Origin of the sequence: Microcoleus sp. A003_D6 (assembly GCF_036702825.1) — a bacterium.
In the GTDB taxonomy this organism is placed as follows: domain Bacteria; phylum Cyanobacteriota; class Cyanobacteriia; order Cyanobacteriales; family Microcoleaceae; genus Microcoleus.
Genome location: NZ_JAUBWA010000018.1, coordinates 1 through 57,671 on the forward strand (window position 1 = coordinate 1; position 57,671 = coordinate 57,671).

Consider the following 57,671-nt stretch of genomic DNA (forward strand, 5'->3'; position numbering starts at 1 on the left):
ATTTACAAGAATCGATAACTAGAGCTTACCATCAGCTAGGAATCGATCAGGCAGAACAGGGTCTGTTAGATGAGGCTCTGATTTGTTTTAAATTCGCTGAGAGAGGAGTGACTGACCTACCAATCTATGAGCAAATTTGGATAGGGTTAAATGGACTAGCGACCATTGATGAAGCTTGCCCCTCTTATCAAAAAGAAATTCAGCTAGATGCCGCTAAAGCATATTTTCAACAAAGTAGTCAGTATAGACTTATTGATATTACGAGTTTAAACCAACACGATGGTGAGTTCATAGAAAAAGCAGGCTTATCTCTGGAAAATTTAAAGTTAATGTCCTTAGAGAATATAGCCCTAGAAGAACTATATATAAATAGCTTTGGTTATGAACAAAAGGTTGAATTAGATAGGCTCGGAATTTGGGGGAGAACTTATCAAAAAAGCTTAGTAGAAACAGGTTATATTTATTCCCTTTGCCCTTGGACAGGTAAAATCATTAGGTCTAATCAATCTGTGGGTTTTTATCATATGTGTGGCGATCATCCAGTTATTATTTATCGGTTTGTTGGTCAACAAACATTCTATGTTATTTATGGTAGTTGGATAGCAGAGAAAACGATAATTTATTTACCAAGCTTAGAATTAATTATCAAAGTTGCTAATTCTCTATATGGGGAAGTTCTAGCATCATATATAGAAAGAATTAATGTGCTTAAAGCTGAAATGGTTACTTCTTGGAAAAGTGTTAAATCTTATATTAATAGCGACCAACCAAAACAGGTGGCGCTGATGACAGCTTGGAATAAAAATCTAGGACACTATATGTGGAATGAATTAGAGGCTATTCAAAATTTAGAACACCAGGGAATGTTAAAAAAAATAGATAAGTTTTTGGTAGGCCAATATGATTATTTTAATCCTTGTCAACTTTTTGATCTACCTGAAACAAAGGTTATTGACACCAGTGGTTACTCTTATCTAGACTTATTGAATCTAGTTGCAGCCAATAATTATGTAGTAGTGAGCTTAAGATACACACATTTAGTGACAGAGGAATTAGCTCAAAGGATATCTCAGCTTTCTGTCAAGAGATGTTCTCTGGATGTATTGGAAGAAGTGGAGTCAGCTAAAAAACACTTTCCACTCCTCTGCATACAAGTTCGCAGTCATTACCGCGTCTGGTTATCTCAAATAGAAGGAACAGCTAACATTATTAAAGAGCTTTATGCTGATTTTCCCAATTTAGCTGTTGTCTTTGATGGGTGGTCTTTACCAGAAAGACCTGATCAGCGTGCTTTGTCTGGAATCGCAACAGATAAAGCACTTGTAGAACAAATCATAACCCTTATGCCATCTGATATTCCTATCTACAGTGCGATTGGTCGAACTACTGATGAAACTGTAGTTTGGGCTAATGCTGTAGATAGTTATATCGCCACACTAGGCTCTGGATTAACCTACTTAGTGTGGATTGCTAACAAAAGAGGGGTTATTCATGCAAATACCTTTATTATGAATCAATATGCAGCGGGTTCAACATCATCATTTCGAGAAAATTGTGCAACTAACATATTTATACCTAACTCTGAAATTCAGGATCAAGGTCAGCAAGCTTCTGTGACAAATTATGATGTTGACTGGAAATTAATTTTCCAGAAAATTAAAGCTATTTTAGATGCCCTGCCCTCTCGTACTTGTGATGACAAGCACAACTTATTGTTTGGAGAATAGGGAATAGGGAACAGGAAATTTCTTATCAGTCAACAACCCCCCTATCACTCCAACAGATATCGGTTCCATATAATAGTCCGCTTAATAGCAGTATCAATATCAACCTTCAAGCTCAAACCTAATGTTTTCTGAGCTAGGGTAATATCAGGAACAAACTTAGAATGATTCGAGTTACTATCTTCTGCAACACGGGATATTATCTTAGGTCTGAGTGGGAAATGATCGGCAATCTTTTCGGCTAATTGCCTTAACGTCACTCCATCGGGACTCCCCACGTTATAACTCAATCCCACCGTTCCCTGTACTAATATACTCAGAAGCCAAAAAGCCATATCGCTAGGGTACATATAGCTTCTAACCGTTTCGCCATCCCCCAAAATGCGAATTGGTCCTCCTAACAAGCAATCTCGAATAAAGTTATTAATTGCCCAAGGTCTATCTAAAAGTTGATAAGGACCAATAAATGCAAAAGGACGAGCATTAACTATCGGTAGCCTATGTTGATTTCGATAAACAGCACACAAAGTTTCTCCCATACGTTTAGCTTCCGCGTAGGCCGAACTAATAGAAGTGAAATCTAAATTCCCGCGAAAGCTCTCAGGAATTGTCTCTAGTTCCAAAGGTTGGGAACCATAAACTAACCCAGAACTAATGTTCAGAAATTTTTGTAGATTTGGCAAGCGAGTTGCTGCCATTAAAACGGATTCTGTTCCCTTGACTATGACATCCATTGTTTTTAATGGATCTGAAGCATGAAGGCGATTATCAGGATTAGCAGCAGCATGAATAATCCAACTAACATCACTCGGAATATCCAGCAGACTGCGGATGTCCCGCTCTATAATCACTACATCCTTTCTCATTGCCAAGTGGGGAGCTTTAGCGCTAAAATTATAAGCTCTACCTGACAAAAGAATTAATTTTGTGTTGAAGTTATAAGTGTCATTTAAAAAGGCAACTAATTCAGTAAGCCAAGTCCCAATAAAACCTGTACCTCCTGTAATTAAAACGCACTCCCCCTTCAAAGCTGATAAAGCACCAGAGACACCCTTTGTCACCAGCTCGCAATCTTCCTTGATGATGTCAATTAAGTCTTGTCTCATTACTTCACCGTACCTTCAGCAGCTAGTTTCATCGCTACCTCAATGATTAAATCTTCCTGACCGGCTACTACCTTCCGACGACCAAGTTCAAAAAATACATCCTTCGCATTTACTCCGTACTCCATAGAAATGCGTTCGACGTGCTTGGCAAATCCTGAAAAAACTCCAGATAAACCACTAACTACACTCAGGGATTTGATACTGGGAATAACTGGCATTAATTCTTTTTCGGCAATATCGGCTGCATCTAGCATTTTATATAAATCAATGCCTGTCGAAAACCCCATTTTTTCTAACACAGCCACTAAAACTTCAAGTTGAGTATTTCCAGAGCCAGCACCAAAACCACGAGCCGTACCATCTAGGATAGTGGCTCCCGCCTGCACAGCCGCTACTGAATTAGCAACTGCCATGCCCAGATTATTATGCCCATGAAAACCCACTGGAATAGTTAAACTTTTAACTAACTCCGTTATCCTCTCCGTAACATCACTCGGAAGGTAAGCACCTGCTGAGTCCATAATTACTAATGCTTCAGCACCGTAAGATTCCATTTTCAAGGCTTCTTCTGCCAAAAGCTCCTTTGATGCCATGTGGCTCATCATTAGAACCCCATAAACCTCTTTCCCTTTGTCACGAGCATAACCAATATGTCGCTGAGTGATATCAGCCTCGGTGCAGTGAGACGCAACTCTTACCAAATCTACACCAATTTCTATGGCGGTTTTCAAATCTTTGTTAATCGTGGCAAAACCAGGAATAACATGAATGCTTAACTTGGAGTTGACCAGATTCTCCCTAGCTACCTCAAGTATTTCTCTATCTCCGATCAGACTTTCTCCTACTTGCAGGGAAGAAGCACCAAGACCATTACCATGTCCAACTTCAACTATTGGGACACCAGCCGCATCAGCCGCCGCCGCATAGAGAGCGACTTGCGTTGCATTTAGCTGATGGCGGACGGCATGATTTCCGTCCCGCAGAGTGGGGTCACTAATCAATACAGTTGACATAAGGCTCCTCTACTGAGTCAAAATCATCATAGTCTAAATTTCTAATATATTCTTTGGCATATTCTTCGGCAGTGGCGATCGCGGCACAGTTAATAATATCCAGATTGCCAGCATACCTTGGCAGGTAATCGCCAAGTCCTTGAACTTTAACCGTAATCACAATCCGGTTATTCTCGAATACAGGAGGTACCACGAGTTGATATCCGGGAACATATGACCGGATATTGCTAACCATCTCATCAACAACAGTCTTAAGTTTTTCCACATTAGGGTTTTCCACCTTGGCAAATACCGTAGTCTGCATATCAATGCAGGGCTGTGCTGGGTTGAGTATGAGAATGGCTTTGGCGCGATCGCATCCTGAAAACTTTTTAATTCCCTGTTCTGTCGTTTCAATATATTCATCAATGTTAGCACGAGTAGCCGGGCCCGCACTTCGGGAAGCGACGCTAGAAACAACCTCTATATACTCAACATTTTCTTGTGTCTGTCCGATGAGATAAGCCAGAGGGATAGAGGCCTGCCCGCCACAACTAACCATATTAACATTCTTGTACAAGCTGCATTTTTGGATATTCACAGCCGGAACACACATCTCTCCAACTTTGGCAGGTGTCATATCAATCACAATCTTACCTAGCTTTTCTAGTAAAGACCAGTGATAGATGTGATCTCTAGCTGATGTAGCATCAAAAACCAAATCACAGCAGTCAGGTTCTCTAATAATGGCTTCAATGCTCAAGTCTGAAATTCTTACGCCCAGACTATTTGCCTTTGCCATTCCAGGAGATCCCATGTTTCGTCCAATGAAGAGAACGCATTCTAAAAAAGGCGATCTCAAGGTCTTAATTAGAAGATCCGTACCGATATTTCCACTTCCCAGTATTGCTACCTTCAGCTTTCTCATCTTTTTACCTCCTATTTTTGCCGATTTTCTGTTCCTTACTACCCAGCTTAATTGTCACAGCCTATAGGAGTTTTTCACGGACGCAATTTTCTAAGTATTCTTCACGGGGGAGGAAAGGAAACATATCATCATAAGGCATTGACATCATTCTACCGTCATCCAACTTTTTAGAAGCAACCCTCGGAATCAGTAATTGGTTGGGCGGAGTCATCACTTCACAAATTACGGCACCCTGATAATTGATGAGTTCAGCTAGTTTCGCATCCAAATCATCAAGACCTAAAATCCTGATAAATTTAATTCCATAGGCATAGGCAATCTTTTCCATATCTGGGCAACTCACACCGCTATCTTTATCTACACCGATGAAACGACCCTCCTGAAAATTATTTTGGGTCAGTCGAATCAACAAGTAGCCATTATTGTTTAAAATAATTAGCTTAATAGGAAGATTGTTCTGAGTGATTGTTTGCAACTCTTGGATATTAAACTGAACCGATCCATCACCAGTAATACAAAAAACGTCTTTTCCTTCACTGGCGGCAGCTACGCCAACAGATCCAGGCATATAACCCATTGTAGATAGACCGCCTGTGATGATATGTCTTTGTCCGAACTTTACTTGAAAGGCTTGGGCAAAAACATGAAAACAAGAACCTGTATCAACCAAGAAAATTGCATCTTCAGATACTTCTTCTGATAATCGCCTCATCAAGTGATATGAGTTTATGCCATCTTTTTCGTTTTGATACTCCGGCAAATCAACTGGGTACTTTTGCTTCCAAATTTGGGTTTGATCTACCCACGGCTGATTATCTAACTGATAATCATCCAATCTTTCAATCAGTAAATCTAAAAATAACTTCGCATCTGTCTGAACTGCTATATCTGGTATAACAGAAGGCTTGGTAAGCTCTTGCTCGTCAACATCAACACTAATTTTCTTGGCATGACGCGCAAAGTCTTGAAAATCGTAACCCACCAAACCGATGCCTAGACGACAGCCAATATTTAGTAAAAAGTCAGAATTTTGAATAGTAAAGTTAGCCGCGCGATCGCCATAAGTACCTGGTCTGCCGACAAATAGAGGATGGGAGTGGTCTATTAAATCCATCCCTAGTCTTGATGTCATTACTGGAATGCCAGTTTTTTCTACCAATTGGTGAAATGCTTCAATAGCACCAGACAGTCTGATTCCCGCTCCCCCAAGAATACATGGTCTTCTGCTCTGGCGAATAGCTTCGACAACTTGAGCGACCTTTTCTTCGAGGTCATTTGTTGATTGCTGTGATTCGGGAGGTGTAAAATCTTCAAATTCATCAGGGTCAAAGTAAGCACCTTGAATATCGATGGGACATTCAATCCATACTGGACCTACACGATGAGAAGTTGCAAGATAAATACATTTTTCAACTTCATACTTCACCTTGGATATGTCATCGAGCATGACGGCATACTTAGTCACTTTTTCAAATATTGGCAATGTGTTGAAACCCTGAAGCGCAAACTGTCTTGGGCCTGTAACAATAGCCTGGGATACCTTAGATTGACCGGAGACAATAATACACGGAGAAGAATCAACATAAGCTCCCACAACTCCCGTCAATGTATTTAATGCCCCTGGCCCGGCTGTAACATAAGCAACTCCTAGCTTTCCTGTAAATCTCCCATAAGCTTCAGCAGCCATAACTGCTGATTGCTCATGGTGACAGCATACAAATTTCTGTTTTCCCTGCTGAAGAAGTGCATCTGTCAAGTGCATGATCATGCCACCTGTAATCAAGAACACATATTCACCACCAGCTTCATACAACTTATTTGTTATAAAGTCTGCAACCCGCATTTTCATACAATAACCACCTTTATTTTGAGAGAGCTAGAAAACAAAACTTAGACTTTCAACGTCAAAGATTCTATCACAGCAGTATGATTAACCGAATCTAAAAAGAAAAAATTAGTTTCCATTGTATTTTCATCCATTCTAAAGAACTCAACCAGTTTATCTTCTTTAGCGGTAAAACAGCGATATCCAATACCAAAAAGTAAATCTATGATAGCATTAGGATGATAATTAAATTTTTTAGACCACTTTCTCAACATTTCTGTAAAAATTATAGGTTTGTTTCTCTTAAGGGACTGAATACCGCCTTGATATACGAATAGTTCAGCCCCTTCTACATCACATTTGATAAAATCTACACTCAGGGATTTTTCAACAGTAAAGTCATCCAGCTTTTTCACAAAGCAAGGAACTATTTGAACATTATCTAATTCAGATAGATTTGCTGCGGAAGCATTACCAGAACCTTCGGGATAGTAATAAAAATTCAATTCTTTTTCTTCATTCGAGAATCCAAAATTGTGTATGTTTACATTGACTAGATTCAAGTCAACATTAGCCTTTAATTTTTCAAAAGTCATAGGAATAGGCTCAAAAGCAAAGAACTTAACTTTTTCAAAACTTTTGGCTAGGTTAATTGTGTACCAACCTACATTAGCTCCGATATCAAAAAAACTAACTTCCTCTTCTTTTTGATTCGTCAAACTTGTAACTAACTTGAAAATCATATCAGAATCAGTTTTTTCGTAAAAATTAAAATTCAAAATTTCAAGAGGTGCTAGTCTTTTATCTTTTTGATCGCAACGTATTTTAACCCCTGTAGTTCTGGATGTCATTATCACATCTCCATCAGTAATTTCTATTTTAGCAATATCTGTATCTGCAAGAAAATCGGCATACTCAAATAAATGCTGATGGAGTTGATACATCGTATCTATATATTGAGGTTTACTGATTTGACCAGCAATATAAGCAGCTTTTGTATTTTTTAAATTCATAAAAAACTCCTAATTGTTCTGTGAAAGCCTTCTTCAACTGATGTAGTCGGTTCCCATCCTAACCCACGAACTTTGGAAATATCTGGACAATTTCTCAAAATATTACTTCGCAGATACCCAGGCGGTTGAGTCACCTCTTGTTTAACAACTTTTAACCTTTTTTCAGGAAACAGACTGACTAACCTATTGGCTAAATCCAAAATACTGGCTTCGCCACGATCATTTCCGACATTATACGCTTGTCCATCCTCTCCTTTCAAGAGAACTGTCAAAAAGCCCTGAATAGCATCAGCTAAATAACAAAATGCTCTGATGGCACTTCCATCACTTTTCATCACGATATCTGTATTGTTGACAATATTGGCAATAAAATCAGCATATACTCTGCCATCATCTAAACTCATACCAGGGCCATAGGTATGAAAGGGACGGACAATTTTAGTCGGTATACCATACTGATGACACCACGAAACACACATTGTTTCACCCATCCGTTTACTTTCAGCATAACAAGACCTAACCTTAGTTGGATCTACATACCCATAATCGCTTTCTTTGGTAGGTATTTGAGACGATTGAACTTCTCCATACACTTCTCCACTACTGAAAAATAAAAAATTTTCCACAGGATTATCTTTTGCCAAGTTAAGTAAGTTGTAAGTTCCTATTACATTAGCCGATAATGTTCCAACTGGATCTTTACCGTAATATTTAGGGCTTGCTTGACTAGCTGCATGAATAATATAATCAACTTTATTATCAATTAAAATAGGTGAACAAACATCTTGTACAATCAGGTTTAATTCTTTTCTTTCCTGATACATAGAAAACCGATTTAAAAATTTTTTTTTGTTTCTTACTAAAGCAATAATTTTAGTCTTTTCTTGAGAAGTATATTCATTTAAAAAGAGTAAAGCTTCTACTATGTAAGCAGGCAAGAAACCATTTGCTCCTGAAATAAGCACGGTTTTTCCTGCTAAGTTATTCCAGGGCAAATTGGCTGCAAGTATGTTCTCTAAATCTTCTTGAATAATTAGATGTTTCATAAGGTTGACCTTCTACAAAAACCTCTCAAGATAAATACTACATACATTAGCATTTCTTCCGTCAACCCTGGAAATATACCCAGCCAAAATGCACTGTGCATGACCATATCTGTATTCCCAAGTTCGCCCACAACTCGGTATTTTAACCCCTGATATAAAGGCTGACGCACCAAATTTCCCCCAAACAGCAACCGAGTCCCAATCCGCTTTTCTTCCAGATATTGCACCAACGCATTACGGGTAAACGGTGCATTCTCCCTAACTGATAGCAGAAAACCAAACCAACTCGGCTCAGAGTTCGGTGCAGCTTCCGGCAATACCAAAACATCCTGCAAATCTTGCAACTGCTGATGTAAAAAATCAAAATTATGCCGACGCTTTGCTACAAACTCAGGCAATTTATCCAACTGAGCACAACCGACTGCGGCCTGCATATCGGTCATTTTCAAGTTATAACCAACATGAGAATAAGTATACTTGTGATCGTACCCAAAAGGTAAATCACCCAATTGCCAGCCAAACCGCTTACCGCAGGTATTATCAACCCCCGGCGGGCACCAACAATCCCTACCCCAGTCACGGAAAGATTCGACAATCTTCTTCAGACGAGTATCATTGGTCAAAACCGCACCTCCTTCACCCATAGTCATGTGATGGGCTGGGTAAAAACTAGCCGTCGATAGATGCCCAAACGTGCCAGTTTTCTTTCCTTGATAAAGACTTCCCACCGCATCACAATTATCCTCAATTACCCACAGGTCATGCTTATCAGCAAAAGCCATTACCGCCTCAATATTAAACGGATTACCCAAGGTATGAGCAACCATAATGGCGCGAGTACGGGATGAAAAAGCAGCCTCTAACTGGTCAGTGTCGATATCATAAGTGGGTAACTTGACATCTAAAAACACTGGAACTAACTGATTTTGAAAAATCGGATTTACAGTAGTAGGAAACCCCGCCGCTACCGTAATCACTTCATTCCCAGGTTGCAGCCGTTTATCCCCCAACTTCGGTGAAGTCAGCGCCGATAAAGCTAATAAGTTTGCAGAAGAACCAGAATTGACTAGCAGACAGTGCTTGACTCCCATCCACTCAGCAAACCGCTCTTCAAACTCAGTCGCATAGCGCCCAGTAGTCAGCCAAAAATCTAGCGACGCATCGACTAGCTGTACTAACTCGCGATCGTCAAATACTTTACCTGACACTGGGACATAAGTTTGACCAGGAACAAACTGTTTGTGGGCAAACTTAAACTGATGGTATGCTTCAACGGCAGCAAAAACTTGCTCTCTAAGCGCTTGCTCTTGCTCTGAACTACTAACTGGGCGCGGTGTGGCTTGGGTCATGGCGATCGCAAATCAATAAGATAGTACAGGTATGAGTTCGGGAATCAATAGGTCACTATACCATTGAATCATCAATCACACGTTGATAAAACAGGGACTTTCATTCATCAAAAATTGCTCATACCACTCAATTGTTTCTTTCAACCCTTCTTCTAGAGGATACTTAGATTCCCAGCCGAGCATTTTTCGCGCCTTATCAGCCGAAAGATACTGATGTTTAATTTCATTCTTTGCGCGATTCAATATGACAGGCTCTAAATAACTCTTTCCCATCAATCTTAAAACATGATCTACCATGCCCCGCACCGAAATTTGCAGCTCATTACTGAAATTAAACGCCTCTCCCAAAATTTCTTTCCTGTCCATTTGTTCAGCCAAATGGAGATAAGCTAAAACCCCATCCTTCGCATAGAAATAGTCCCGGATAAAAGTGCCATCACTGCGAATGACTACCGGCTTGTCTCGTAATGCCGATCGAATTGTAGACGGAACAATGCGATTGAAATTCAAGTCTCCGCCGCCGTAAAAATTGCCACAGCGAGTAATGCACACGGGCAAACCGTAACTGACGTAGTAAGCCCGACTGATTAAATCAGCACAGCTTTTAGAAACATCGTAAGGGTGTTCTCCTTGCAGCGAAGTTGTTTCGCTGTAAGGCAAGACTAGCTGGTCTCCATAGGCTTTATCGCTTGATGCTATGACAATTCGAGTCACACCACCGACGCGACGACAAGCTTCTAGAATATTCCAAGTACCTTTAATATTCGTTTCAAAAGTTGCGACAGGCTCTCTATTTGCAACTCCCACAATTGTCTGAGCGGCTAAGTGAAACACCGTATCGACTTCATACTCATTGATGGCTCGTTCTACCGTTGGCAAATCTTCGACACAACCGCGAACGATATTAATTTGTCTATACCACTCTCCAGCATAAAGTCGGGATTGCGGCACTAAGTCCCGGACTAATCCCGTTACCAAGGCTCCTCTTTCCAACAACTCAGCCACTAACCAGTTGCCCAAAAGGCCAGTGCAGCCTGTCACCAATACCGATCGATCGCGCCAAAACTCACTCATTCCCACACCCTCCAAGGAGCCTCTCCATTATCCCAAAGTTCGTTCAAATATTTATACTCGCGGTAAGTATCCATTGCAAAAAAGAAACCTTCGTGGCGGTAAGCCATCAATTGTCCCTGAGCCGCTAACCGTTCTAGAGGTTCCCGCTCTAAGAAACAATCATCCCCGCTCAAATCTTCAAATATGCTGCGGTGAAGTATCAAAAATCCTGCACTGGCCCAGCCATCAATTTGAGGTTTTTCCGTGAATTCCAGAACTTTGCCTTGGTTGTCCACATCTAAAATACCATATCGAGATACCGGACGCACTGTGCTAACAGTTGCTAGCTTACCATGAGACTTATGAAAATCCACCAGCGCCCCAATATCGATATCAGCAACTCCATCACCGTAGGTCACCATAAAGGTATCATCAGTAATGTATTTCTCCACACGCTTTACCCGCCCCCCAGTCATGCTGTCTGGCCCTGTTTCCGCCAGTGTCACCTTAAAATCTTGCTCCTGGTGTTCCTCGTGATAGGTAATCTGGTTTTGGCGGCCCAAGCAAATAGTAAAATCATTATTCATCGCTTCATAATTCAGGAAATACTCCTTAATCATGTTGCCGCGATAGCCCAAACACACAATAAAATCCCGGAAACCGTAGTGGGCATAGGTCTTCATAATATGCCAAATAATCGGCCGCCCGCCCACATCAACTAGGGGCTTAGGACGAAATTCTGTTTCTTCTCGGAGACGAGTCCCCAAACCGCCGGCTAGTATAACTACTTGCATTTTTTCACACTTTGAAATGTCATCAACTAATCTCTAGTTACAGTGGAATCCTGAGATTTTAGTGTCTGGCAAATGCACCCCATTTTACTACGTAGGGTAAGTTTTGCCCGCCCGATCGCCCGCACCGACACAAAGCCCTTGCCTCCCAGATGATACCAGACCGCAACCCCTCTGAGAATGTTCCGGAAAAACTAGGTATTATAGACAAGCCACTGCTGCCAAGCGCTAGGTAATTCAGCTTACAACAATACGATTTATCGATACAAGTGAGCAAAGACGATCGCCCCCACCCACGCGATCGAACAAAGGGCGATCGACCAACACGCGCGATCGGGTAAACTAGAAAGGTCGATCGCCCCGTCCCCTTGTACCGTTAAGCCAAAACAGAGCTTTTGATGTCGAAGACCTACGCTAATTTACCATAAAATTTAAGCTACAGTCCAATCTTCTAATATTAAATTAGGCACTTTAGCAAAATCTCTTCGATTGCGCGTGACTAAAACCGCATGACAAGAGAGGGCGATCGATGCTATCCTTAAATCCTGTGTCCCAACTCTAATCTTTTGACGCTGTAATTCCAAATAATAGTTATCCGCAATTGCGTCAAATTCAAGCACGGGAAAATTCTGCAAAAAACTAATTGTATAAAATAGCCTAGTATAACCTGATATTCTTTGTTCTGAAGAAGTAGCTTGCCTAATTACATTCAGACGACCGCGCATTTGTTCTTCCCAAGTAATTATAGTTAGCGCTGTTTCGCCCACAGGTAATCTACTAAATCTATCGGTCACAAGAGTATCTTGTCTTTCTAACAAGGAAACATGGTCTGTATCCAATATTCTTAAAATCAACTTCCCGCTGTCTCCGCATCAATCTGTCGAAAATACTCTTCATCTAATTCGCGACGATACTCCGCTATATAAGCCAACATATCATCAAATGTTTCATCATTTTTAAACATACCCACTACTTTTAGCATAGGATTATTAGGTTGTTTTTGACGCAACTCTTCTAGCTGTTCATCACTCATTGGTTGACGAAATTTTTCAGGATTTATTAAAAACTCTTTTTTGGTTTCTATGACATGATTTAAAAATTCCAAATTTTGTTCAGTAATATCCACTAACTGCAAACAAGATTGTATTTGGCTTTCTGAAAAATGCTCGTATAAGTGACCGATCGCCTTAGTGATAAATGACCAACTAACTCGTTTCACATTTCTAAAAGATAAAACTACTGTTTTTTGGCGAGCTATCGCTTCTGAAATTAGGGGATAAATCACTTGACCTTCCCATTCAAAATTCAGTTCATCTTTGCCTAATAGCTGAGTAATATTAATCTTAATATTGGCATTTTTATCTGATTCTGGTCGATCTTCCTGCGAGCTGACAGCGGGTACTTGCAACGCACCAATCAAATCAATTACTACCCGTTGTTGTGCGGGAGATAGAGTCTTTAATTGGAGAATTATCTCTTGTTCGTTGGGGCTGGTTTGAGTTATTTGAGTCATCGTCAACTTACCTCAGTCATTAAGTATAATTATACATCGTCAACTCATTAATTAGGAAACTTAAGCTACAGTCCCATCGTATCCGCTCAATAAATCGGGAAAAATTGCTTACTAACGAGTCTCAAACATCGCAAAATCATTCCCAAAAGGTAGCCTACCCCAATTTATTGAGTGGATACGGAAATACTCCTTAATCATGTTGCCTTTGTAGCCCAAACACACAATAAAATCCAGGAAACCGTAATGGGCATAGGTCTTCATAATATGCCAAATAATCGGTCGCCCGCCCACATCAACTAGGGGCTTAGGACGAAATTCTGTTTCTTCTCTCAGACGAGTCCCCAAACCGCCGGCTAGTATAACTACTTGCATTTTTTCACACTTTGAAATGTCATCAACTAATCTCTAGTTACAGTGGAATCCTGGGAAACGGACAGCAGTTCCAAATTCGCTTTCAAATATGCGACAAAGCACATAACTCAATTTAGGTGTATCAGGGGAAATTCCTTCCTTCATTTTGTCATAATCTGAGTCGTGACTAATTATCCCATTATTAGTATAGGCAATCCATTCACCTCGATATTTTTTCAAATGTCGGCGATTGGCTTTATACCACTCATTAGCCGTTGCATATTCTGCTGCCATCTTTTAACCCCTATTTTTGCATCAAACCATCCTCGCCTCCACCATCATCCGCACCACATCGGGCATCTTATACTTCGCCTCCCATCCCAACTTTTCTTTTGCCTTACCCGGATTACCCATCCCAAGTGCAATCTCCGTTGGTCTGTAGAGACTCGCATCAGTTACTAAATGTTCCTGCCAATCCAAACCCGCAGAAACAAACGCGGTCTGCACAAACTCCTCCAAAGGATAACTTACACCAGTAGCAATTACATAATCATCCGGTTCATCCTGCTGCAACATCAAATACATCGCCTCCACATATTCCGGCGCCCAACCCCAGTCCCGCTGCACCGAAATGTTGCCCAAATGCAATTTTTCGGAACTACCCGCAGCAATTCGGCACACAACAGATACAATCTTTTGCGTGACGAACCTCTCCGGCCGCAGAGGCGACTCGTGATTGAACAGAATACCAGAACACGCAAACAAATTGTACGCTTCCCGATAATTCGCTACTTCCCAAAATGCCGTTGCTTTCGCCACCGCGTAAGGGCTTCTGGGGCGAAAAGGCGTATTTTCATCTGCTGCACTGCCTCCGGTATCCCCAAAACATTCGCTGGAACTGGCATTGTAAAGTTTAATTGTTCTGCCTGTAAACCGAATTGCTTCTAAGAGATTTAATGTGCCTGTGGCAATGCTTTCGAGAGTTTCTACCGGTTGTTCAAAAGACAAGCCGACCGAACTTTGACCTGCTAGATTGTACACTTCGTCGGGCTGAATTTTCGCTAGTACCTGCAAAACGCTGCGAAAATCGTTGAGAGACATGGATTCTAGTTTTACTCTGTCTCGGATGCCCAAACGGGCAAGGTTTCCGAAACTAGACATTTGGGCGTCCCTGGAGGTGCCGCAAACTTCATAACCTCGATCGAGCAAAAGTTTAGCTAAATAAGCTCCATCCTGACCTGATATACCACAAATTAACGCTTTTTTCATACCACATTTTTCTTTCAAAGCTCTACCGTAGCTGTTGCTATTTTTCCAGTTTTTTAACTTTTGTCGTAATTTTTATTCTTTTTAATATTTGGGATTTTCCGACGACTTACCAGAGCAAGTTTAAGCGCTTACTACAAACAAATTTCAGGATTTACGCCCGGAGGCTAAAGAAACCGGGTTTTTCACCGATATTAAGGGTTTCCACCAAATATTTGGGTGAAAAAACCCGGTTTCTGCCCCCCTGTGCGATCGCCAGTCAGTTAGACATCGACTCAAAAGTACAAAATATCAGCATTTTACCTTCTGCCGAATGACTGATCCCTTCTGCCTTCAGGTACTAACCTTCCCACCTTTGGGCGACCAATTCAGCCAAGTCAACCACCCGCTGACTGTAGCCCCACTCATTGTCGTACCAAGCCAACAACTTCACCATGTCGCCGTCCATAACTAGCGTCAAGCTGGAATCCAAGATCGAAGAAGCATCGTTTCCGCGATAGTCGCAAGAAACCAAAGGCAAATCGTTGTACTCCAAAATCCCCTTCAGTGGGCCTTCGGCCGCTTCTTTGAAGACTTGATTTACTTGCTCGGCAAAAGTCTTTTTCTCTACCTGAGCCACAAAATCAACTACCGACACATTAGGAGTCGGCACGCGCATGGCGATGCCATTTAACTTACCCTTCAATTCTGGAATTACCAAAGCCACAGCTTGGGCCGCTCCGGTAGAAGTCGGCACAATATTCATCGCAGCAGCCCGCGCCCGCCGCAAGTCGCGGTGGCTGGCATCCAGCAAGCGCTGGTCGCCAGTATAGCTGTGGGTAGTGGTCATCATGCCTTTGACGATGCCAAAATTTTCGTGAAGCACTTTCAGTACAGGAGCCAGACAGTTAGTAGTACAGCTAGCATTGCTGATGACAGTGTAGTCACTGTGCTTGTAGTTGTGGTGGTTGACTCCCATCACATAGGTGCCAACTTCAGGCCCCTTGCCCGGAGCTGTAATTAGCACTTTTTTAGCGCCGGCAGTGATATGCTTCGATGCACCAGCTTGGTCAACGAAGACGCCGGTCGCTTCAATAATCAGATCAATACCCCAATCTTTCCAAGGCAAGTTTAACGGGTTGCGATCGCTCACGCATTTAACTGTCTTCCCATTTAGAGTAATGGAATTTTCATCCGTACTGATGTCCACACCCTTCAACGTTCCCATCATGGAATCGTATCTCAGCAAGTGAGCATTTGTTTTCGGATCGGAAGTGTCATTAATAGCTACCAACTCTAGCTGGCTGTTTTCTCTGCCCAACCAGCAGCGCGCAAAACTGCGTCCAATACGTCCAAAACCATTGATCGCGACTCTAATCACCTTGTACCTCCTAATGATGGCAGCCTCTAGCTCAGGCTGAAATTTTGGAAAAATTTAAGAATTGACTTATGACACCAGATCATATCGCAAAGGTCGATCCTTTCTAACTTTTTGTCTTTATCAAAAAAACCCGAACTTTTCTAGAAGGCAGAAGTCGCAAGGCAGAAGGCATTCCGCTTTCTGTCGCTGGTTACTGGTAAAGCTGATGGATCGCAATATAAGTTCGGACAACTTCGGGGACTAAGTAGCGGAGGTCGCGACTTTCGGCGCAGCAACGGCGGATGTGGCTCGACGAAATCTCGATCGCACGCATGGACAGCACCTCCCAGCGAATTTCCACGTCCATAAGAGCCATTTGTTCGGCAACTCGCAAGCCAACAGCATTTGTCTGAACCTGCATTCTGTCTCCCCCGGAATCGATGGGCTTTCCACCCGGACAATCTCCCCACTCGGACACTCCCCCAATCTCCCCGCTTTCTCCTCTCTCCCCATCTCGCTGACTCGGACGCGGGCCCACCAACCACTCGCACAACCCGCCAATTTCGCCGCACCGGTGCCATTTGGGGAGAGTCAGGAGTGCGTCGCTACCAATAATCCAGTACCAGCGATCGCCTGGATACAATTTTTGCAAATACAGCAGGGTGTCGATCGCAAAAGAACTGCCTCTGGGATTTGCCTCCGGCGGCGAAATTACGAAGTCCTTGCGATCGCCGATCGCCAGAGCGAGCATTTCCCGCCGCCGCTCAAAACTTGCCAAATCCGGGCGCCACTTGTGAGGAGGAGAGCGATCGGGTACCCAAATGACTCGATCGAGATTAAATTGACTCGCCGCCGTCTCGGCCACCAACAGATGGCCCCAGTGAACCGGGTCAAAAGTCCCCCCAAAAATCGCTATTTTCGCCATATTTCCCAAAAATCAGGATTATTAATAGAGACATCGCCCAAATTTTATGTTTTTACGCTTTTAGCCATCAGCTCGATCGCTTTTCGCCTATTTCAACTAACTGCATAACGGATTGTATATATAACTAAGTGAGAAGAGATACTATATTTGCGATCGTGTCATATCGTTTCAGGTTGCATCGGTATCGTTCAAATGTGCAAACAGTCAACAATCATGTCGCTCGTGCAACCGGAATTGATATCAATCTCTGACAAGCGAATTTCTTGATGGTACCCGCCACGTGATTTATCCGTGGAATCAATCCAAAATCTAAAATCTAAAATCCTCAAGCCCTGAATCGATCAGTGGGGTCGCCTCCAAAATCCAAAATCTAAAATCTAAAATCGAATGACCTTCGGGAAAAAATGACCGTACAAGTAGAGAAATGACTAGAAAACGAGCGAAGTTTGACCATACGTGGTAGTGTTTGTAAATCCTTATGGGTTTTACCCTCAATCTTGGTAAAAAAATTGTGGGGCTTTTGCTGCCGTATCCCAGCACAGCAGACGGATAGAAATAGAAAGAATGCAGGAGATATGCAACCGCCCAAAATTCGTCTGTTGGCCCAGACCCCAGACCCCATTCTCTCTGACCTGCAATTTTCGAGCTGTGACGGTTCCGGAAAAATACTCGGTACTAAGTCATATAGGATACAAGACAAACATCTCTACAAGTCCCGCAAATCTAGGGACGCGCAGAGAATTTTGTACAAAATCTCTAGCGAACTGTATCCTGAAAAAACAATTCTTGATATGATATCGCGTGTTATTGGCGTGGTGTGGTGTGTGAGGAGCGAAGATGCCGAGTTCTGTTGATTTCAGCGGTAGACCATTTCATTTCATCGGCATTGGTGGGATTGGGATGTCAGCCCTTGCCTATATTCTAGCTAAACGCAAGTTGCCTGTGTACGGCTCCGACATTAAATCGAGTCACATAACCGAGCGCTTGCAGGGAATGGGAGCTCACATTTTTTGGCATCAAGAAGCCAGGAATTTTGAAGTATTTCAAACGACCCTCAACGGTAGCAGTCCCGACTGCGGGCCGCAAGGGGCCGTATCCTCGGCTGTCGCTGGCACGGTAGGGACTTCCGTCGCGACTGCCGAAGCTCTCAAATTGAACGGTAACGCTTGTGCCGCCCAAGCAATGGGGGGATTGCCTCAAGTAGTATGTTCTACGGCAATTCACCCGGCAAATGCCGAATATCGAGCTGCTTTAGATTTGGGCTGTCCGATTTTTCATCGATCGGATGTGTTGGCAGCCTTAATTCAAGATTATCAAAGTATCGCCGTAGCCGGGACTCACGGCAAAACTACTACTAGCAGCTTAATCGGCTTCATGCTGATGGTGGCGGGTCTAGACCCGACAATTGTGGTAGGAGGCGAGGTAAATGCTTGGGAAGGCAATGCCCGTTTGGGAGAAGGCCCCTACTTAGTTGCCGAGGCTGATGAATCCGACGGTTCTCTCGTCAAGCTGGTAGCCAAAATTGGCGTAGTCACAAATGTGGAACTGGATCATCCAGACCATTACGATACCCTCGACCAGGTAATAGACACGTTTAAGGTGTTTGCTCAAAACTGTCAAACCTTGGTGGGCTGCATTGACGACCAAATCGTCAAAGACTGCCTTGAACCTAATGTTAGCTACAGCTTGCAGCCCGACAGCGGTGCTGACTACACGGCTTCGGATGTGGAGTACGGAGCAGAAAGCACCAAGGCTGGCATTTGGGAGCGAGGAGCTTTCCTGGGGGAAATGGAGTTGAAATTGCTAGGCAAACACAATCTCAGCAATGCACTAGCTGCGGTAGCGGTGGGCCGATTGTTGGGGTTAGAGTTTTCGGCGATTGCGAAAGCGATTGCTGGCTTTGAAGGAGCTCGCCGCCGTTTTGAGGTGCGGGGTTTTCACAATGACATCCTGTTTGTGGACGACTACGCCCACCATCCTAGCGAAATTCGCGTTACCTTGGCGGCTGCTCGCTTGCGTATCGAAGGTAGCGAAAAAAATCCCAAATCCCGAAGAGTGGTTGCCATTTTTCAACCCCACCGTTACAGCCGGACTCTGACATTTTTGCCAGAATTTGCTCAATCTTTTGGGGATGCTGACTTGGTTGTGGCTTGCGATATTTATAGTGCTGGGGAACGGAATTTAGGAGAGATTAGCGGGCAGCAGGTTGCTGATTTGATTGCTAAAGAAGGTCGAGAGGTTGAGTTTCGGGCTTCCCTGGAGTCGGTAAGTAAGTTTTTAACCGAAAATCTGCAACCGGGGGATTTGGCTCTGTTTTTGGGAGCTGGCAATCTGAATCAGATTATTCCAGAGGTTATGGCTTTTTATCAACAAGCCGATCGCCCTGATTAGCTCGCTCGCCCAGAAGAGTCGATCGACAGCCCCCGGCGGTGCAGGTTGTACCGACACTGCTGACTCGAGCGGCTCGCAGGGATGGGCGCCACAACCACCGGTAAATAGAAATTTCAACCACGTCTTCTCTTCGCAGGTATTTTTAAGGATTTTCAAGATGGTGACTATCTCGAATGACTCCTCTGTTAAGGACAATCGGCGAGTGTATTCTCCTATTTCTTTGCGGGGAACTGATTGCAAGATTAACTCCCAAGTTTCGCTGGCGGGCCTGACTTCCTTCCGAGTCGGTGGCCCTGCCGAGTGGTACATTGCTCCCCGCAGCATGGAGGCTTTGCAAGCGAGTTTTGCCTGGGCACACGATGAAGGGGTGCCGGTGACTCTGCTGGGTGCGGGTTCTAATTTGTTGGTGAGCGATCGGGGTTTGTCCGGTTTGGTCGTCGGCACTCGCTACCTGAAACAGGTGAATTTTAATCCAGAAACAGGTCAAGTTACAGCGGGGGCGGGGGAGTCAATTCCGCGCCTCGCTTGGTTAGCGGCTAAACGGGGCTGGAAAGGCCTCGAATGGGCAGTTGGCATACCGGGCACAGTGGGAGGGGCTGTGGTGATGAATGCAGGCGCTCACAGGGGCTGTACTGCTGATATTCTGGTAAATGCTCGCGTCCTATCCCCAGGTGGCAAGGTGGAAATTCTGACTCCCCAAAAGTTGGAGTACCGCTACCGGACTTCGGGGCTGCAAGGGGGCGATCGGCTGGTAACAGAAGCGACTTTCCAGTTGCAGCCGGGATTCGACCGATCGCAAGTAATGGCAGAAACTAATGCCCATTTCAGCCAGCGGCGGACAACTCAACCTTACCACTTACCGAGCTGCGGCTCAGTCTTCCGCAACCCCGGCCCGAAGACGGCCGGTTGGTTTATCGAACAAGCGGGACTCAAGGGATACCAGATCGGCGGGGCACAAGTAGCTCAGCGCCATGCTAATTTTATTCTTAACTGCGGGTCGGCAACGGCCAATGATATTTTTCAAGTGATCCGCCACGTTCAACAGCAAGTCGAGCAGCGGTGGTCGCTGTTGTTGGAGCCAGAAGTTAGAATACTGGGAGAGTTTCCCTTCTAGGGCATTATTAAAGTAATAAGGAAACGGCAGACTGCCAGCCCACACACAATCGCAAAGTAGCTATGACAAAATCAGGACAAGGATTTGGCTTCGGCCTGGGCAAAATGAAAGAACTGACTGAAGCTTTCAAAAAAGCTCAGCAGGTTCAAGAAGGAGCTAAAAAGCTCCAAGAAGAGTTGGATGTAATGGAAATTGAGGGAACTGCCGGCGGCGGCTTGGTCAAGGTTTTTCTCAGCGGCAACCAAGAACCCCGCCGGGTGGAAATCTCGCCGGATGCCCTCGGTGAAGGTGCTGATGTGGTTTCTGAACTCGTCACGGTGGCGATGCAGGATGCTTACGCTAAGTCTACGATGACGATGCGGGAGAAAATGGAAGAACTCACCGGCGGACTGAATCTCCCCGGTTTCGGTTAATCATCAGTCATCAGTCAGTTGGCAGTTGACAGTAGTCAGCAGTCAGTAGTCATTAGAATGTTAGCTGTTGACTGTTGACTAAAATCTTGTAACTGCCAACTGTTGACTGTTGATTAAAATCTGCCAACTGCCAACTAGCCACTGCCAACTGCCAACTAGCCACCGCCAACTGCCAACTGACTGATGACTAAATTATTGTTTGTCTGCCTCGGAAACATCTGCCGATCGCCCTCAGCAGAAAATATTATGAATCACTTAATAGAAAAAGGCGGTTTGGGCGATCGCATCACCTGCGATTCTGCCGGAACTGCTGGCTATCACATTGGCAGCCCTCCTGACAGGCGGATGGCATTGGCGGCGAGGAAGCGAGAAATTGAATTGTTAGGAGAAGCGCGCCAATTTCAAAGGAAAGATTTTGAGAATTTTGATTTAATTCTGGCGATGGATCGGGAGAATTATCGGAATATTCTTGCTCTCGATAATTCGGGAAAATATAAAGATAAAGTGCGGTTAATGTGCGATTTTTGCCGGAAATACGACCTTAAAGAAGTGCCCGATCCCTACTACGGTGGCCCGGAGGGATTCGATCGAGTAATTGATTTGCTGTTAGATGCCTGCGAGGGATTGTTGGAGTATGTTCTAAATCAGGAACAATTAACAATTACCAATTAACAATTACCAATTACCAATTACCGACTAAATGGTGTTCCATCGCAAAGCGAACCAGTTCTGCTCGGTTGTTGCTTTCAGTTTTTCTGAACAAGCTGCTGACGTGCTTTTCGACAGTTCGAGGACTGAGGTGGAGCCTGGAGCCTATTTGAATATTAGAAAGACCTTCTGTCAGCAAATCTAGCACTTCTTGCTCTCGCTGCGTCAAACTCGGAGCATTAAGGCTTAGAGAGGGGCGATCGCCCGTTTCTGATTTTTGGTTTAAAAAATCTAATTCTCCCTTGCTCTTGACTCTGTTGCGCCCCTCTGTCGGCATCGGTTCAGGTTCGGGGGAGCGAGAGGGCGCCTGGGCGATCAGAGCGTAGCGATCGAGCAAAGAGCGAATTACTACCCCCAATTCCTGGAGTTCAAAAGGCTTAGCAAGATAATTGTCGCAGCCCATCTGATAGCCGCGAATCCGTTCCTCGGTGCTTGTCCGTTCCGTCAAAAAAATCACCGGCAGCAAGCGGAAAGCCGGACGAGTCCGGACTCGCCGCACGAATTCGTAGCCATCCATCTCGGGCATTGTAATGTCGGTAACAATCAAGTGGGGCCCAAATTCCTCTACCAAGCCCAAAGCTTCTTTGCCGTTCTCAGCAGCGATTACAGAGTAGCCGGAAATTTCCAGATAATCGGTAATCGACAAGCGAGTCGCAAAATCGTCGTCAGCAACCAGAATTGTCAAGGGCATGGGGGGAATTAATTATTAATTCTACTGGTGAATTACCCCACCGCATGGCGGATGGGGCTTCCTGTCTCATTGGCAGATGCCACGTTAGGAACTTACATTAGTTGCAAGTCCGACACTCAAGTCGGTGATGGTCTTACTCTCCCTCTCTACTGTTTCCAGCTTTATCTTCTAATGAGGAACCCAGGCAGCCGCCCTGCTTCCCAAGGCAGTTTGATTGTTTTCCGTACATCGCAGTTTGGTGTCTTTCTTACCGCCTATGGGCGTGCCAGTGACCGCAATCTTTCCCCCTTTCTCACGCTAGTTACCCGTGGTAAGCATATTACTGCTAGTGTGACCTTTGTTGACAGCCGTGTGGGTGGGTCGCAACCATTTATATACTAACTCGGAGGAGCTTTCGTTGTCGTCCGGCTATCCATCCCTACCCTGTAATAGGGATGGGGAATTGGGCCGAATTAGTTAACCTTCTTGATAACTTGTAGTTAAAGTGGCGGGCTGCGCGAAATTGCCCTCCAAAGCTACGCCGCGCCCGTTGGCTGCCAAATGCCGCAGAGTTTTGTAAATTGTCTCGATTTGCTCTGGCCTTCCTGCTTTTTTGGCTATTTCTGCTACAGACAAAGGTTTTTGGGCGTCTTTGAGCACTTGCAGTACCTGTTTTTGCAAATCCAACACAGCAGCGGCCGCTTTTTTGCCTGCTTCCACGCCCGGTTGGTGATAGGCATTGACATTCACTAAGGAACCGTAAAAACCTACTGCTCTTTCGTAGAGGGCGATTAATGCTCCTACCGTCCGAGGGTTTACTTGCGGTATTGTCAGAGTAATTGAATCTCGGTGATTTTCGTACAAAGCTTGTCGTGTTCCCTGCAACAAACCAGACAAATAATCTCCTGAAGTAACGCCAATTTCTACTTCTGGGGAAATGCCTTGCCTGTCTTCTAAAACTTCGATAAATGTTAGGAAGAAATTCGGCACGCCGTCTCGCAGTTGCTGGACGTAGGCGTGTTGGTCGGTGGTGCCTTTGTTGCCGTAAACTGCTATTCCTTGATGAACTGTGTTGCCGTCTAAATCTTGCTCTTTGCCGATCGATTCCATGACTAATTGCTGCAAGTAGCGGCTGAACAATAGCAGTGAATCTTTGTACGGCAAAACTACCATATCTTTTTCGCCGCGTCCGTTGCAGGCAAAGTACCAGGACATTGCTAACAGGGCGGCGGGATTGTTTTTTATTTCAGGGTTTCTGGTAGCTTCGTCCATGACTTTAGCACCGTCGAGGATTGCCCGGATGTCGATGCCTTGCAAAGCTGCTGGTAAAAGTCCGACTGCTGAGAGTTCCGAAGTGCGTCCTCCCACCCAATCGGCCATCGGGAAGGTGGTAATCCAGCCTTCAGACTTGGCTAATTTGTCTAGTTGGCTGTCTGTGCCGGTAATGGCAATGGCTTGTTTGGCAAAGTCGAGTTTTTGGGCGGCGAAGGCTTTTTGAACTTCGATCGTGCCGTTGCGGGGTTCGGGGGTGCCGCCGGATTTTGAGATAGTAATTACTAGGGTGCTGGCCAGTTTGTCTTTGATTTTGTTGAGGATGCGATCGATCCCAGCCGGGTCAGTGTTGTCGATAAAATGAATTGCTAGGGGCGGAATGTCTGGGGATAAAGCTTCGGAGACAAATTGGGGGCCGAGGGCGGAACCGCCGATGCCGATCGAGATTATATCGGTAAATTGCGGAGCAAATGGCGGTTTGATGTCGCGGCTTTGAACTTTCTTGACAAATGTTTCGATTTGTTGTAGTGTCTCGACTATTTCTTGTTTTAATTCTGGAGTGGGAGCCAAATCGGGGTTTCGCAGCCAGTAGTGGCCCACCATGCGGTTTTCGTCGGGATTGGCGATCGCACCTGCTTCCAAAGCTGCCATGTCTTTGAAAGCTTTCTCAAATTTGGGTTTCATTGTGACGTAGAGCGCGTCGTCGAACCCCATGCGGCTGATATCGAGGTAAAGTCCCAATCCAGAATGATAGTAAAGCCAGTCTTGGTAGCGTTGCCAGAGTGCTGCGGCGTCCATAGGAATTCTCTACAATTTTTTTAATGTTCGATCGGCGTCATCGGGAATCCACCAATTGTAGTGGAAAACTCACATTTTGCACCATTCTCGCTTAGCAGGCTTTCCGGCCTGTTCCACAAAGAATGAATTTTTTGTGCGGCTTGTATTCAGTTTTTACTTTTTCAAGCATAAATACTTAATGTTGTATAATATACAGATATTAGAATTTAAGTGCGATCGACTATGCTTACTCTCTCTCCCCAATTAAAAGAAAAATTAGCAACTCCGCTGAAAATCGGCGATTTTGAAGTGAACAGCCGCGTGCTGCAATCGCCCTTATCCGGCGTTACAGATTTGGTATTTCGCCGCCTGGTGCGCCGCTACGCGCCGGATTCGATGATGTACACCGAAATGGTAAATGCTACGGGTTTGCACTACGTGAAGCAACTGCCGAGAATTATGGAAGTTGACCCGAATGAACGCCCGATTAGCATTCAATTATTTGACTGCCGCCCGGATTTTTTGGCAGAAGCGGCACAGAAGGCAGTGGCAGAAGGAGCGGATACTGTTGATATTAATATGGGCTGTCCGGTTAACAAAATTACTAAAAATGGTGGCGGTTCTTCCTTGCTGCGAGCTCCCGAAACTGCCGAGGCAATTGTGCGGAGTGTTGTGCAAGCTGTAGATGTTCCTGTCACTGTCAAAACTCGCATCGGTTGGACGGATGGTGAAATTAATATTTTGGATTTTGCTAAGCGGATGCAGGATGCGGGTGCGAAAATGATTACCGTACACGGCCGCACTCGATCGCAAGGTTACACCGGCCCGGCAAAATGGGAGTGGATTCGCCGAGTGAAAGAAGTTTTATCGATTCCAGTTATTGCTAACGGGGATATTTTTTCAGTGGAAGCAGCGATGCGATGTCTGGAAGAAACCGGCGCTGATGGAGTGATGTGTTCGCGGGGAACTTTGGGCTATCCATTCTTGGTGGGAGAAGTTGATTATTTCTTGAAAACTGGTCAAGAAAAGATAGCTCCGACACCAATTGAACGCCTCGAATGTGCTAAAGAACATTTGCGGGCTTTGTGGGAATATAAAGGTGAAAGCGGTGTTTGCCAAGCGCGCAAGCACTTAACCTGGTATGCTAAGGGTTTCCCCGGCGCTGGGGAATTGCGGGGCGTGTTGGCTGTGGTAGAAACGGTTGAACAAGGTTGCAATTCGATCGATCGGGCGATCGAGCAATTGCCCGCAACTTGAACAAAAACAGTCCCGGAGGTAACTGGCCCAATTAGTAGGGTGCGTCAGTTGAGAAAATCCGAATTTTTCGTACTAACCTCAAGACTGACGCACCATACAGCGTCGTTAAAATGTGATAATTGCGTCCAGGACTGCAAAAAGTCGATCGCCAGCGGGAACGAAAACAAAACCCGCCTCTGCGGGCTAAGATTTAAGACACCATTAAAAATTTGTGTGTGGGGAAAAGCATGGATTCCTTAAAAGGACGAGATTTATTAAGTCTGGCAGATTTAAGTATTGATGAATTGAATTATTTGCTCGATTTAGCAGCAAGTTTAAAGTCGGGAATGGTAAAGCTGAAACGCAATAAAGTTCTCGGCTTGTTATTTTCCAAAGCTTCGACACGAACGCGGGTGAGTTTTACAGTTGCAATGTATAAATTGGGAGGGCAAGTGATTGACCTTAATCCCAACGTTACACAAGTCAGCCGCGGTGAACCTTTGGTAGATACAGCCAGGGTTTTAGACAGATATTTAGACATTTTGGCGATTCGGACTTTCGAGCAAAAGGATTTAGCAACTTTTGCTAACTATGCCAAAATTCCTGTGATTAATGCGCTGACAGATGACGAGCACCCATGTCAAGTGCTGGCGGATTTAATGACAGTAAAAGAGTGTTTTGGCAAGTTGGAAGGGGTGACTTTGACTTATTTGGGCGATGGCAATAATATGGCTAATTCGCTGATGTTGGGCTGTGCAATGACGGGAATGAATGTAAGAATTGCTTGCCCTCAAGATTTCCAGCCGAATGCTGAGATAGTGGAAAAAGCTAAAAATATTGCTAATGGAAAAACAGAAGTTACTGTGACGGCGGACGCAGAAGCTGCTGTGAAGAATGCTCAAGTGATTTATACTGATGTTTGGGCGAGTATGGGACAGGAAGAGGAAGCAAAAATCAGGATTCCTTTGTTTGAACCCTATCAGGTAAATGAACAATTGCTGAAGTTAGCAGATCAGAATGCAATTGTATTGCACTGTTTGCCCGCACACCGAGATGAAGAGATTACTGATGCAGTAATTGAAGGCAGTCAATCGCGTGTTTGGGATCAGGCAGAAAATCGGATGCACGCTCAGCAAGCTTTGCTGGCAAGCATCCTGGAAAGCGATTAGGAATAGAGAAAAGAAGAGAAGAATCGGCGGTTGAAAGAGAAAGCCATCTCTCTATCTCTTCTCTTTCTCTGCGCTCTCTGCGCTCTCTGCGGTTAATAAAAAAACCTAAGTAAGTCGGTGCAAAAAAAAACAACTATGTTAAAATAAGTAAATATAAAAAATATATCTACTAAGGTAACTCAATATATAGGCGCTCGATTAAGGTTGATACATCTTGTTCTTGCCCACATATTGTTCAGAAATGAACCCAATTGAATTGGAGTGGCAACACATTAAAAAAGATGAAGTAGCGGGAAAAATGTTTGAGAACGAGCTAGAACACTGAACTAAGCCGTCATTCCGGCAGTGGAAACTAGAGGAGAAAGAGGAAACTACAGCACACAGCGGATAAAATTTAACTCGAATCACGCCTCCTAATATTCCGTTACATACTTATAAACTTTCCTGCCTACTTACTTAACACCAGTTCATGGGAAAAACGGCTACGATTATACATAAACCTACGCAAATTGACCAGATGTGCAGAGATTTAGTGATACAGATCCTAACCCTATAAACCCATGTTCATTCGTACTACGGCTCTCACCCCACTAGAACTCAGGTCTGCGATCGTCCGGGAGCCCTTGGTGGTTTCACCCGATACACCGGTGATGGATGCGATCGCCCAAATGAGCGGCGTGCGAGCTATCTGTGATGCCACCAAAACTGTGGATGGGCAACGGGATGAACTCCATCTAGATATACGGTCAAGCTGCGTATTGATAATGGAAGACAGGCAGTTGCTCGGTATTTTGACAGAGCGAGACGTAGTACGCCTGAGTGCTCAGCAGCGTTCGTTAGAGAATTTGGCGATTCGGGAGGTGATGCTCCATCCAGTCGTCACCCTGCACGAGTCTGCCTTTACCGATTTATTTTTGGCGATTAGTTTGCTCCAGCAGTATCACATTGGCCATTTGCCCATCCTAGATGAGCACGATCGGCTCGTGGGGCTCGTGACTCATGAAAGTCTGCGGGAAACCTCTCGCCCTGTAGATATCTTGCGGTTGCGGCTGGTATCTGAAGTGATGACGAGTGAGGTCATTTGTGCTACACCAGATAGTTCCATGCTGGCGATCGCCCAACTTATGGCAGAGCATCGCGTCAGTTCCGTGATGATTGTACACCCAGGCGGAATCTCTACTGAACCGCTACAAATTCCAGTGGGGATTGTCACCGAGCGGGATATTGTGCAATTTCAGACATTGGGCTTGAAGCTGGAAACCTGTCTAGCTCAGGCGGTAATGAGTACACCGATTTTTGCCGTGAAACCCGACGATTCGCTCTGGACTGTGCAGCAGATGATGGAGCAGCGATCGATCCGGCGGTTGGCGGTGACAGGCGAGCAAGGAGAACTATTAGGCATCGTCACCCAGATTAGTTTGCTACAAGCCCTCAACCCCCTGGAACTCTACAAGCTGGCCCAGAAGTTGGAAGAGAAAGTGGTGCGCCTAGAGGCGGAGAAAATTCAAATGCTGGAAAGTCTCATAGAGCAGCAAGTTGAAGCCCGGACGATCGCCCTCAAAGCTAAGGCCGGGCGAGAGAAATTAGTCGCAGATGTGGCCACCCAAATTCGCTCGTCCCTAAGCCTGCAAACGATTTTGGATACGACTGTACAGCAGGTGCGGCAAGTGCTCGGCTGCGATCGCGTCAATATTTGGCAGTTTGAAGCCGATTGGCAAACCATTGCTGTAGCAGAGTCCACCGACTCGCCCCTGTCTCTGGTGGGCGAACGGATTAAGGATACCTGCTTTAAGCAAGATCAGGCTGAGATTTATCGCCAGGGGCGGATTCGCGTCGTACCGGATATCTACACAACCAAAATGTCAGACTGTCACAGGAATCTGCTGATCCGCCTCCAGACACGAGCCAAAATTGTCGTGCCCCTGCTCTGTGGCGATGAGTTGTGGGGCTTGCTCAATGCCAGCGAAAGCCAACACGCCCGCGAGTGGCAACCTGAAGAAGTAGAACTGCTGCAAGCCTTATCAGTGCATCTAGCGATCGCCCTTCAACAAGCCACCACCCACCAAAAATTGCAGGAGGAACTGGTAAAGCGACAGCGGATCGAAGCCACACTGCTTGAGAGCGAACAACTCTATGCTACCCTTGCTGCTGCTGCTCCAGTGGGGATTTTTCGCACCGACGCTGCGGGGCTATGCACGTATATCAACGATCGCGGCTGTGAGATCACCGGAATCACACCAGAAGCCATGATTGGAAAGGGATGGCAACAAGCGCTACACCCCGACGATCGCGATTGGGTCAGGGCCGAATGGGAGCAATTTATTCAATACCAACAGCCTTTTCAGCTCGAATTTCGCTTTCTACGTCCCGACGGTGTGGTGAGGTGGGTCTATGTGCAGTCCGTCGCCGAACGCGATGCAGAGGGGCAAGTAGTGGGGTATTTGGGCACAGTTACAGATATTACCGATCGCAAACAAGCTGAAGCCTGCCTGCTTGAGAGCGAAGAACGCTACGCTACCCTGGTGGAAGCCGCTCCTGTGGGGATTTTTCGCACCGATGCTGCGGGCAACTGCATCTATGTTAACGATCGCTGGTGTCATATCAGCGGACTCACGCCCAAAACCGCTGCCAGAGAAGGATGGCGACAAGGGCTACACCCCGACGATCTCGTCGCGAGCGCCACCGAATGGCAGCAATCTATCGAAGAAAATCGTCCCTTCCAACTCGAATACCGCTTTCAACGTCCCGACGGTGGGGTAACTTGGGTCTATGGGCAGTCTGTTGCCGAACTCGATGCAGAGGGGCAAGTAGTCGGCTATGTAGGGACGATTACAGATATTAGCGATCGCAAGCAAACAGAACTCGCCCTGTCTCAACTGGCAGCTATTGTCGAGTCGTCTGCCGAGGCCATCATCAGTAAAACTTTAGATGGCGCGATCGTTAGCTGGAACGCAGGGGCAGAAAAACTATTTGGTTATCAGGCTCAGGAAGTCATCGGTCAATCGATACTCCTACTGAGGCCCACTGAACTCAGGAATGAGGAATCATCCATTCTGGAAAAAATTCAGCAAGGAGAAGCCGTTACTCATTATGAAACTGTGCGACAAAACAAAGATGGAAAGTTAATGGATATTTCGTTTACGGTTTCTCCTATTAAAGATGGGACTGGAAAGATCGTTGGCGCATCAAAAATTGCTCGGGATATTAGCGCTCGCAAGCGATCGGAACAGGCATTACAAAAAAGCGAAGCCCAAAACCGAGCCATATTAGCAGCAATTCCCGACTTCATGTTTCGCATCGGTGCCGATGGTATTTATCGGGGGGGCGTGACAGCCAGTCGTGAGATCGACTTTCTCCCCGCAGATTTCGATACTGCTGGTTTGGCGATGGTGGATGTTGTGCCAGCAGAGATTGCGACTCGACATCTACATTACCTAGAGCAAGCCTTACGCACAGGAGAACTGCAAATTTATGAACAACAGGTGCAGATTGGCGATCGCCTGCAAGATGAAGAGGTCAGAGTTGTCAAAAGCAGCGAAGATGAAGCCCTGTTTATGATTCGAGACATTAGCGATCGCAAGCAGGCCAAAGAAGCCCTAATCCGTTCTCAGGAACAATTAAGCTTAGTTTTAAAAGGCTCCAATGACGGTTGGTGGGATTGGAATCTAAGTGAAAACAACATTTACTACTCTCCCCGTTGGTGGGGGATTTTAGGGTATGAGCCTGGAGAACTTGAGGGTGCGCCCGATCTATGGCAGCAACGGATACACCCTGATGATTTAGATCGGGTCAATCAGTTTCTGCAACAACAAATCACAAATGGTATTGAGTCTTACGAGGTCGAGTTTCGTTTGCTGCACAAACAAGAACATTATGTTCCAGTCATTTCGCGTGGTTTTATTTTGCGGAACGATCGCGGCACTCCCGTTAGGATTTCCGGTACCAATACGGATTTGACTGAACTTAAAAAGGCCGAGCGACAACTGTACCAACTCAATCAACAGCTAGAAGCAAAAGTCGCAGAACGCACCCAAGAGCTTTGGCAAGTCAACAGCCTGCAACGCGCTATCCTCGATGGTGCTGATTACTCCATCATCTCCATCGACCCAACTGGTATCATCCAAACCTTTAATGCCGGAGCCGAATGGATGCTGGGTTACAGTGCCGCAGAAATGGTCGGCATTGCCACACCTGCACTCATTCACGATCTCCAAGAGGTAATTGACCGAGCAGTCTCCCTATCTGTCGAATTGGGGCAAGAAGTCCCTCCCAGCTTTGAGGTTTTTGTTGCCAAAGCACGCCAAGGCCTTGTCAGCGAAGAAGAGTGGAGCTATATCCGCAAAGATGGCTCTCGATTTCCTATTTCGCTATCCATCACTGCCCTCAAAGGTACTAATCAGGAAATTATCGGCTTTTTAGGCATCGCCAAAGATATTACCGATCGCAAACGAACCGCAGCAGAACTACAGAAACTATCAGATCGTCTCGCCTTGTCCCTCAAATCTGGGGCGATCGGTTGTTGGGAATGGGACATTGCACAGAACACCATCCTTGGGGATGAGCGGATATACGAAATGTTTGGTCTCACGAAACCATCTAATTCCCGTATAGCCTATGATACTTGGGTAAACGAGCTACTACATCCCGACGATCGCATCTCCACTGAAACATTGCTTCACCAAGCTGTCTTGGGAAAGGCAGAATACGATACCGAGTATCGGAGCCTGCATCCTGATGGCAGCATCCACTTTATTAAAGCCTATGGAAGGGTGGTGAAAAATGCCCCAGACCATCGCCTTACCATGATAGGGATCAACTTTGATATTACCGATCGCAAACAAGCCGAAGCAGAACTACAAAAACTATCGGATCGCCTCGCGTTGTCCCTCAAATCTGGGGCGATCGGTTGTTGGGAATGGGACATTGCACAAAACACCCTCCTTGGGGATGAGCGGATGTACGAACTATTTGGTGTCACGAAACCATCTGATTCCTTTGTGGCCTACGACATTTGGGTAAATACGCTACATCCCAATGACCGCAACCCTACCGAAACATTGCTCCAGCAAGCCGTTTTAGGACAGGCAGAATACGATACCGAGTATCGGGTGTTGCATCCCGATGGTAGCATCCGCTTTCTTAAAGCCAATGGAGTGGTGGTGCGAGATGCCCAGGGCAATCCCCAGAGCATGATTGGGATCAATTTTGATATTACCGATCGCAAACAAGCCGAAGCCGAACTACAGAAACTATCCAAGCGCCTCGCCTTGTCCCTCAAATCTGGGGCGATCGGCTGTTGGCAATGGGACCTTGTACACAACATCATCATCTGGGATGAGCGGATGTACGAACTTTATGGTGTCACAAAACAATCTGATTCCCGTGTGGTCTACGACATTTGGGCAAGCGGGCTACATCCCGATGACCGCATCTCCACCGAAACATTGCTCCAGCAAGCCATCTTAGGACAGGCAGAATACGATACCGAGTTTCGGGTGCTGCATCCCGATGGCAGCATCCGCTTTATTAAAGCCTCTGGAGTGGTGGTGCCAGATGCCCAAGGCAATCCCCAGAGCATGATCGGGATCAACTTTGATATTAGCGATCGCAAACAAGCTGAACTCGAACGGCAGCAGTTAATTCAAGAACTATCCGCTTTCAAACTCGCCCTCGATCATTCCGCGATTGTCGCCATCACCAATGCTCAAGGGGTTATTACCTACGCTAACGATCGCTTTTGCGACATCTCTGGCTACTCCCGCGATGAACTGCTCGGTCAAACCCATCGCATTGTCAACTCTGGCTACCATCCCCCCGCTTTTTTCCAAGACCTATGGCGCATCATTACCAGCGGTCAGATTTGGCGCGGTGAAATTTGCAATCGGACGAAGAACGGTAGCCTGTACTGGCTTGCCAGCACCATCGTCCCCTTTCTGGACGAACAAAGGCGGCCTTTCCAGTATCTAGCAATTCGCTTCGACATTACCGCCCGCAAATTGGCTCAAGCAACTCTCCAGCAGGAAAATACTTTCCGTCAACAAATTGTAGAAAACATGGCAGAAGGGCTGTGCGTTTTCCATGAAGTTGAGCAGTTTCCCTTTCTCCGCTTCACAGTCTGGAATCAGCAAATGCAAGCGATTACGGGCTACAGCTTAGAAGAAATCAACCACTTGGGTTGGCATCAAAGTCTTTACCCGGATTCAGAAGCTCAAGAACAGGCGATCGCCAACCTCAGACAGATACAAGAAGGCGAAAGCTTTATTGCCCAGGAAAGGGAAATCCAGCGTAAAGATGGGCAGAAACGCACTATCGCCATTGCTGCCTCAATCCTATCGAGCAACGACGGACTGATTTATATACTGGCCTTGATCCAAGACATTACCGATCGCAAACAGATTGAGGCTCAATTAGCAGAGAGTGAAGGTAAATTCCGGCGGCTAATAGAAGGAGGTAAAGATGTGATTTGGTCATCTGATAAAGATGGCATTATCACTTATCTCTCACCGCAATTCAAGAATGTTTTTGGCTGGGAAGATAGTGAATGGATTGGTAAGCCGTTTATAGACCTGGTGCATCCAGACGATATCCTATTCGTGCATAGTGATTATGAGCAGAATGTCAATTTTTCTCAAAACTCAAGTCATTCTGAGTTCCGACATCACCACAACAATGGTAATTATGTTTGGGTGAGAACCAGCATCACAGCTATTAAAAATGCTGAAGGAGTAGTGATTTATATCCAGGGAGTTTTATCGGATATCACCGATCGCAAACAAGCCGAACTGAAATTGGAACAACAGGCAAAACAGGAACGCTTGCTGGGATCGATTACTCACAGGATGCGGTCATCTCTGAACCTGAACGAGATTCTCAATGTCACTGTTGAGGAAATCCATCAGGTTTTGCAATCAGATCGAGTGCTAGTCTATCGCGTGTTTCCGGGAGGGACGGGGGCTGCCATTGCGGAATCTGTTTTGCCACAATGGCCGCGTATTCTGGATATCGTCTTTCCTGAAGAAGTTTTCCCACAAGAGAACTACGATCGCTATATCCAAGGAAGAGTTTATGCCCTCAGCGATCGCGAAGATGAAAACCAGTCAGTCTTACCCTGCTTGATTGAATTCCTCGAATCCATAAATGTCAGAGCTAAACTTGTAGTTCCAATTATTCTGAATCAAACTCTGTGGGGATTACTGATCGCCCATCACTGCGATCGTCCGCGCCAGTGGGAAGATTGGGAAATTAATTTATTTAAACAAACGGCTAACCAATTAGCGATCGCCATTCAGCAGTCTAATCTTTTTGAGCAATTACAGACAGAATTAGCCGAACGTCAACGGGCAGAAGCCCAACTGACCGAAACGAACGCCCAACTAGGCATTTCCAATGAAGAATTAATCCGCGCTACAAGGCTCAAAGACGAATTCCTCGCCAATATGAGCCACGAACTCCGCACTCCCCTCAATGCAATTCTGGGCATGAGCGAGGGGCTACAAGAGCAAGTCTTTGGCATCGTCAACGAACGACAAATTAAAGCTTTACAAACCATCGAGCGCAGTGGCTTTCACTTACTACAATTAATCAACGACATTTTGGATGTCGCCAAAATTGAATCGGGTCAAATGGATCTGGATTGCACCCCAGTTTCTGTCAATCATATCTGTCAATCCAGTCTGGTATTTGTCACACAACAAGCCCTGCAAAAACGCATCCAGCTAGAGATTAAACTGCAACTCAATCTGCCCGACTTATTGATAGATGAACGGCGCATCCGCCAAGTATTAATTAACCTGCTCAACAACGCCGTCAAATTCACCCCAGAAGGAGGACGCATCACCCTAGAAGTCAGCCGTCAACAGCGCCAGGCAGACCCAGATTCTGCCGGTTCCCGACCCCATTTTTTGGTCAAAGAGATTCTGCGAATTGCTGTCATCGATACGGGCATCGGTATTGCCCCAGAACATATCAACAAACTGTTTCAGCCCTTTATCCAAATCGATAGCGCCCTGAACCGCCAATATCAGGGGACAGGCTTGGGGCTTGCCCTGGTGAAACGCATTGTCGAACTCCACGGCGGGCAGGTGTTGCTCACTAGCGAGGTGGGTGTAGGAAGTTGCTTTGCGATCGACCTTCCCTGCACTGCTGGTGCGCCATCCTCTCGTGACCTGGAATCCCAGACCGAGCCCCGCATCGAACCCAGCGAGCCCGAACAGGGAGGCTCTCCCTTAATTTTGCTGGCCGAAGACAACGAAGCCAATATCAGTACGGTTTCGAGCTACCTGAGAGCTAAAGGCTATCGCATTCTTTTGGCTAAGAATGGAGAGGAGGCGATCGCCCTGGCCCAGTCGGAAAACCCCAATCTAATTCTGATGGACATTCAAATGCCTGGTATGGATGGTCTAGAAGCTATGCAGCAGATTCGCCTCGATCCTAGCTTAGTCGATGTGCCGATCGTTGCCCTAACTGCCTTAGCCATGACGGGCGATCGCGAGCGTTGCCTTGCCGCCGGAGCTAATGATTACCTTAGTAAACCCGTTAAGCTGAAGCAGTTAGCAGGCACCATTCAACAGCTTTTAGCTTCCCAGGAAGATAACTCATGAATGTACCATCTGTTTTGGTCATTGACGACGAACCCCATAACTTTGATGTGCTTGAAACCCTCTTGAACAATCGAGACTATCAATTGCATTACGCTGCCAGCGGGCAAGAAGCGATCGATTCCTTAAACCTCTTTGAGCCAGATGTGATTTTGCTGGATGTGATGATGCCAGGGATGGATGGCATTGAAGTTTGTCAACGCATTAAAGCTATGCCCAAATGGGAAGCTGTGCCGATCGTTATGGTAACCGCCCTGACAACCAAAACTGAGCTCGCAAGATGTTTGACGGCTGGGGCGGATGACTTTATCAGCAAGCCCGTGAATCGGTTGGAGTTAACAGCAAGGGTGCGATCGATGTTACGCATCCACCGACAATATCAGGAATTAGTAACCTTCAATGCCCGATTAGAAGCAACGGTGCAACAGCGAACCGCCCAGTTGCAAACCATGATTTTTCAGGATGCGCTCACAACGCTACCCAGTCGGACTTTCTTACTTCAGAAGTTGGCTGAGGTTTTACAAGCTGGGGAATCCTCCTTTGCGGTGGTTTATCTAGACTGCGATCGGTTCAAACTGGTGAATGGTTCCTTTGGCTACGCTATTGGCAATCAATTGCTGATCGCCATCGCAGAACGGTTGCAGCATCATCTGCGCCCCGGCGACGTGTTAGCGCGTATGGGTGAGGATGAGTTTTGCTTTTTGCTGCACCAAATTGATGATGCGATCGCCCTTGAACCATTTATCCAAGCTATTCTACGGGGCTTTGACACATCGTTTGTGGTTGCCGATTGTGAACTCTTTATGACTGCTTGTATCGGCATTGCTCTAGGCAGTAGTGTTTATCAAAAACCGGAAGAACCCTTGCAAGATGCTGATACGGCAATGTACAAAGCTAAACTTCGAGGTAAAGGCTGCTATCAAATCTTCGATCGCCAGATGTCTTTGGCAATGCTGAACCGCCTGACGCTGGAAAATGATTTGCAGCGAGCCCTGAAATATCAAGAGTTTGTCACCTACTACCAGCCGATTGTGAATCTTCAAACCCAAAACGTCGTTGGATTTGAAGCACTGGTACGCTGGCAACATCCGGATCGAGACATGGTTTTACCAGGAGAATTTATCCCCTGCATGGAGGAAACAGGGCTGATTGTACCAGTCGGGATGCTGGTGTTGAAGCAGGCGTGTCAGCAACTGCGTGCATGGCAGCAACGGGGCTGGACGCAGTTAACCATGAGCGTAAACCTTTCTGTGCGGCAATTTACTTGTCCCACCCTCTTGGCTGATATCGATCGGGTTTTGGCAGAAACCGCTGTCAATCCCGCTCTCCTGAAACTGGAAATTACCGAAAGCGCGATCGTGGACAATGCTCAGAAGGCGATCGCGCTGACTGAACAATTGCGATCGCGGCAAATTCAGATCAGCATTGATGACTTTGGCACGGGGTATTCTTCCCTGGGTTATTTGCACTGTTTTCCAGTGGATAACCTCAAAATCGATCGCTCTTTTGTCAATCAGATCCAAGCAGGAAATCGCAACTATCAAGTCGTCAACACTATTATTACTCTGAGTAATCAACTCGAACTTGCCGTCATTGCCGAAGGCATAGAAACGACTCAGCAACTTCAGTGCCTCCAACAACTCGGCTGTGAATTTGGACAGGGTTATTTATTTTCTAAACCCTTGGCGGGGGCTGAAATTGAAAGGATTTATCTCAAATAAATTGGGTTTAGCCTTTTGCAAAATGGTCGTTGAGGCACATGGAGAAATTTCTGTCATCTCGTTTCCGGTTGCATCGGAATCATAAAATAGAGTCAACAGTTAACACTCAACCATTCAGTTTTTCGACCCCGATTCAACAGTCAACTATTCCGGAGGAGTGCAACCGGAATTGATATTAGAAGCAACCAACCGCAAGGAAGCATTTTTGAAATCACTTTGGCAGCACAGCTAAAAAGTATCACCTAAACCCATAAAATTTTCTACATTATTGCACGGGTTACAACCATGTCTCAATTCTCTATCTTAATTGTTGATGATGAGCCTGATAACTTTGATGTACTTGAAACGTTGTTATCAGAGCAGGAGTATGAATTGTATTACGCTGCTAATGGTCAAGATGCGATCGCATCTCTAGATTTATTTAAGCCCGATATAATTTTACTCGATGTGATGATGCCAGGAATAGACGGGATCGAAGTTTGTCGGCAAATCAAAGCGATGTCAAAATGGAAAGCTGTTCCAATCATTATGGTAACGGCATTAAGCTCAAAATCGGATCTTGCCAAGTGTCTAACCGCCGGCGCAGACGACTTTATTAGTAAACCTCTGAATGGAATTGAACTGCGTGCCCGCGTACATTCAATGCTCAGAATCAAGCAACAGTATGATAATATCCAGAACTTATACCACATCCAAGAAAATACCGTCAATGTTTTGGAAAGCACCCTCAATGAACTGCGTGGCAACTTAGCTTCTAGTCTGTCCCACGAACTGAATACGCCCCTCAATGGCATCTTAGGCACGATCGGGTTGCTCAAGGACGATCTCGAAGACATGGATATCGCCGAAATCCGTGAGATGTTAGGCTGGGCCGATTCATCGGCCCGTCGCCTAGAAAAATTAACGAAAAAATTCCTGATTTATTTAGAATTAGAACTATCCGCAAGTCGCCAGCACAAGATCGAATCTGCCCAGACTCAATTTTCAGCTTCCGCCATTGAAGCCGCGTTGAAATCCCAGGCTGAGAGCGTCAACCGTAACAACGATCTCGTGTTGGCACTTGAGGAAGCGGAGATCGCTCTATCAGACCGATATCTATCAACGATTGTCTATCAATTAGTTGATAATGCGCTGAAATTCTCCTCACCAGGGACAACCATTAAAGTTAGTAGTAAAGTTGTAGGAAAGATGCTGAATTTATCTGTACATGACTCAGGGCGGGGCATGACAGAAGAGCAAATTGCTAAAATCGGTGCTTTCATGCAGTTTGAGCGCAAGACTTATGAGCAACAGGGCATCGGTATCGGCTTAAAAATTGTCAAGAAAATTGTCGAACAGGCAGGAGGAGAGTTCTCAATTACCAGTATCTATCAAAAGGAAACAACGGTACATATCACTCTGCCGATTGTCGGCAATTAGCATGAGTTTTTATATTAAGCTCGGCGGCATCGTTATCGTATAGTGAATGGTGTCGATTGAAGGATGGCGATTAAACAGCTACTATGCCAAGGGCTTCCACATTATTTGGACTGAGAGTCAACCTCTAATGAAGAAATGCTCTTAATTCGCTTGTTTAAAGCTAACAGGCATTATAATTTAATCTCAGTTGAATTAAGGACTTGTATCTACCACCCTAAAAAAATATGTAGGTTTAATCATGACTCTAACTATCAGGCAATTACTAGCTGCTTAAAACACCATTAATGCGCTAATAAATCAGTTTTAAACCCAAATTTTACTGAAGAAATATTGAATTACTTATCTGCGCACACTCTCCTAGCCAATGAATAGAATTGATACACCCGTTTTCAATTTTATACCAGAGGGGGCAACATTGCCTGAATTGCGATATTGAAAGCGGGAAATTGCAGCGGTGAAATGCTCGCAGTTTCCCCAAGAATTAATTCGCTTTGATACCCATTTTCAGTAGGTTCTCGAAAAACGTGGAGTTGTCGATCGCCCACATTTAGTACCCAATAATCGGCAATTCCCGATCGCGCGTAAATTTTGGCTTTAATTTCGCGATCGTAAGCCAAGCTGCTGTCTGCCACTTCGATAATTAGATATATTTCTGAGGGAGTGGGATGGTGAGTCGCATAGTCAAAGGGATCGATTCTGACTACGGCGATATCGGGTTCTGGTTCGGAACTGTCATCGAGGGCGATCGGATCTTGAGTATAGACAGCAGCCTGGTTTTCGAGAAGATGGCGCAGCAGCGTCGCAGTGCGTCTAGTGGCAGAAGTATGGGCAGTTCCTTTTGCACTCATTTTTATAATATTTCCTTCAATTAATTCGACTCGTTCCTCTGGGTGAAAAAATCCCATCTCTCCCAGCTTCTGATATTCTTTAACTGTCCATTTGCGGAGCGTGAAAGGGGCTTCTGTTATTAGCATAGCTTCACCAAAAAAATCACAATTTGATGCAGGATAATTTGATTGTAGCTTGGGATTATAGTTCGCGCAAGGTGCGCAGTGCGCACCCTACAGACTTCGGAAAGGTGCGCTGTGCGTACCCTACAAGCTGGTGAAATTCACTTTTGTGACTTCACCGGCTACAACATTAACTGTTTCTTGAATTTGATTCCCGTCAACTTTTAACTGATAAGAACCCGGAGAAAGCTCGATCGCCCCAAACCATCCTTTACCATCGGCGCGCAGTTGACGCACCTTGCCCGAAGCATCGATCGACTGCAATGTCAAGCTCGCACCGTCGCAAGTTTGAGCGCACCGCTGCAAATTTCCGGCGATCGCACCTGTAGTCGGCCGCGACTTCCAAGGCATATCGGGAACGGCTGCCACTGTCGCCCACACGGGCTGAGTTTGAACGGTTTTGCCCGTAGCGCCGTCAACGTATTGACTCGGCACAGAAAGCGCGGTGTAAAACAAATCGTTGCTTTGCGGGACGTACTTCCAAGGCTGGCGGGGCAAATCGCGGCTGCTGGCGCCCGATCGCAGTTCCACATTCGTGTACACGTTGCTGCTAGCGTAGGAATACAGCACCGTACCGGCTACGTGATTTCCTTTTGCAGAGGGATCTTCGGCGCGGCGAATCTGGCCTAGAGTGTCTTCGATGTAGTTGAGGTAATTGCCGGGGCCGATCGCAATTTGGCGGTTGTACTGGTGGTCTTTGGCGTACTCGATCCAGTTGTCATAAGCGAGTTTTTGCGATCGTTTGTACTCGCGCTGGTAAGTCATCGGCATCGCCATGTCTACGATCCCTTCTTCCAGCCAAGCGCGCCAATCCTGCAAAACTTCTTTGTACGGCTGCGTTTGATACCAAGCTGCATCGTTTTTCGGGCCGTCTCCCCAGGCGATCGTGGCGGCGGTAATTTTAACACGCGGTTTAATCGCAAGGCTTTCTACATAAAGCTTCCGCACTAAATTTGTCACCTGATCGCGCCGCCACTGCATCCACGCGGGATCGGTGGGTGCGGGTTTGCCCGATCGACCTGTTTGCTGGTTGAAACGGGCGATCGCAGTCGGATTGTAGCCCCAAGTCGGCCCGCCGTAGCGCACGTAATCCAACTGTACGCCGTCCACATCGTAGCGCTTCAGCAAGTCCAAATAGACGGAAACAGTATAATCTACAGCGTCTGGATGGCCGGGATCGAGATAGCCTTGGGCTTCCCCACCGTAAGTCAGCATTGCCCAATTGTCGTTTCCCGGGGCATTGGGCCCGTGTTGTTGCCACACGTGACCGGCGGGAAGTTTGCTGCCGGAAACCACCGGCAGCGTCACCATCCAAGCGTGTACTTCAATTCCTGCGGCGTGGGCTTTGTCGATCAAATCTTGCAGGGGATCGAAACCGGGGGGAACGTTGGGATCGAGGGTGCGGGGTTCGATCGCGCTGGTGTAAAAAGCATCACCTCGGCGGCGGACTTGGGCGACGATGGCGTTGGCATTTGCCCGCTGCGCGTCTGCGATCAATTTTGTGACTTCTTGAGGGGTTTTGAAGCCGGGGTTGAAGGCGTCCACCCAGAAGGCGCGAAATTCGCTGGTTTGGGTTTGCGGGGGCATAGTTGCGTTAGCCCGTGAAGGGAACAAGTTTGAGAACCAGCCAGGAGTCAGGAGAAAACTAATTGTTAAGCCGATCGAGAACAAGCTTGACAAAAAGAATGTTTTGGGTTTTCGCATCAGAATTGTGTGAGGGAGCGTTTAACTGTTGTTTACGGACTTTTGGTTTGAGAGTCCGGTTGACATTTTCGCACAATGGTACATTAAGTGGGCAGATCGGTAAAATCGGTAGGGCAAAACACGTGCTATACAGTCCAAGGCGATCGCACCTGGCTTGCAGTTGGTAAAGCTAATTAGGACTTACGCATGGAGTCCAGAAACCGGGTTTTTTTTACGAGAATACTTCGTTCGCAGCCGAAGATTAGGTAAAAAACCCGGTTTCTTTGTCGAAGTGCATAAGTCCTGCTAATTAGACCTCTTGCAAAAATAACTAGGACGGGCTCTGGGGCCCATCCCACAAAATTTTTTTTCTTGTGGAATGGGCCGGAGAGCCCGTTCCAGAATTTGATTAAAAGGATTTTTGCAAGAGGTCTATTAAACATCAAATGCTATTTTTTCGATCCTTTCTTGAAATGCCAAGGATACAGATAATTTCTACGCTTTCTTCTTTTACTCGATATATTTTGTCAATTTGGCAAAAACTTCTTGAACTTCATCATCGCTGGCAAAGTCTCCTGCTTCGGCCTCGACAACGCCTTTGTTAATCTCATTTAACAGCCATTGATACATTTCCAGGTAAGAAGCGATCGCCTCATTCAAAACATAGGTTAAATCGCGACCCATAACAGTAGCGATCGCCTTCAGTGCTTCTTTCTTATCGCTGTCTAGTAAAAATAGACCTCTTGCAAAAATAACTAGGACGGGCTCTCCGGCCCATCCCACAAAAAACATTTTTCCTTGTGGAACGGGCATCTTGCCCGTTCCAAAATTTGATTAAAAGGACTTTTGCAAGAGGTCTAATGTAAAACTTTCTTGACTCATTGCTACCCTTTGCTGTGATGGGAAGAGAGTAAACTGGTACCACGATAGCATATTGTTTCCAATTTTAGCGAAAATAAACTGAAAGGGCGAAAATTTGCTACCTGCTTGCTACAATAGGTAAAAAAGCAGAGAGGGCATTGATATGACTGCGATCGAACAACCACTAATTAAAACAATGTATGACTTATTTGACCTCGTGCGTACCAGACCCAAAATGTATTTAGGCAATAACGGAAAAACCCTGACTGCACTTATGGCTTTTTTTAGTGGCTACCATTTTGCCTGTCTTGAGAATAAAGTTAAACTTGACGAAGGAACACCTCCGTATTCGCACTTTGTTGACTGGATACCACATCGACTTTTTGGAAAGCCAAACAACCTGATTTGGGAATTCATGGAAAACGAACTCGGTCAATCTGTCGCTTTTTCAACTTTCTTCGAGATGCTTGACGAATTCCGCAGTCTCCAACCGTGTCTGCTTGCCAGCATACAGCCAAGTAGCAAACATCAACCAACTGGCAAAGTTTTAATTCATCAAGGAAATCCTGAAGAGAGTTTGCCCACACCTGTGCCATCAAATATTACAATTGTTGGTTATCCAAATGTCCCTGTTTGCTTCATTAGTTATGAATATGCCAATCATCCGCCTGATGAAACAATGGATCATTCATTAAAAGAAGCGCTGGAATTTTTCAAGACAGATATAAATATTCAAATAAGTGAGTGGAATTTTACTGAAATGGGTAACGATCGGATTAAATCATAAAAATGATGCTAAAATACACGCCTAATATAGCTGTCGCTGGCAGCGGAATGCCATATACTTGTGATGCAAGCGGTTTGATGACCGGAAATTCGCGATCGCACTCAGTAAATCAAATAAGTAACTAGGTAAAATATCTCTGCAATGGAAAAAAAGCATAACGCTGGATTGTGGGTATCAGTATTATACTTCGCTCAAGGTCTTCCTTACACCGTCGTTAATTTAATGTCGGTGATTTTTTTGAAAGGTATGGGAACCAGCAACGAACTGATCGGATTGACAAGTCTTTTGTCTTTTCCCTGGGTTTTAAAAGGTTTTTGGGGCCCGGTAGTTGATTTGTATTCAACTAAACGCAAGTGGATTTTAACAACCGAAATCATTTGTGCTTTTCTGTTTGCTTTCCTGGCTTTTGGTGTGTTGACGCCCCAGGCAATTATTATATCGCTGGTCATCTTTACAGCCATTGCCTTTGTGTCAGCTACTCACGACATCGCCATTGATGGATTTTATTTAAACACTCTCAATAAAGACCAACAAGCCTTGTTTGTCGGGGTTCGCAACACGGCTTATAGAGGTGCAGTCATTGCCGGTAGCGGTGTATTGGTTTTCTTCGCCGGTAAGCTGGCAGAACAGCATTTAGTCACCGGAAATGGAGGCGATACCAAAATATATCAGGACATTCCGCTGTCACTTTTGGGTTCGTCTTTTAACGTATCTGCGCTGCAATATGGATGGGCGACAGCCTTTGGCATTTGTGCGATTATGTTTGTGCTGATTTATCTGTTTCAGCGGTGGTATCTTCCCTATCCTAGAAATTACGATCTGGAATCCGACACTCCTCAACAAACAACCAGCTTTATCGAAGCATTCAAAACCTATTTTCAGCAAGACAAAATTGGTTGGATTGTGGCTTACGTCTTGATTTTTCGCTTGGGCGATGCCTTGACGTTTAAAATGGCCCCTCCATTTTTAATGGATAAAGTTGAGAAAGGAGGGTTAGCAGTTTCTACGTCGGAGATGGGTTTGCTATCGGGTACTGTCGGGGTGATTTTTCTGTTGATAGGAGGGTTGCTGGGCGGCTATTTGATTGCCAAACAAGGATTGAAAAAATGGATGTGGCCGACGGCTATTCTCCAAAATTCTACTAACGTATTGTATTGGCTGCTGGCAATCAATCAACCGGGGATTGAATGGGCTTATGCTGTAAACTCGATCGAGCAATTTACCTATGGACTTGGCGTAGCAGCCTATACAGTGTTCTTAATGCGGACTGTCCGCCCGGAATACGAAGCATCCCACTACGCGATTACAACAGCCTTCATGGCCGCAGGAGTGTTGATTCCGGGGGTTTTTAGCGGCTACTTGCAGGCGAATCTCGGCTATCAGAATTATTTCTTGATGAGTGTACTGGCTGTGATTCCGGGTATGCTGACAATTTTCTTTCTGCCGCTAGAAGATGAGCAAAAATTAGCATCTATGCCGAGACCGGGACTGGACGATTTCGATTAATTAAATTGTATCTGTTGACGTTCCTACTCGGCACCCACAAAATAGAGGACACAACATTGTTGTGTCCCTACCCAATATCTGTATTGCTAACTAAATCAAACTGAAATCGCTGGCTGTAAGCGGACTGTTTAGTGCGCCGAAGAAACTGGCAAGAACTTCACCTGTGCTGATAACCTCGATCCCAGTTGAAACCGAGGTTTCAGTAAATCTCAGTTGGTTAAAGGTCAAACCTTGGGTCAAACCGATTAAATCTTCACCCTGTTGAAAGTCAATAATTGTGTCTGTACCAGCCCCAATTCCCAACACAAATAAGTCGCGTCCAGCACCGCCAATTAAGAAGTCTGCACCTACTGCGCCAACTAGGGTATCGTCTCCATCTCCCCCGTTCAAATTATCATCTCCTTTGCCGCCGAATAGCTGGTCGTTGCCGGCGTCACCGCTGATAATATCGTTACCTCGATTGCCACTGAGAGTGTCGTTGCCCCCATTGCCAACGATAATATCGTCCGCTCCAAAACCAGAGGCTGTATTGTTGGCCTCGTCACCTACTAAATTATTAATTTGGGATGGAGCGAGAGCAGTTTGCATTGCCGCAAGGTTTCCTAAAGAGGAGTTTCCCGGAGCGGTTCTTAATTGCTCTGAACTGCTGCGCGTTAGCAGCGATGTTCCCAAGGCAGGCAGCGCATAGTCTAAGCCAGCTAACAGCTCTAAATAATCTGAATCTGTGAAAGTGAAATCCGGGCGGTTCAACTGGTCTACAGAGATTTCGGCCTGAGTCAAGCCGGGGGGAGGAGCAGTTAACAAACCGCTTTGGCTGTGCTTTTCCAAGACAAGTAGCGGGTCGATAATCGGGTTAGTAAATGTTTGCAAAACTACTTTGCCCGGGATAAAAGCTTCTCCTCCCAAACTCACAAAATCGCCGCTAACTATGTAGTGAGTTACATTTTTTCCGACGGCGGCTTTCTGCTTAAATGTATTGACTGTACTCTGAGCAACTCCGGGAGAATTGAAGGTGACAACATCTCCGATCGCAGATGTGAATTCAGTGGCGGCTAACTGCGTTAAAGCACCGCCCAAGCTGTGTCCGAGAAGGTCTGGGGGCAAGCGGCTGGGGTTTTTTGCTGTGTCTTGACCGATTTGTGTCAGCCAATTTCCTAATGCCTGTTTGTTGGCTTCAAATTGGTTGAAACCGACGCCGCGCTGGTCTGCGTTGGCAACATCGTCTACGGGCGAGTCGGTGCCGCGAAATACTAAAACGGGCGGTTTGTCTGGGGTGGTGGAAATTAAGCCGATCGCGTGAAATCCTGTCCCGGGATCGTCAAAAGTGCGATCGATTTGGTAGCCAGCAGCGAGCAAACCTGTTTGTACTAAAGTTTGAAACTGGGGGTTGTTATCTATGTAAGCAAGTTGCTTGGCTATAGTTTCGTAAGCGGCGGGGGAGGACGGCATATTTTTTATTTCCTGTGGTTTAATCTGGAATTAGTTTTTAACCTGGTTAATTCATTTTACAGTAAACCCCGTTTATTAACAATATTAATTTGTCATATTGTGTGGCTTTTTATAGGAAAGTTGATGGCAGGTTTTTTGCAACAAAAAACCTTCTCGCTACAAGAAATACCCTGTTTTGCGCTACCAAAATTATCAACTTTTATCGCACTAAAGCTACACAAAATCTACCCGCGTAAGATCGCCGGCCACTACGCCTCTGAGAGTAGCAAGAATTTCCCCAGTAATTGGGATAGTAATTAAAGCTCCGTCAACACCTTGACTTACTCTAATTTGAGGAAAAGTTAGACCCCGCGACAGTGCAATTAAATCTTCACTATCTTGAAAATCTACAATCACATCTGCTCCGCCGCCGGATTCCAATACAAAGCGATCGCGCCCCGCGCCGCCAATTAAAAAATCGCTGCCAAACTCGCCGGAAATCAAATCGTTTCCGTCGCCACCGTCCAAATAATCGTTATCTCTGCCGCCGTACAAGAAATCGTCGCCATCACCACCGGTGATGCTGTCATTACCTCGATTGCCTCTGAGAGTATCGTTACCGCCGTTGCCGATAACTGTATCCTCTCCAGGGCCGCCGGTAGCAGTATTGTTGCGAGCGTCCCCTGATAAATAATTCGGTTGTAATGGAGCTAAACCGTATTGCATTTGTCTGATTAACTGCACAAAAGAAAATTCTGGTGCTGTTCTCAAACTCTCTGCACCCGCTCTGGTTCTGATTGCGATTGACACATTGGGCAAGGCCAAATTCATCGCAGCGATATACTCGTTAAAATCTGAGTCGTTGTTATAAGCAAACTCGGGACTGTTTAATTGTTCTACAGAAATTTGCCTCTGGAAAAAATCCGCGGGCGGATTAGTTAACAAATTTTCAGTTCGATGTTTTGCCAATACAGTTAAGGGATTAATACTAGGGTCTGTAAAAGTTTGGAGAAATACTTTTCCCGGCAGAAATGCTTCGCCAAACAAGGTGACGAAATCTCCGCTGACAATGTAGTGATTGACATTTTTGTTGCCGACCCTGCTGATATTTCTCCGAAAAGTGTTGAATGTACTCGCTGACACTCCCGGAGAGTTGAAAGTAAAGATATCGCCGGTAATAGATTGGTATTCGGTCGCTACAATTTGAGCGACTGCTCCGCCCCAACTGTGCCCGATGACATCGGGCAATAATTTGTTGGGGTTTTTACCAGTATTTTGACCGATTTCTGTGAGCCAATTGTTGATACTATCTTTGTTGTTTTCAAATTCGGGTAAGCCTATGTCCCGGGAGTCGGAAAATATAGCGTCGCCGTCGATGAAGTCGGTACCTTTAAATACGAGGGCGGGCGGGTTTTCGGGATTGGATGAACCGAACCCGATCGCATAAAAGCCAGTTTCTGGGTCGTCGAATATGCGATCGATATAGTAGCCATTAGTATCTAGGAAGCGCGAAACTTCATTTTGCGCGTTCGGTTTTTGATTCAAAAAAACAATTGACTTAGCCAGAGCTTCATAAACAGCAGGCGAGGCACTCATAATATTATATTTTGTGTTTGTTGGTATTTGCGATCGCTCTCTTCTCGAGCTAATTGTCCAATGGCAGCCATTATAGCTGACAAGATTTTATGGTACACTTGATAATATCAGCTCAAGAATTAAGTTTTTGCGGTTATGGCTATCATTCGTCAATACATTGCTCCATTTATAGCGGTATTAGTATTTTTCGCGGCTCTGGTAGCAGTCAGTGCTCGCATCTTTTTGCCTGGTGACATGGCTGCCCCGGCACCGATTGAGGAAGCGATCCCCCAAAAGCAAGCGGCAGCAGTCAATCCAATTTTCTTGGGGCTAAATTATTCCGCTTTGCGTGTCCGGTGAGCTGATGTCTGCTCAACTGATACCCGGCTACGGGCTGCGATCGGGATCGGGACTCGATCGGGCAAAACTGGTAAAGTTCCTGCACCGGACTTACCGAGAGCTTTATCCCGATCGGGAATTGGGACATTTGGCTCAAACTGTCGAGCAGTATTTTTCTAACCAGACGCCGGTTTGGTGGGTAGAGTGCCAGAAAAACAGCCAGGAAGAGGCAGAAATTTTGCCGGTGCTGCCCTCGCAGTCTCTCAATTCCCAATCTCAAGTCCAAAATCTCAAATCTGTTGTCGGATGTTTGTGGTTGGGAAATGCGATCGACCAAGCTACCGGAGGGCGCCACGCTCACATTTTTCTGCTCTACGTAGCACCGGAACACCGCCGTCTGGGGATCGGTGCAGCTTTAGTTATTCATGCTGAAAACTGGGCGCGGGAAAGGGGCGACGGGCAAATTGGTTTGCAAGTTTTTCTGAGCAATCAGCCTGCCATGAATCTCTATCAAAAATTAGGCTATCAGAGCCATTCTGTCTGGATGATCAAATCCCTTTGAAAAATAAATTCTACTGGTTTGGAATCAGGACTTTAGTCATTATTCATCCAAATGATGAAGACTGAAGTCCTCAACTACAAACTTAAGTAACAGCAGAGATATTCCTTTGTAGTAACTCATATGTTGCACCATTCTCAATTAGCCTTTTATGAACAGGCAAGATGCCTGTTCCACAAAAGATAAATTTTCTCGCTTCACAGGCCGGAAAGCCTGTTGCTGACAATGATGCAATATCTCAGTAGTAAGGTACTGCGCGCGCACCCTACAATTATTGACTGCCAACTGACTGAGTTGCACCCGTAGCATCCTCTGTGCGGTAAAGTTTTTTTATGAACAATAACGACTACCCCAACGCCATTAATACTGAGACGGAACTGGAAAGCCCTTTGGATCAATTTGACGAATCCGAACCCCCGCTGCCAGATCCAGAGGAAATGCTGCCTTTGCTGGAATCCCCGGAACCTCAGCACCGGATGATTGCGGCGCGGGCTTTTTGCGAACTGCAAGACGATCGAGCAATTTCGCATTTAATTAATTTGTTGAGAGACGGTTGCCCCTTGGTGCGGGTGAGCGCGGCCTATGCTTTGGGGCGAAATCCGAGTCCCGATGCTGTGGAACCGCTGATTCTTCAGCTCAACCGAGATTGGAACGGTTACGTTCGCAAAGGGGTAGTTTGGGCCTTGGGAAATTGCAGCGACCACCGCGCTTTGCCATCTTTAATTGATGCTTTGAGAACTGATATTTCGGCGGTGCGTTTGTGGGCGGCGAGTTCTTTGGGTCAAATGGCAAAAGTTGGTTACTATGTGGTGATTGCGGCGATTCCGCCGTTGATTGAAGCGCTGCGGGGAGATTCTGTATCTGCTGTGCGAAGTAACTCTGCTTGGGCGATCGGGCAACTGGCGCGGGAATTGCCGAATAATGTAGTGTACGCTGGGGCGATCGACGGTCTAATTGAATCTTTAGAAGAAGATGAAGATATGGGCGTGCGGGAAGATGCTAAATCTTCACTTTTGCGAGTTGGCGACCCGCGCGGATTGCAGATAATTGAAGACTTAGAAATGGAAGGAATTTTGTGATATAATTACCACAATTAAACACCATTTACTAATTACCCATTATGGAGTTCATCAACCCTAAGACAGATTTTGGATTCAAAAAAATATTTGCTTCGCCCCAGAGCAAAGAAGTTTTGATTAGCTTTCTCAATGCTATGCTATACAACGCAGAGCCGACAATTAAAGACTTAGAAATCATAGATCCATACACCGCACCGAGTATTACTGGATTAAAAGACACTTACCTGGATGTCAAAGCAAAAATTACAGGGAACAAAACTGTAATTATCGAAATGCAGGTCATCAATGTAGAAGCTTTTACTAAACGCATCATATACAATGCAGCCAAAACTTACGCAACTCAACTCAAACCGAGAGAAGGCTACTCAAAATTAAATCCTCTCATCGCTCTCACAATTACAGATTTTATCCTGTTTGAGAACACCGAGAAATTTCTGTCACACTTTGTATTCAAAGAAGTGGAAGAAAATTTTGAGTATTATAGAGAAATCGAATTAGTGTTTCTTGAACTTCCCAAGTTTAACCAAAAATTAGAGCAAGTTCAAAGTCTGATTCAAAGCTGGGTTTATTTTCTCAAAAATGCTCCTAACCTAGACGAAATACCGGATAAATTGGCATCATTCCCCGAAATTCAAACAGCTTTTAACATCGCTAATAGGTCTACCTTAAACCTGGAGGAATTAGCATCATTAGAAAAGCGGGAAATGTTCTTTGAAGACCAACGCGGTGCTGTTATTAAGGGAATGCAAGAAGGTCGCCAAGAAGGTCGCCAAGAAGGTCGCCAAGAAGGTCGCCAAGAAGGTATAATTGAGGGGCAAACAGCATTAATCATGCGTCAAATCGCGCGGCGCACTGGCGAAATCCCGCCTGAAATTCAAATTCGCATCCAGCAGCTTTCTCCAGAACTATTGGATGATTTAGGAGAAATTTTGCTAGATTTTACCAGTCAAGAAGATTTGATAGCTTGGCTGGAATCGGTGTCAGCATAAATCTTTTAATAGACCTCTTGCAAAAATAATTATGACGGGCTCTCCGGCCCATCCCACAAGAGTTATTTTTTCTTGTGGGATGGGCCGGAGAGCCGTCCCATCAATTGATGAAAAGGATTTTTGCAAGAGGTCTAATATAATCATAATTAAGATTTCCGCTGCCTTGCTAATCTAATAAGTCGGGTTCCCGGCGGACTATCATGTCATAAAGCGGTTGAAAGCTAAACCATCCCATACGGTGAGACCCTACTTGCTGCTGTGTTAAACGCGCACATTCTGGCTTGATGAGAATCGGTTTTCCCGCTGCTTCGGCCATTAACTGCGCTTGACAAGAACGTTCCATTGCAATAAACCACCAAGCCGCTTCATCTACTGTTTGACCTACTGTTAACAGTCCGTGATTCTGTAAAATAATAGCTTTTTTCTCACCTAAAGTTTTGGCGATGCGTTTAGCTTCTTCGATTTCCAAAACAACTCCGGTGTAATCGTCAAATAAAGCTTGGTCTTCATAAAACGAACAAGAATCTTGCGTCAGCGGGTCAAGCAGGCGGCCCAAACTAGACCAACTTTTGCCGTAGGGAGAATGGGCGTGGGCTGCTGCAATTACGTCGGGGCGGGCGCTGTGCACTTGGGAATGAATGGCAAATGCTGCTTCGTTTACGGGTTTATTTCCTTCAACAACTTCGCCTTTGTGGTTGACTAAAATTAGGTCGCTGACTCGAATTAAACTAAAGTGCATTCCAAAGGAATTAACCCAGAAATGGTCTAGGTGTTCGGGGTCGCGGACTGTGATGTGTCCGGCAATTCCTTCGCTGAATCCGAAGCGGGCAAATAATCGAAATGCGGCGGCTAAACGCTGTTTGCGGTGGCGGCGTTCTTCTTCAACTGAGTTGAATGTTGGGGGTTGAATGGTGACTTTGGGGATTTTTATTGCAACCATATATTTTATTTTTTAATGGGTAATGGGTAATTAGTCATTAGTCATTAGTCATTAGTCATCAGTCATTAGTCATCAGTCATTAGTCATCAGTCATTGTTTCGTATTCACTCAAGCGCAAACCTGCTATGTTTTTGCAGTCGAAAGTGGCGTTGTTTCCCGGGTGGCGCTCGATTAATTCGATAATTTGTCCGGCGGGGTTTTGCAGAAACCACTGGGTTAATGAGCCGTAATCTAAGGGTCGATCGGACAGGGGTTTGAAGTTTTTATTTTGCCATATTATAGCAGCATTCTGCACGTTTTCGACTCGAATCGCAACGTGGTGAACTGCTGCTAATCCTCTTTCTTGCTGAAAGCGGTTTTTTTGGTCGCCGTCCGCGTGGGGCGCATCTAATACTACTAAGCCGCCCGCTGGCATTAATAAGGTCATTAAATGCAGCCACAAATCGGAGGGAACGTTAATGTTTGTCGAACAAAAGTTAATCGGGAACAAGTCGGGGCCTTCAACTGTTTTGGCGCCGAAGGGGCGAAAAGATGCGGCGTAGTTTTCGAGTTCGGTGCGGCTGGGAAATGTGATGACAAAGTGGTCGATCGCAACTTGTTCGTCGTACAGGTGTGTTTCAAACGTCCAGGTTGTTAAAAATTCGGGTTCGATAAATTTGGGGTTGAGTTCCAGCAAGCCATTTTTTTCGATGAAAGGTGAGTCAAAATGGCTGTCAAGGTGGCGATCGAACTTTAGGGTTTTTAGATTCAAGTTTTTCATGTATCTCACCCGATGTTGAAGGACGCAAAACTGCGAATTTTGTCTGCAAGCTGAAGTTGACACACATTTGGTGCGCCTTAACTCAAAAATAACACAAAATTTAATACTCGTAAGCCGATCGCCCGATCGCAACTCCCAAACCTTTACACAGCAAATATTCCCCAATCTAAAATCTAAAATCTAAAATCGGATGGTTTGCCGATCGCGATTCCAGCCAACCACGCCGTAGTCCAAGCACTTTGGAAGTTGAAACCGCCCGTCACGCCGTCGATATCCAAGATTTCGCCAGCAAAGAAAAGTCCGGGACAGCGGCGGCTTTCCATCGTTTTAAAATCGACTTCTTTGAGGTTGACACCGCCGCAGGTGACGAATTCTTCCTTAAATGCGCCTTTTCCTGCAATCTGATATTCACCTTGAACGAGTTCTTGCAGGAGGCGATCGAGGATTTTGTTAGATAAGTCGGCCCAGCGTTTTTGTTCGTCAATGCCGATCGAACTTGTCAAGCGTTCCCAGAGGCGGCGCGGCACCGGAAACGGACAGCTAGAGACAATCAATCGGTGCGACAACTGCGACTTAACCGCTAGCAGTTGCTGCCGCAAAACTTCCGCATTGTACTGGGGAAGCCAATTAATCAGCACAGATGTTTTATAATGGCGATCGTGCAAAAATCTCGCACCCCAAGCCGAAAGTTTGAGTACAGCAGGTCCGCTTAAACCCCAGTGAGTAATTAGCAAAGGCCCGCTTTGTTCTAATTTAGCTCCCGGCAATTTCACCTTAGCATTAGGAACAGAAATTCCGGCTAAATCTTTGATTCGGCTGTCGGAAATATTAAAAGTAAATAGAGAAGGAACGGGCAGTTCTACAGTATTGCCTAAGTCTTTTGCCCACTTATAACCCGACGGATTGCTGCCTGTAGCGAGAAGAATGCGATCGCACTTAAATGTCTCCCCCGACTTCAACCCAATTTCAAACGTAGGGGCGGTGCCCCCGTGCCCGCCCGAACCGTTTTCGCCCTCTGCGTTATTCTCGGTTAATTTCTTTACAGAAACGACTGCATCACCAGTGCGAATTTTTACGCCTGCATCCTCAGCAGCGCGGATCAAACAGTTAACAATTGTCGCCGAATCGTCTGTGATCGGAAACATTCGCCCGTCTTCTTCTGTTTTCAACTTCACACCGTGACCTGCAAACCATTCAACAGTATCGCGGGGTTGAAATCGAGTAAAAGCACCGCGCAGAGCTTTTCCTCCTCTGGGGTAATTCTGCACTAAAATACCGGGATCAAAACAAGCGTGAGTCACGTTGCAGCGCCCGCCGCCAGAGATGCGAACTTTTGCCAGGAGTTGGCGGCCAGCTTCTAGTAAAGTGACGCGGGCCTGCGGGTAAGTTTTCGCACAGGTAATTGCACTAAAAAAACCAGCAGCACCGCCGCCAATGACTGTAATTTTGAGGATTCGATCGGACAAATTTTTTCTCGCTTATTCTGGTTCAAAATCGGATTTTGTGGCCCCGCAAGTGGGACAAACCCAATCGTCGGGGATATCTTCAAAGGCAGTACCGGGATCTATGCCTCCGTCGGGGTCGCCTTCTGCTGGATCGTAGACGTAATTGCAAACTGTACAAACGTATTTTTGCATTTGCTTAACTCAATTTTATATTGTAAGCCTATAGATTGTACTTGACAACGCAACTTTGTGCAATATCAGAGGAATTAAATTTTTCACAATTCACAATTATAAAATAAACAAGATTGCAAAAAAATTGGACGGGCTAGAAGCCCATCCCACAATTTTTTTCTTGTGGGATGGGCTTCTAGCCCGTCCCAAAATTTGATTAAAAGGACTGAGACAATATTGTCTAATCTAAACTCTCAAATATTACAAGCCTCTAGAACTTGGGTTCTAGAGGCTGCATTCTATCTTTTATTAGTTTACTGCGATCGGGAAACTAGACTTTTGCTAAAGGCTTAGTCCAAACGCCGCTTTCATCTTCTTCGTACTGCTGGTGAATGGCATCCCAAGCGGTGTGTTCTGCTTGTATCGAGTCGTTGCTTTCGTCAAATGCGGCGTTGTAGGATTCCATAAAGGTTTTTTGAGCTGCTTCCGACAGGTGCGATCGCACTTCTGGAGATAAATCGGCCGGACTGTTGCAGCGACCTTTGACGGCGCGCGGCAGGGTCATCTCGCTAACAGAAACTTCTTCGCCACCTGCACTTTCTAGCAAGAGTTGAAATTCGCCCGATTTATCTGCTGCGACTTCGGCCATCACGAGAAATTCGCCTGCTTCAACGCGGGTTTGATAGATAGTTGCTTTTTCTTCCGGCATTCCCAAAGCGACTAAAGCGGAAACTAGACCCGCACCGGCCGAACCTGCGATCGCGCCGCTAGCTGCACCCAACAGTACCGCACCCAGCGGGCCCGCCGATACTACTGCACCCACAAAGGGAATAAACAGCACGCCGACGCCTGTTAGCAAACCCAAAAAAGAACCGAATAAGGAACCAAAAATCGCCCCGCTTCGCAGACCGCCTAATATCACATCTTTTTTAGTAATAAAGCCGGCAATTTTAGTTTTAGATTGAAAGTTTTTTCCCATGACTGAGATGTGGTCGCGGGAAACTCCGCGATCGAGCAACCGCCGAATTACGCCGTCTAATTGTTCTTCTTCTTTAAATACGGCTGAAACTGTGCGTTCTGCTAGGTATTCCTCGGTCATTGTTCCTCCTTGATCGTTTCTCGATTAGTAGTGCTGGTTTTCAGTATAGGAGGACGCTGTAGGGCGATCGCATCAACCGCGAGATAGAGGTCGATTTATCGGAGATAGTTTGAGGCTCTATCAAAAGAGTTAAGGATTTTTTAAATTTGCGATCTCTCATCTCTTGCAGACGGTTATTCAGCTCTGATATAAGCCCCCAAATATTCGAGTTGATTTATCATTTCCTCTGCTGACTTAGCCGCCATCAAATTCAAAATTCCCCGCCACTGAGCGCCTACTGAGTAACTTTGTCTAGGTACAACAATAATTCCTGAATGAGTTCTTTTTTGTTCAGCAAAAGTTCTGTGCAAACGGCAGAAATCTCCCATATTAGAACTGTAAATGACGCGCCTTTGCTCAGTTGCCCAGATTAGCTGCTCCTCATCTGAAGAGCTAAGTTTGTTCGCGTCTGAGGTAGTCATCACCTCTACAGCAGAATTACGCAAAGATTCTACCAACGAAAGGTTGCCAGAATCTTCATCAATATAGAGACGAATTTGACTCATGATAACTTACCTGCCATGTATTCAGCTTCCCAATACTTGCACTCTTCGTAGTACGCTGCTATCTCGGCCTCAACTTCATCTTTATTAGCGTGATAATAAGCCAAGCCTGCATAAATTTGTGCTAACGTCAAATGCGGAAATTCTTCAGCAATTTTTTCAGGAGTCATTCCTGCTTTGTAGTCAATTGCTATGCTCCGAACGGACATTCTTGTACCTGCAATTCGCGGGCGGCCGCCGCAGGTTCCCGGCGTGCGGACAATTAGCGTTCCAATATCAACGGCAGTTGTCATATTTACCTCAATTGAGTTAACTTTATTTTATTGTAACGCAGCTTCATTTCTACCCGATCGCACTTTCGCAACATTAACCAATGCCACTAGCACCCCTGTTTCCTGTCGTTTATCCCATTCTCAAATCTGCTTTTCCCAGATGTCTGTGGACGGGAGATATCAACAGCCGAGAAATTGCCCTAACATTTGATGACGGGCCGCACCGACAGCACACACCTCAACTGTTAAAAGTTTTAGATAAATACGACATCAAAGCTAGTTTTTTCTGGCTGGGTTTTTGCGTGGACAGGCATCCAGAAACGGCTAAAGAAGTGTACGATCGCGGACACTGGATCGGCCTCCACGGCTACCAGCATATATCGTTTCCCAAACTCAAAACCCACGAACTCAAACAAAGTTTAGAAGACACCCAAAAAGCAATTGCCAAAGCTTGCGATTTAGACCCAAAATTAATCCGGGACGTGCGGCCGCCCAACGGCATTTTTACGCCGCGAACATTAGAGTTATTGCAGCAGTGGGAATATCGCCCCGTAATGTGGAGCGTCGTCCCGGAAGATTGGGTGCGCCCGGGGGTGATGAAAGTTATTAGTCGCGTCGTGCAGCAAACTGAAAACGGATCTATTATTGTACTGCACGATGGCTATTGCGGCGGCGAAGATGTTGCAGCTTCTGCTGATAAAATTATTCCATTGCTTTTGTATAAAGGTTACAAATTCGTGACAGTCGATCGCCTGTGGAAGCAAACATTCAAATAACAGGAAATTAAGTTAATGAAAAAAAGACAGTTTATTGCATCTCTTTGTTTGGTAAGTGCTGGATGGGCGATAGAGCTTTCTCCTGCTTCCCTCAGTGCGGAAACTCCACTTGTAGTGCAGCAGCCAGCCCCTGGCTTATCTGCGCCTGCCGCCAACTCTAAAACCCCGCAAGTGGAACTGCTAAATCCGGGAGTGGAACCCCGACAGCAACTGCGTTTGAAACCAGCTATCGATGTCAAACAAACAACTGTGATGACCGTAAAAATGGATATGGACATATCCGCATCCGATCAGTCTTCGCGTGGGGTTCAAATTCCAGTATCGGTGATGACTTTCGAGACCAAAGTCACTAAAATTGACCCCAACGGCGATATTTACTACGAGTTTGCTTATACTAATGCAGATATCGTCGGTGATACTGGAAATACCCAGCCCGCCGCCCTAGATGCCATGCGTTCTGCACTCAAAAACATTGTGGGAGTGAAAGGATCTTTCATGATGGACAATCGCGGTTTTCATAAAGGAGGTGACATTATTTTGCCCGAAGGAGCTGACAACAACGTCAAAAAAATGGTTGGACAAATGTCTAAATCTCTAGAGCAAATTGCCTCGCCGCTGCCTGCTGAAGCAGTCGGAAAAGGAGCCAAGTGGCGCGTTTCTTCTTCCTCTGATTTCAGTGGCATTAATGTGAATCAAATTGCTACCTATGAATTGGCTAGCTGGCAAGATGGAGTGGCCTCTATGAATGTAAGTATAGAGCAGCAAGCCAACCCTCAAAATATTACCTCTCCCCTACTCCCTGCTGGAGCTACCTTAACCCTAAAATCTTTTAGTTCTCAGGGTCGGGGAAAAGTTACAGGGCGCTTGGATAGATTAATTCCTTTTCGCTCTACTGTGTCTATTAGTTCAAATAGCGAAATGAGTGCTAAAAATGCTGGCAGTTCTCAAGAATCAACAATCAAAACAAAAATGGCGATGGAGATGACTTTAGAGTCGAAGTAAGCTTTATACCAACTCTAAAAAGTAGGGACACGGCAATGCCGCGTCCCTGGCTGCGGCTAAATTTTTAATAAATGGTATTAAATCGGGCTAATATACTTGATATTATGTAAAATTTCCGAAAGTTTCGATCGCAAATTTGC

46 protein-coding genes and 2 pseudogenes are annotated in these 57,671 nt (G+C 45.5%); 18 read left to right on the forward strand and 30 right to left on the reverse strand.

Features of this window, described 5'->3' with window-relative positions; genetic code table 11:
* Positions 1-1,727: pseudogene (locus tag QUB70_RS07510) on the forward strand (TIGR04372 family glycosyltransferase); the annotation flags it as partial.
* 44 nt (positions 1,728-1,771) lie between these two features.
* Here QUB70_RS07510 and QUB70_RS07515 read toward each other — a convergent pair.
* From QUB70_RS07515 to nadD, 16 genes and pseudogenes are all read right to left on the reverse strand, one after another.
* A complete protein-coding gene (locus QUB70_RS07515) occupies positions 1,772-2,830 on the reverse strand; it encodes an NAD-dependent epimerase/dehydratase family protein (RefSeq protein ID WP_332979368.1) in 1,059 nt (352 codons plus the stop codon).
* Positions 2,830-3,843 carry a 4-hydroxy-2-oxovalerate aldolase gene (gene dmpG / locus QUB70_RS07520; protein WP_332979370.1) on the reverse strand — a complete coding sequence of 338 codons (1,014 nt, stop codon included), beginning with the start codon at positions 3,841-3,843 and terminating at the stop codon, positions 2,830-2,832. The genes QUB70_RS07515 and dmpG overlap by 1 nt, the downstream gene beginning before the upstream one ends.
* A complete protein-coding gene (locus tag QUB70_RS07525; protein WP_332979372.1) occupies positions 3,824-4,750 on the reverse strand; it encodes an acetaldehyde dehydrogenase (acetylating) in 927 nt (308 codons plus the stop codon). The genes dmpG and QUB70_RS07525 overlap by 20 nt, the downstream gene beginning before the upstream one ends.
* A gap of 61 nt (positions 4,751-4,811) precedes the next feature.
* The gene (locus QUB70_RS07530) at positions 4,812-6,599 is read right to left on the reverse strand and encodes a thiamine pyrophosphate-binding protein (RefSeq protein WP_332979373.1); all 1,788 of its coding nucleotides are present in this window, start codon (positions 6,597-6,599) and stop codon (positions 4,812-4,814) included.
* Positions 6,600-6,640: 41 nt separating this feature from the next.
* The gene (locus QUB70_RS07535) at positions 6,641-7,588 is read right to left on the reverse strand and encodes an FkbM family methyltransferase (protein WP_332979374.1); all 948 of its coding nucleotides are present in this window, start codon (positions 7,586-7,588) and stop codon (positions 6,641-6,643) included.
* Entirely contained in the window at positions 7,585-8,634 is a 1,050-nt protein-coding gene (locus QUB70_RS07540; RefSeq protein ID WP_332979376.1) for an NAD-dependent epimerase/dehydratase family protein, read from the reverse strand. Before QUB70_RS07540 ends, QUB70_RS07535 begins: the two co-directional genes overlap by 4 nt.
* Positions 8,631-9,983, reverse strand: a complete 1,353-nt coding sequence (gene rfbH, locus QUB70_RS07545) for a lipopolysaccharide biosynthesis protein RfbH (protein WP_332979378.1) — start codon at positions 9,981-9,983, stop codon at positions 8,631-8,633. The genes QUB70_RS07540 and rfbH overlap by 4 nt, the downstream gene beginning before the upstream one ends.
* 75 nt (positions 9,984-10,058) lie before the next feature.
* A complete protein-coding gene (locus tag QUB70_RS07550; protein ID WP_332979379.1) occupies positions 10,059-11,057 on the reverse strand; it encodes a GDP-mannose 4,6-dehydratase in 999 nt (332 codons plus the stop codon).
* The gene (rfbF, locus tag QUB70_RS07555; protein WP_332979380.1) at positions 11,054-11,830 is read right to left on the reverse strand and encodes a glucose-1-phosphate cytidylyltransferase; all 777 of its coding nucleotides are present in this window, start codon (positions 11,828-11,830) and stop codon (positions 11,054-11,056) included. Before rfbF ends, QUB70_RS07550 begins: the two co-directional genes overlap by 4 nt.
* Positions 11,831-12,258: 428 nt before the next feature.
* Positions 12,259-12,666 carry a type II toxin-antitoxin system VapC family toxin gene (locus QUB70_RS07560; RefSeq protein WP_332979381.1) on the reverse strand — a complete coding sequence of 136 codons (408 nt, stop codon included), beginning with the start codon at positions 12,664-12,666 and terminating at the stop codon, positions 12,259-12,261.
* A gap of 11 nt (positions 12,667-12,677) precedes the next feature.
* Positions 12,678-13,340: an STAS-like domain-containing protein gene (locus QUB70_RS07565; RefSeq protein ID WP_332979382.1), complete on the reverse strand. Its 663-nt coding sequence runs from the start codon at positions 13,338-13,340 to the stop codon at positions 12,678-12,680.
* 180 nt (positions 13,341-13,520) lie between these two features.
* A pseudogene (locus QUB70_RS07570) lies at positions 13,521-13,712 on the reverse strand (sugar phosphate nucleotidyltransferase); the annotation flags it as partial.
* Between the two features lie 33 nt (positions 13,713-13,745).
* Positions 13,746-13,985, reverse strand: coding sequence for a DUF5678 domain-containing protein (locus QUB70_RS07575; RefSeq protein ID WP_332979384.1), 240 nt, complete (start codon positions 13,983-13,985; stop codon positions 13,746-13,748).
* Between the two features lie 21 nt (positions 13,986-14,006).
* Positions 14,007-14,960, reverse strand: coding sequence for a GDP-mannose 4,6-dehydratase (locus tag QUB70_RS07580; protein ID WP_332979385.1), 954 nt, complete (start codon positions 14,958-14,960; stop codon positions 14,007-14,009).
* Positions 14,961-15,297: 337 nt separating this feature from the next.
* Positions 15,298-16,317 carry a type I glyceraldehyde-3-phosphate dehydrogenase gene (locus QUB70_RS07585; RefSeq protein ID WP_332979386.1) on the reverse strand — a complete coding sequence of 340 codons (1,020 nt, stop codon included), beginning with the start codon at positions 16,315-16,317 and terminating at the stop codon, positions 15,298-15,300.
* A gap of 190 nt (positions 16,318-16,507) precedes the next feature.
* On the reverse strand, positions 16,508-17,221 hold the full coding sequence (gene nadD / locus QUB70_RS07590; RefSeq protein WP_332979387.1) for a nicotinate (nicotinamide) nucleotide adenylyltransferase: 714 nt from the start codon (positions 17,219-17,221) through the stop codon (positions 16,508-16,510).
* A gap of 837 nt (positions 17,222-18,058) precedes the next feature.
* Between nadD and murC the strand changes: the two genes are divergently transcribed.
* The 4 genes from murC to QUB70_RS07610 all read left to right on the forward strand — a co-directional run bounded on the left by murC (position 18,059) and on the right by QUB70_RS07610 (position 21,811).
* Positions 18,059-19,612 (forward strand): UDP-N-acetylmuramate--L-alanine ligase, encoded by a 1,554-nt coding sequence (gene murC, locus QUB70_RS07595; RefSeq protein ID WP_332979389.1) that lies wholly within the window; start codon positions 18,059-18,061, stop codon positions 19,610-19,612.
* Between the two features lie 157 nt (positions 19,613-19,769).
* Positions 19,770-20,726 carry a UDP-N-acetylmuramate dehydrogenase gene (murB, locus tag QUB70_RS07600; protein WP_332979390.1) on the forward strand — a complete coding sequence of 319 codons (957 nt, stop codon included), beginning with the start codon at positions 19,770-19,772 and terminating at the stop codon, positions 20,724-20,726.
* A gap of 62 nt (positions 20,727-20,788) precedes the next feature.
* Positions 20,789-21,139: a YbaB/EbfC family nucleoid-associated protein gene (locus QUB70_RS07605; RefSeq protein ID WP_006634273.1), complete on the forward strand. Its 351-nt coding sequence runs from the start codon at positions 20,789-20,791 to the stop codon at positions 21,137-21,139.
* 183 nt (positions 21,140-21,322) lie between these two features.
* The gene (locus QUB70_RS07610) at positions 21,323-21,811 is read left to right on the forward strand and encodes a low molecular weight protein-tyrosine-phosphatase (RefSeq protein ID WP_442927731.1); all 489 of its coding nucleotides are present in this window, start codon (positions 21,323-21,325) and stop codon (positions 21,809-21,811) included.
* Positions 21,812-21,821: 10 nt separating this feature from the next.
* On the opposite strand, the gene QUB70_RS07615 is transcribed toward QUB70_RS07610, so the two are convergent.
* Both QUB70_RS07615 and QUB70_RS07620 read right to left on the reverse strand, forming a co-directional pair.
* A complete protein-coding gene (locus QUB70_RS07615; protein WP_332979392.1) occupies positions 21,822-22,538 on the reverse strand; it encodes a response regulator transcription factor in 717 nt (238 codons plus the stop codon).
* 456 nt (positions 22,539-22,994) lie between these two features.
* On the reverse strand, positions 22,995-24,587 hold the full coding sequence (locus QUB70_RS07620) for a glucose-6-phosphate isomerase (protein WP_332979395.1): 1,593 nt from the start codon (positions 24,585-24,587) through the stop codon (positions 22,995-22,997).
* A 222-nt stretch (positions 24,588-24,809) separates the two neighbouring features.
* Here QUB70_RS07620 and dusB point away from each other — a divergent pair, with 222 nt between their 5' ends.
* From dusB to QUB70_RS07645, 5 genes are all read left to right on the forward strand, one after another.
* Positions 24,810-25,823, forward strand: a complete 1,014-nt coding sequence (gene dusB, locus QUB70_RS07625; protein ID WP_332979396.1) for a tRNA dihydrouridine synthase DusB — start codon at positions 24,810-24,812, stop codon at positions 25,821-25,823.
* Between the two features lie 227 nt (positions 25,824-26,050).
* On the forward strand, positions 26,051-26,971 hold the full coding sequence (gene argF, locus QUB70_RS07630; RefSeq protein WP_332979398.1) for an ornithine carbamoyltransferase: 921 nt from the start codon (positions 26,051-26,053) through the stop codon (positions 26,969-26,971).
* Positions 26,972-27,531: 560 nt separating this feature from the next.
* Positions 27,532-35,571, forward strand: coding sequence for a PAS domain S-box protein (locus QUB70_RS07635; protein ID WP_332979400.1), 8,040 nt, complete (start codon positions 27,532-27,534; stop codon positions 35,569-35,571).
* Positions 35,568-37,289 carry a two-component system response regulator gene (locus QUB70_RS07640; protein ID WP_332979402.1) on the forward strand — a complete coding sequence of 574 codons (1,722 nt, stop codon included), beginning with the start codon at positions 35,568-35,570 and terminating at the stop codon, positions 37,287-37,289. Before QUB70_RS07635 ends, QUB70_RS07640 begins: the two co-directional genes overlap by 4 nt.
* Before the next feature lie 285 nt (positions 37,290-37,574).
* Entirely contained in the window at positions 37,575-38,708 is a 1,134-nt protein-coding gene (locus QUB70_RS07645) for a hybrid sensor histidine kinase/response regulator (RefSeq protein ID WP_332979403.1), read from the forward strand.
* Between the two features lie 395 nt (positions 38,709-39,103).
* Here QUB70_RS07645 and QUB70_RS07650 read toward each other — a convergent pair whose 3' ends face one another.
* The 3 genes from QUB70_RS07650 to QUB70_RS07660 all read right to left on the reverse strand — a co-directional run bounded on the left by QUB70_RS07650 (position 39,104) and on the right by QUB70_RS07660 (position 42,214).
* Positions 39,104-39,682 (reverse strand): Uma2 family endonuclease, encoded by a 579-nt coding sequence (locus QUB70_RS07650; RefSeq protein ID WP_332979404.1) that lies wholly within the window; start codon positions 39,680-39,682, stop codon positions 39,104-39,106.
* A 120-nt stretch (positions 39,683-39,802) separates the two neighbouring features.
* Positions 39,803-41,305 carry a family 10 glycosylhydrolase gene (locus tag QUB70_RS07655; protein ID WP_332979406.1) on the reverse strand — a complete coding sequence of 501 codons (1,503 nt, stop codon included), beginning with the start codon at positions 41,303-41,305 and terminating at the stop codon, positions 39,803-39,805.
* A 606-nt stretch (positions 41,306-41,911) separates the two neighbouring features.
* Positions 41,912-42,214, reverse strand: a complete 303-nt coding sequence (locus QUB70_RS07660; protein WP_332979407.1) for a CopG family ribbon-helix-helix protein — start codon at positions 42,212-42,214, stop codon at positions 41,912-41,914.
* A gap of 211 nt (positions 42,215-42,425) precedes the next feature.
* On the opposite strand from QUB70_RS07660, the gene QUB70_RS07665 reads away from it, so the two are divergent.
* Positions 42,426-43,049 (forward strand): hypothetical protein, encoded by a 624-nt coding sequence (locus QUB70_RS07665; protein WP_332979408.1) that lies wholly within the window; start codon positions 42,426-42,428, stop codon positions 43,047-43,049.
* A gap of 141 nt (positions 43,050-43,190) precedes the next feature.
* A complete protein-coding gene (locus QUB70_RS07670) occupies positions 43,191-44,555 on the forward strand; it encodes an MFS transporter (protein ID WP_332979409.1) in 1,365 nt (454 codons plus the stop codon).
* Positions 44,556-44,645: 90 nt separating this feature from the next.
* Here QUB70_RS07670 and QUB70_RS07675 read toward each other — a convergent pair whose 3' ends face one another.
* Both QUB70_RS07675 and QUB70_RS07680 read right to left on the reverse strand, forming a co-directional pair.
* The gene (locus tag QUB70_RS07675; RefSeq protein WP_332979410.1) at positions 44,646-46,004 is read right to left on the reverse strand and encodes an Mbeg1-like protein; all 1,359 of its coding nucleotides are present in this window, start codon (positions 46,002-46,004) and stop codon (positions 44,646-44,648) included.
* 213 nt (positions 46,005-46,217) lie between these two features.
* The gene (locus QUB70_RS07680) at positions 46,218-47,579 is read right to left on the reverse strand and encodes a calcium-binding protein (RefSeq protein ID WP_332979411.1); all 1,362 of its coding nucleotides are present in this window, start codon (positions 47,577-47,579) and stop codon (positions 46,218-46,220) included.
* Between the two features lie 135 nt (positions 47,580-47,714).
* Between QUB70_RS07680 and QUB70_RS07685 the strand changes: the two genes are divergently transcribed.
* The 4 genes from QUB70_RS07685 (at position 47,715) to QUB70_RS07700 (ending at position 50,524) form a co-directional block, all read left to right on the forward strand.
* Positions 47,715-47,918 carry a hypothetical protein gene (locus QUB70_RS07685; RefSeq protein WP_332979412.1) on the forward strand — a complete coding sequence of 68 codons (204 nt, stop codon included), beginning with the start codon at positions 47,715-47,717 and terminating at the stop codon, positions 47,916-47,918.
* 4 nt (positions 47,919-47,922) lie between these two features.
* Positions 47,923-48,459 carry a GNAT family N-acetyltransferase gene (locus QUB70_RS07690; protein WP_332979413.1) on the forward strand — a complete coding sequence of 179 codons (537 nt, stop codon included), beginning with the start codon at positions 47,923-47,925 and terminating at the stop codon, positions 48,457-48,459.
* Positions 48,460-48,788: 329 nt separating this feature from the next.
* On the forward strand, positions 48,789-49,535 hold the full coding sequence (locus QUB70_RS07695) for a HEAT repeat domain-containing protein (protein ID WP_332979414.1): 747 nt from the start codon (positions 48,789-48,791) through the stop codon (positions 49,533-49,535).
* Between the two features lie 41 nt (positions 49,536-49,576).
* A complete protein-coding gene (locus QUB70_RS07700; RefSeq protein WP_332979415.1) occupies positions 49,577-50,524 on the forward strand; it encodes an Rpn family recombination-promoting nuclease/putative transposase in 948 nt (315 codons plus the stop codon).
* A gap of 166 nt (positions 50,525-50,690) precedes the next feature.
* On the opposite strand, the gene QUB70_RS07705 is transcribed toward QUB70_RS07700, so the two are convergent.
* The 7 genes from QUB70_RS07705 to QUB70_RS07735 all read right to left on the reverse strand — a co-directional run bounded on the left by QUB70_RS07705 (position 50,691) and on the right by QUB70_RS07735 (position 55,774).
* A complete protein-coding gene (locus tag QUB70_RS07705; RefSeq protein ID WP_332979416.1) occupies positions 50,691-51,464 on the reverse strand; it encodes a class II aldolase/adducin family protein in 774 nt (257 codons plus the stop codon).
* Positions 51,465-51,543: 79 nt separating this feature from the next.
* Positions 51,544-52,224, reverse strand: coding sequence for a hypothetical protein (locus tag QUB70_RS07710; RefSeq protein ID WP_332979418.1), 681 nt, complete (start codon positions 52,222-52,224; stop codon positions 51,544-51,546).
* Positions 52,225-52,397: 173 nt separating this feature from the next.
* Positions 52,398-53,690 (reverse strand): NAD(P)/FAD-dependent oxidoreductase, encoded by a 1,293-nt coding sequence (locus QUB70_RS07715; RefSeq protein WP_332979420.1) that lies wholly within the window; start codon positions 53,688-53,690, stop codon positions 52,398-52,400.
* Between the two features lie 12 nt (positions 53,691-53,702).
* A complete protein-coding gene (rd, locus tag QUB70_RS07720) occupies positions 53,703-53,861 on the reverse strand; it encodes a rubredoxin (protein ID WP_332979422.1) in 159 nt (52 codons plus the stop codon).
* A gap of 310 nt (positions 53,862-54,171) precedes the next feature.
* Positions 54,172-54,939: a ChaB family protein gene (locus QUB70_RS07725; protein ID WP_332979423.1), complete on the reverse strand. Its 768-nt coding sequence runs from the start codon at positions 54,937-54,939 to the stop codon at positions 54,172-54,174.
* Positions 54,940-55,112: 173 nt separating this feature from the next.
* Complete coding sequence (locus QUB70_RS07730; RefSeq protein ID WP_332979425.1) at positions 55,113-55,484, reverse strand: DUF5615 family PIN-like protein; 372 nt, start codon at positions 55,482-55,484, stop codon at positions 55,113-55,115.
* Positions 55,481-55,774 carry a DUF433 domain-containing protein gene (locus tag QUB70_RS07735; RefSeq protein WP_332979427.1) on the reverse strand — a complete coding sequence of 98 codons (294 nt, stop codon included), beginning with the start codon at positions 55,772-55,774 and terminating at the stop codon, positions 55,481-55,483. The genes QUB70_RS07730 and QUB70_RS07735 overlap by 4 nt, the downstream gene beginning before the upstream one ends.
* 80 nt (positions 55,775-55,854) lie before the next feature.
* Here QUB70_RS07735 and QUB70_RS07740 point away from each other — a divergent pair, with 80 nt between their 5' ends.
* A complete protein-coding gene (locus QUB70_RS07740) occupies positions 55,855-56,529 on the forward strand; it encodes a polysaccharide deacetylase family protein (RefSeq protein ID WP_332979428.1) in 675 nt (224 codons plus the stop codon).
* A gap of 15 nt (positions 56,530-56,544) precedes the next feature.
* Positions 56,545-57,531, forward strand: coding sequence for a DUF6263 family protein (locus QUB70_RS07745; protein WP_332979429.1), 987 nt, complete (start codon positions 56,545-56,547; stop codon positions 57,529-57,531).
* Positions 57,532-57,671: the final 140 nt, after the last annotated feature.

What these genes read in the sequence shown, in the direction of transcription:
- dusB (WP_332979396.1), top strand. Translation starts at nt 24,810, where the DNA reads ATGCTTACTCTCTCTCCCCAATTAAAAGAAAAATTAGCAACTCCGCTG.
- argF (WP_332979398.1), top strand. Translation starts at nt 26,051, where the DNA reads ATGGATTCCTTAAAAGGACGAGATTTATTAAGTCTGGCAGATTTAAGT.
- murC (WP_332979389.1), top strand. Translation starts at nt 18,059, where the DNA reads ATGCCGAGTTCTGTTGATTTCAGCGGTAGACCATTTCATTTCATCGGC.
- QUB70_RS07575 (WP_332979384.1), bottom strand. Translation starts at nt 13,985, where the DNA reads ATGGCAGCAGAATATGCAACGGCTAATGAGTGGTATAAAGCCAATCGC.
- QUB70_RS07650 (WP_332979404.1), bottom strand. Translation starts at nt 39,682, where the DNA reads ATGCTAATAACAGAAGCCCCTTTCACGCTCCGCAAATGGACAGTTAAA.
- QUB70_RS07580 (WP_332979385.1), bottom strand. Translation starts at nt 14,960, where the DNA reads ATGAAAAAAGCGTTAATTTGTGGTATATCAGGTCAGGATGGAGCTTAT.
- QUB70_RS07690 (WP_332979413.1), top strand. Translation starts at nt 47,923, where the DNA reads ATGTCTGCTCAACTGATACCCGGCTACGGGCTGCGATCGGGATCGGGA.
- QUB70_RS07685 (WP_332979412.1), top strand. Translation starts at nt 47,715, where the DNA reads ATGGCTATCATTCGTCAATACATTGCTCCATTTATAGCGGTATTAGTA.
- QUB70_RS07670 (WP_332979409.1), top strand. Translation starts at nt 43,191, where the DNA reads ATGGAAAAAAAGCATAACGCTGGATTGTGGGTATCAGTATTATACTTC.
- QUB70_RS07635 (WP_332979400.1), top strand. Translation starts at nt 27,532, where the DNA reads ATGTTCATTCGTACTACGGCTCTCACCCCACTAGAACTCAGGTCTGCG.
- dmpG (WP_332979370.1), bottom strand. Translation starts at nt 3,843, where the DNA reads ATGTCAACTGTATTGATTAGTGACCCCACTCTGCGGGACGGAAATCAT.
- rd (WP_332979422.1), bottom strand. Translation starts at nt 53,861, where the DNA reads ATGCAAAAATACGTTTGTACAGTTTGCAATTACGTCTACGATCCAGCA.
- QUB70_RS07660 (WP_332979407.1), bottom strand. Translation starts at nt 42,214, where the DNA reads ATGCCCGTTCCACAAGGAAAAATGTTTTTTGTGGGATGGGCCGGAGAG.
- QUB70_RS07620 (WP_332979395.1), bottom strand. Translation starts at nt 24,587, where the DNA reads ATGGACGCCGCAGCACTCTGGCAACGCTACCAAGACTGGCTTTACTAT.
- QUB70_RS07710 (WP_332979418.1), bottom strand. Translation starts at nt 52,224, where the DNA reads ATGAAAAACTTGAATCTAAAAACCCTAAAGTTCGATCGCCACCTTGAC.
- QUB70_RS07645 (WP_332979403.1), top strand. Translation starts at nt 37,575, where the DNA reads ATGTCTCAATTCTCTATCTTAATTGTTGATGATGAGCCTGATAACTTT.
- QUB70_RS07610 (WP_442927731.1), top strand. Translation starts at nt 21,323, where the DNA reads ATGACTAAATTATTGTTTGTCTGCCTCGGAAACATCTGCCGATCGCCC.
- QUB70_RS07525 (WP_332979372.1), bottom strand. Translation starts at nt 4,750, where the DNA reads ATGAGAAAGCTGAAGGTAGCAATACTGGGAAGTGGAAATATCGGTACG.
- QUB70_RS07640 (WP_332979402.1), top strand. Translation starts at nt 35,568, where the DNA reads ATGAATGTACCATCTGTTTTGGTCATTGACGACGAACCCCATAACTTT.
- QUB70_RS07730 (WP_332979425.1), bottom strand. Translation starts at nt 55,484, where the DNA reads ATGAGTCAAATTCGTCTCTATATTGATGAAGATTCTGGCAACCTTTCG.
- QUB70_RS07725 (WP_332979423.1), bottom strand. Translation starts at nt 54,939, where the DNA reads ATGACCGAGGAATACCTAGCAGAACGCACAGTTTCAGCCGTATTTAAA.
- QUB70_RS07535 (WP_332979374.1), bottom strand. Translation starts at nt 7,588, where the DNA reads ATGAATTTAAAAAATACAAAAGCTGCTTATATTGCTGGTCAAATCAGT.
- QUB70_RS07665 (WP_332979408.1), top strand. Translation starts at nt 42,426, where the DNA reads ATGACTGCGATCGAACAACCACTAATTAAAACAATGTATGACTTATTT.
- rfbF (WP_332979380.1), bottom strand. Translation starts at nt 11,830, where the DNA reads ATGCAAGTAGTTATACTAGCCGGCGGTTTGGGGACTCGTCTCCGAGAA.
- QUB70_RS07565 (WP_332979382.1), bottom strand. Translation starts at nt 13,340, where the DNA reads ATGACTCAAATAACTCAAACCAGCCCCAACGAACAAGAGATAATTCTC.
- QUB70_RS07700 (WP_332979415.1), top strand. Translation starts at nt 49,577, where the DNA reads ATGGAGTTCATCAACCCTAAGACAGATTTTGGATTCAAAAAAATATTT.
- QUB70_RS07550 (WP_332979379.1), bottom strand. Translation starts at nt 11,057, where the DNA reads ATGAGTGAGTTTTGGCGCGATCGATCGGTATTGGTGACAGGCTGCACT.
- QUB70_RS07740 (WP_332979428.1), top strand. Translation starts at nt 55,855, where the DNA reads ATGCCACTAGCACCCCTGTTTCCTGTCGTTTATCCCATTCTCAAATCT.
- rfbH (WP_332979378.1), bottom strand. Translation starts at nt 9,983, where the DNA reads ATGACCCAAGCCACACCGCGCCCAGTTAGTAGTTCAGAGCAAGAGCAA.
- nadD (WP_332979387.1), bottom strand. Translation starts at nt 17,221, where the DNA reads ATGGCGAAAATAGCGATTTTTGGGGGGACTTTTGACCCGGTTCACTGG.
- QUB70_RS07745 (WP_332979429.1), top strand. Translation starts at nt 56,545, where the DNA reads ATGAAAAAAAGACAGTTTATTGCATCTCTTTGTTTGGTAAGTGCTGGA.
- QUB70_RS07705 (WP_332979416.1), bottom strand. Translation starts at nt 51,464, where the DNA reads ATGGTTGCAATAAAAATCCCCAAAGTCACCATTCAACCCCCAACATTC.
- QUB70_RS07675 (WP_332979410.1), bottom strand. Translation starts at nt 46,004, where the DNA reads ATGCCGTCCTCCCCCGCCGCTTACGAAACTATAGCCAAGCAACTTGCT.
- QUB70_RS07615 (WP_332979392.1), bottom strand. Translation starts at nt 22,538, where the DNA reads ATGCCCTTGACAATTCTGGTTGCTGACGACGATTTTGCGACTCGCTTG.
- QUB70_RS07540 (WP_332979376.1), bottom strand. Translation starts at nt 8,634, where the DNA reads ATGAAACATCTAATTATTCAAGAAGATTTAGAGAACATACTTGCAGCC.
- QUB70_RS07680 (WP_332979411.1), bottom strand. Translation starts at nt 47,579, where the DNA reads ATGAGTGCCTCGCCTGCTGTTTATGAAGCTCTGGCTAAGTCAATTGTT.
- QUB70_RS07695 (WP_332979414.1), top strand. Translation starts at nt 48,789, where the DNA reads ATGAACAATAACGACTACCCCAACGCCATTAATACTGAGACGGAACTG.
- QUB70_RS07735 (WP_332979427.1), bottom strand. Translation starts at nt 55,774, where the DNA reads ATGACAACTGCCGTTGATATTGGAACGCTAATTGTCCGCACGCCGGGA.
- QUB70_RS07515 (WP_332979368.1), bottom strand. Translation starts at nt 2,830, where the DNA reads ATGAGACAAGACTTAATTGACATCATCAAGGAAGATTGCGAGCTGGTG.
- murB (WP_332979390.1), top strand. Translation starts at nt 19,770, where the DNA reads ATGGTGACTATCTCGAATGACTCCTCTGTTAAGGACAATCGGCGAGTG.
- QUB70_RS07530 (WP_332979373.1), bottom strand. Translation starts at nt 6,599, where the DNA reads ATGAAAATGCGGGTTGCAGACTTTATAACAAATAAGTTGTATGAAGCT.
- QUB70_RS07655 (WP_332979406.1), bottom strand. Translation starts at nt 41,305, where the DNA reads ATGCCCCCGCAAACCCAAACCAGCGAATTTCGCGCCTTCTGGGTGGAC.
- QUB70_RS07605 (WP_006634273.1), top strand. Translation starts at nt 20,789, where the DNA reads ATGACAAAATCAGGACAAGGATTTGGCTTCGGCCTGGGCAAAATGAAA.